General features: G+C 35.4%; 52 protein-coding genes (2 of these 52 cut by a window edge). 19 read left to right on the top strand and 33 right to left on the bottom strand.

All coding sequences use genetic code 11. The features are described 5' to 3' along the window. Positions 1–799, bottom strand: the 5' portion of a protein-coding gene (locus ATN92_RS05350; protein ID WP_056953495.1) for a glycosyltransferase family 8 protein. The gene continues 14 nt to the left of window position 1, outside the view; only the first 799 of its 813 coding nucleotides appear in the window; it begins with the start codon at positions 797–799; the stop codon falls past the left edge of the window. Between the two features lie 112 nt (positions 800–911). Here ATN92_RS05350 and ATN92_RS05345 point away from each other — a divergent pair, with 112 nt between their 5' ends. After that, positions 912–1,322, top strand: coding sequence for a peptide deformylase (locus tag ATN92_RS05345; RefSeq protein WP_056953493.1), 411 nt, complete (start codon positions 912–914; stop codon positions 1,320–1,322). Positions 1,323–1,342: 20 nt separating this feature from the next. Here the strand turns inward: ATN92_RS05345 and ATN92_RS18715 are convergent, their stop codons facing one another. From ATN92_RS18715 to ATN92_RS05330, 3 genes are all read right to left on the bottom strand, one after another. After that, positions 1,343–2,785, bottom strand: a complete 1,443-nt coding sequence (locus ATN92_RS18715; RefSeq protein ID WP_234032516.1) for a hypothetical protein — start codon at positions 2,783–2,785, stop codon at positions 1,343–1,345. A gap of 241 nt (positions 2,786–3,026) precedes the next feature. Then, positions 3,027–4,667, bottom strand: a complete 1,641-nt coding sequence (locus tag ATN92_RS05335; protein WP_056953491.1) for an Nramp family divalent metal transporter — start codon at positions 4,665–4,667, stop codon at positions 3,027–3,029. 30 nt (positions 4,668–4,697) lie between these two features. Continuing rightward, entirely contained in the window at positions 4,698–5,138 is a 441-nt protein-coding gene (locus ATN92_RS05330; RefSeq protein ID WP_056953489.1) for a universal stress protein, read from the bottom strand. 406 nt (positions 5,139–5,544) lie between these two features. Here ATN92_RS05330 and ATN92_RS05325 point away from each other — a divergent pair, with 406 nt between their 5' ends. Together ATN92_RS05325 and ATN92_RS05320 are read left to right on the top strand one after the other, a co-directional pair. Continuing rightward, complete coding sequence (locus ATN92_RS05325) at positions 5,545–5,706, top strand: hypothetical protein (RefSeq protein WP_156638765.1); 162 nt, start codon at positions 5,545–5,547, stop codon at positions 5,704–5,706. Between the two features lie 38 nt (positions 5,707–5,744). Beyond that, positions 5,745–6,416, top strand: coding sequence for a metal-dependent transcriptional regulator (locus ATN92_RS05320; protein WP_056953488.1), 672 nt, complete (start codon positions 5,745–5,747; stop codon positions 6,414–6,416). Positions 6,417–6,458: 42 nt separating this feature from the next. On the opposite strand, the gene ATN92_RS05315 is transcribed toward ATN92_RS05320, so the two are convergent. Beyond that, positions 6,459–6,710, bottom strand: a complete 252-nt coding sequence (locus tag ATN92_RS05315; RefSeq protein ID WP_143444247.1) for a Mor transcription activator family protein — start codon at positions 6,708–6,710, stop codon at positions 6,459–6,461. A gap of 103 nt (positions 6,711–6,813) precedes the next feature. On the opposite strand from ATN92_RS05315, the gene ATN92_RS05310 reads away from it, so the two are divergent. Then, positions 6,814–7,806: a helix-turn-helix transcriptional regulator gene (locus ATN92_RS05310; RefSeq protein ID WP_082604555.1), complete on the top strand. Its 993-nt coding sequence runs from the start codon at positions 6,814–6,816 to the stop codon at positions 7,804–7,806. 9 nt (positions 7,807–7,815) lie between these two features. On the opposite strand, the gene ATN92_RS05305 is transcribed toward ATN92_RS05310, so the two are convergent. Beyond that, the gene (locus ATN92_RS05305; RefSeq protein WP_056953484.1) at positions 7,816–8,244 is read right to left on the bottom strand and encodes a MarR family winged helix-turn-helix transcriptional regulator; all 429 of its coding nucleotides are present in this window, start codon (positions 8,242–8,244) and stop codon (positions 7,816–7,818) included. Positions 8,245–8,355: 111 nt separating this feature from the next. Here ATN92_RS05305 and alsS point away from each other — a divergent pair, with 111 nt between their 5' ends. The 4 genes from alsS (at position 8,356) to ATN92_RS05285 (ending at position 11,513) form a co-directional block, all read left to right on the top strand. After that, the gene (gene alsS / locus ATN92_RS05300) at positions 8,356–10,032 is read left to right on the top strand and encodes an acetolactate synthase AlsS (protein ID WP_056953482.1); all 1,677 of its coding nucleotides are present in this window, start codon (positions 8,356–8,358) and stop codon (positions 10,030–10,032) included. Positions 10,033–10,050: 18 nt separating this feature from the next. Continuing rightward, positions 10,051–10,758 (top strand): acetolactate decarboxylase, encoded by a 708-nt coding sequence (gene budA, locus ATN92_RS05295; RefSeq protein WP_056953480.1) that lies wholly within the window; start codon positions 10,051–10,053, stop codon positions 10,756–10,758. A gap of 174 nt (positions 10,759–10,932) precedes the next feature. Next, the gene (locus ATN92_RS05290) at positions 10,933–11,118 is read left to right on the top strand and encodes a type II toxin-antitoxin system HicA family toxin (RefSeq protein WP_056953478.1); all 186 of its coding nucleotides are present in this window, start codon (positions 10,933–10,935) and stop codon (positions 11,116–11,118) included. 2 nt (positions 11,119–11,120) lie between these two features. Continuing rightward, entirely contained in the window at positions 11,121–11,513 is a 393-nt protein-coding gene (locus tag ATN92_RS05285) for a type II toxin-antitoxin system HicB family antitoxin (RefSeq protein WP_056953476.1), read from the top strand. Positions 11,514–11,559: 46 nt separating this feature from the next. Here the strand turns inward: ATN92_RS05285 and ATN92_RS05280 are convergent, their stop codons facing one another. The 6 genes from ATN92_RS05280 to ATN92_RS05255 form a co-directional block, all read right to left on the bottom strand. After that, the gene (locus tag ATN92_RS05280) at positions 11,560–12,435 is read right to left on the bottom strand and encodes a DMT family transporter (RefSeq protein WP_056953474.1); all 876 of its coding nucleotides are present in this window, start codon (positions 12,433–12,435) and stop codon (positions 11,560–11,562) included. Between the two features lie 178 nt (positions 12,436–12,613). Beyond that, positions 12,614–13,696, bottom strand: a complete 1,083-nt coding sequence (locus ATN92_RS05275) for an RES family NAD+ phosphorylase (protein ID WP_056953471.1) — start codon at positions 13,694–13,696, stop codon at positions 12,614–12,616. Further along, positions 13,696–14,607, bottom strand: a complete 912-nt coding sequence (locus ATN92_RS05270) for a sce7725 family protein (protein ID WP_056953469.1) — start codon at positions 14,605–14,607, stop codon at positions 13,696–13,698. Before ATN92_RS05270 ends, ATN92_RS05275 begins: the two co-directional genes overlap by 1 nt. Positions 14,608–14,622: 15 nt before the next feature. Further along, positions 14,623–15,474: a sce7726 family protein gene (locus ATN92_RS05265; RefSeq protein WP_056953467.1), complete on the bottom strand. Its 852-nt coding sequence runs from the start codon at positions 15,472–15,474 to the stop codon at positions 14,623–14,625. 129 nt (positions 15,475–15,603) lie between these two features. Continuing rightward, entirely contained in the window at positions 15,604–16,419 is an 816-nt protein-coding gene (locus tag ATN92_RS05260) for a DMT family transporter (RefSeq protein WP_056953465.1), read from the bottom strand. Positions 16,420–16,648: 229 nt separating this feature from the next. Next, positions 16,649–17,599 (bottom strand): DMT family transporter, encoded by a 951-nt coding sequence (locus ATN92_RS05255; RefSeq protein ID WP_056953463.1) that lies wholly within the window; start codon positions 17,597–17,599, stop codon positions 16,649–16,651. 250 nt (positions 17,600–17,849) lie between these two features. On the opposite strand from ATN92_RS05255, the gene ATN92_RS05250 reads away from it, so the two are divergent. Both ATN92_RS05250 and ATN92_RS05245 read left to right on the top strand, forming a co-directional pair. Further along, entirely contained in the window at positions 17,850–18,806 is a 957-nt protein-coding gene (locus ATN92_RS05250) for a LacI family DNA-binding transcriptional regulator (protein ID WP_056953461.1), read from the top strand. A gap of 397 nt (positions 18,807–19,203) precedes the next feature. Further along, a complete protein-coding gene (locus tag ATN92_RS05245) occupies positions 19,204–21,471 on the top strand; it encodes an ATP-binding cassette domain-containing protein (RefSeq protein ID WP_056953460.1) in 2,268 nt (755 codons plus the stop codon). Positions 21,472–21,512: 41 nt separating this feature from the next. Here ATN92_RS05245 and ATN92_RS05240 read toward each other — a convergent pair whose 3' ends face one another. Together ATN92_RS05240 and ATN92_RS05235 are read right to left on the bottom strand one after the other, a co-directional pair. Further along, positions 21,513–22,337 carry an alpha/beta hydrolase gene (locus ATN92_RS05240; protein ID WP_056953458.1) on the bottom strand — a complete coding sequence of 275 codons (825 nt, stop codon included), beginning with the start codon at positions 22,335–22,337 and terminating at the stop codon, positions 21,513–21,515. Between the two features lie 24 nt (positions 22,338–22,361). Beyond that, complete coding sequence (locus ATN92_RS05235; RefSeq protein WP_056953456.1) at positions 22,362–24,329, bottom strand: PTS sugar transporter subunit IIABC; 1,968 nt, start codon at positions 24,327–24,329, stop codon at positions 22,362–22,364. Positions 24,330–24,747: 418 nt separating this feature from the next. Here ATN92_RS05235 and ATN92_RS05230 point away from each other — a divergent pair, with 418 nt between their 5' ends. The 4 genes from ATN92_RS05230 to ATN92_RS05215 all read left to right on the top strand — a co-directional run bounded on the left by ATN92_RS05230 (position 24,748) and on the right by ATN92_RS05215 (position 28,570). Beyond that, the gene (locus ATN92_RS05230) at positions 24,748–25,581 is read left to right on the top strand and encodes an EAL domain-containing protein (RefSeq protein WP_056953454.1); all 834 of its coding nucleotides are present in this window, start codon (positions 24,748–24,750) and stop codon (positions 25,579–25,581) included. Further along, entirely contained in the window at positions 25,559–26,065 is a 507-nt protein-coding gene (locus ATN92_RS05225) for a hypothetical protein (RefSeq protein ID WP_056953451.1), read from the top strand. The genes ATN92_RS05230 and ATN92_RS05225 overlap by 23 nt, the downstream gene beginning before the upstream one ends. Positions 26,066–26,074: 9 nt before the next feature. Next, positions 26,075–27,400, top strand: a complete 1,326-nt coding sequence (locus ATN92_RS05220; RefSeq protein WP_056953450.1) for a glycosyltransferase family 2 protein — start codon at positions 26,075–26,077, stop codon at positions 27,398–27,400. Between the two features lie 480 nt (positions 27,401–27,880). Beyond that, entirely contained in the window at positions 27,881–28,570 is a 690-nt protein-coding gene (locus ATN92_RS05215) for a M57 family metalloprotease (RefSeq protein WP_056953448.1), read from the top strand. A 38-nt stretch (positions 28,571–28,608) separates the two neighbouring features. Here the strand turns inward: ATN92_RS05215 and ATN92_RS05210 are convergent, their stop codons facing one another. The 4 genes from ATN92_RS05210 to ATN92_RS05195 all read right to left on the bottom strand — a co-directional run bounded on the left by ATN92_RS05210 (position 28,609) and on the right by ATN92_RS05195 (position 31,809). Continuing rightward, entirely contained in the window at positions 28,609–28,869 is a 261-nt protein-coding gene (locus tag ATN92_RS05210; protein WP_056953446.1) for a hypothetical protein, read from the bottom strand. 112 nt (positions 28,870–28,981) lie between these two features. Beyond that, positions 28,982–29,536 (bottom strand): TetR/AcrR family transcriptional regulator, encoded by a 555-nt coding sequence (locus ATN92_RS05205; RefSeq protein ID WP_056953444.1) that lies wholly within the window; start codon positions 29,534–29,536, stop codon positions 28,982–28,984. A 129-nt stretch (positions 29,537–29,665) separates the two neighbouring features. Beyond that, positions 29,666–30,277, bottom strand: a complete 612-nt coding sequence (locus ATN92_RS05200) for a sugar O-acetyltransferase (protein ID WP_056953442.1) — start codon at positions 30,275–30,277, stop codon at positions 29,666–29,668. 59 nt (positions 30,278–30,336) lie between these two features. Further along, positions 30,337–31,809 (bottom strand): MFS transporter, encoded by a 1,473-nt coding sequence (locus ATN92_RS05195; RefSeq protein WP_056953439.1) that lies wholly within the window; start codon positions 31,807–31,809, stop codon positions 30,337–30,339. Between the two features lie 207 nt (positions 31,810–32,016). Between ATN92_RS05195 and ATN92_RS05190 the strand changes: the two genes are divergently transcribed. After that, positions 32,017–33,540, top strand: a complete 1,524-nt coding sequence (locus ATN92_RS05190) for a Y-family DNA polymerase (protein WP_056953437.1) — start codon at positions 32,017–32,019, stop codon at positions 33,538–33,540. Beyond that, a complete protein-coding gene (locus ATN92_RS05185) occupies positions 33,540–33,959 on the top strand; it encodes a hypothetical protein (protein ID WP_056953435.1) in 420 nt (139 codons plus the stop codon). The genes ATN92_RS05190 and ATN92_RS05185 overlap by 1 nt, the downstream gene beginning before the upstream one ends. 39 nt (positions 33,960–33,998) lie before the next feature. Here ATN92_RS05185 and ATN92_RS05180 read toward each other — a convergent pair whose 3' ends face one another. Next, positions 33,999–34,727 (bottom strand): SDR family oxidoreductase, encoded by a 729-nt coding sequence (locus ATN92_RS05180; RefSeq protein ID WP_056953433.1) that lies wholly within the window; start codon positions 34,725–34,727, stop codon positions 33,999–34,001. 119 nt (positions 34,728–34,846) lie between these two features. Here ATN92_RS05180 and ATN92_RS05175 point away from each other — a divergent pair, with 119 nt between their 5' ends. Further along, positions 34,847–35,188, top strand: a complete 342-nt coding sequence (locus ATN92_RS05175; RefSeq protein WP_056953432.1) for a winged helix-turn-helix transcriptional regulator — start codon at positions 34,847–34,849, stop codon at positions 35,186–35,188. Between the two features lie 32 nt (positions 35,189–35,220). On the opposite strand, the gene ATN92_RS05170 is transcribed toward ATN92_RS05175, so the two are convergent. Continuing rightward, the gene (locus tag ATN92_RS05170; protein ID WP_056953430.1) at positions 35,221–35,898 is read right to left on the bottom strand and encodes an ABC transporter ATP-binding protein; all 678 of its coding nucleotides are present in this window, start codon (positions 35,896–35,898) and stop codon (positions 35,221–35,223) included. A 4-nt stretch (positions 35,899–35,902) separates the two neighbouring features. Continuing rightward, complete coding sequence (locus ATN92_RS05165; RefSeq protein ID WP_056953428.1) at positions 35,903–36,961, bottom strand: FtsX-like permease family protein; 1,059 nt, start codon at positions 36,959–36,961, stop codon at positions 35,903–35,905. A gap of 218 nt (positions 36,962–37,179) precedes the next feature. Between ATN92_RS05165 and ATN92_RS05160 the strand changes: the two genes are divergently transcribed. After that, positions 37,180–37,326, top strand: coding sequence for a hypothetical protein (locus ATN92_RS05160; protein WP_156638764.1), 147 nt, complete (start codon positions 37,180–37,182; stop codon positions 37,324–37,326). Between the two features lie 18 nt (positions 37,327–37,344). Here ATN92_RS05160 and ATN92_RS05155 read toward each other — a convergent pair whose 3' ends face one another. The 6 genes from ATN92_RS05155 to ATN92_RS05130 form a co-directional block, all read right to left on the bottom strand. Next, positions 37,345–37,815: a glutathione peroxidase gene (locus ATN92_RS05155; RefSeq protein ID WP_056953426.1), complete on the bottom strand. Its 471-nt coding sequence runs from the start codon at positions 37,813–37,815 to the stop codon at positions 37,345–37,347. A gap of 133 nt (positions 37,816–37,948) precedes the next feature. Then, entirely contained in the window at positions 37,949–39,370 is a 1,422-nt protein-coding gene (locus tag ATN92_RS05150; protein ID WP_056953424.1) for an MFS transporter, read from the bottom strand. Positions 39,371–39,441: 71 nt separating this feature from the next. After that, a complete protein-coding gene (locus ATN92_RS05145; protein WP_056953422.1) occupies positions 39,442–39,849 on the bottom strand; it encodes a hypothetical protein in 408 nt (135 codons plus the stop codon). After that, positions 39,846–40,283 carry a LytTR family DNA-binding domain-containing protein gene (locus tag ATN92_RS05140; RefSeq protein ID WP_056953420.1) on the bottom strand — a complete coding sequence of 146 codons (438 nt, stop codon included), beginning with the start codon at positions 40,281–40,283 and terminating at the stop codon, positions 39,846–39,848. The genes ATN92_RS05145 and ATN92_RS05140 overlap by 4 nt, the downstream gene beginning before the upstream one ends. A gap of 143 nt (positions 40,284–40,426) precedes the next feature. Next, positions 40,427–40,630 carry a type II toxin-antitoxin system HicA family toxin gene (locus ATN92_RS05135; protein ID WP_025086359.1) on the bottom strand — a complete coding sequence of 68 codons (204 nt, stop codon included), beginning with the start codon at positions 40,628–40,630 and terminating at the stop codon, positions 40,427–40,429. Positions 40,631–40,753: 123 nt separating this feature from the next. Further along, positions 40,754–46,399 carry an adhesive domain-containing protein gene (locus ATN92_RS05130; RefSeq protein WP_056953418.1) on the bottom strand — a complete coding sequence of 1,882 codons (5,646 nt, stop codon included), beginning with the start codon at positions 46,397–46,399 and terminating at the stop codon, positions 40,754–40,756. A gap of 842 nt (positions 46,400–47,241) precedes the next feature. On the opposite strand from ATN92_RS05130, the gene ATN92_RS05125 reads away from it, so the two are divergent. Beyond that, the gene (locus ATN92_RS05125) at positions 47,242–51,420 is read left to right on the top strand and encodes a beta strand repeat-containing protein (protein WP_056953416.1); all 4,179 of its coding nucleotides are present in this window, start codon (positions 47,242–47,244) and stop codon (positions 51,418–51,420) included. Positions 51,421–51,539: 119 nt separating this feature from the next. Here ATN92_RS05125 and ATN92_RS05120 read toward each other — a convergent pair whose 3' ends face one another. The 6 genes from ATN92_RS05120 to ATN92_RS05095 form a co-directional block, all read right to left on the bottom strand. Then, positions 51,540–52,202, bottom strand: a complete 663-nt coding sequence (locus ATN92_RS05120; protein WP_056953414.1) for a hypothetical protein — start codon at positions 52,200–52,202, stop codon at positions 51,540–51,542. Between the two features lie 73 nt (positions 52,203–52,275). Beyond that, complete coding sequence (locus tag ATN92_RS05115; protein ID WP_056953412.1) at positions 52,276–52,965, bottom strand: 2,3-diphosphoglycerate-dependent phosphoglycerate mutase; 690 nt, start codon at positions 52,963–52,965, stop codon at positions 52,276–52,278. A gap of 141 nt (positions 52,966–53,106) precedes the next feature. Beyond that, positions 53,107–54,543: a Rossmann-fold NAD(P)-binding domain-containing protein gene (locus tag ATN92_RS05110; protein WP_056953410.1), complete on the bottom strand. Its 1,437-nt coding sequence runs from the start codon at positions 54,541–54,543 to the stop codon at positions 53,107–53,109. A gap of 67 nt (positions 54,544–54,610) precedes the next feature. After that, positions 54,611–55,663, bottom strand: coding sequence for an AI-2E family transporter (locus ATN92_RS05105; protein ID WP_056953407.1), 1,053 nt, complete (start codon positions 55,661–55,663; stop codon positions 54,611–54,613). Positions 55,664–55,673: 10 nt separating this feature from the next. After that, on the bottom strand, positions 55,674–56,474 hold the full coding sequence (locus tag ATN92_RS05100) for a YdcF family protein (RefSeq protein WP_056953405.1): 801 nt from the start codon (positions 56,472–56,474) through the stop codon (positions 55,674–55,676). A 15-nt stretch (positions 56,475–56,489) separates the two neighbouring features. Next, positions 56,490–57,671, bottom strand: partial view of a hypothetical protein gene (locus ATN92_RS05095; RefSeq protein ID WP_056953403.1) — the 3' portion only. Its footprint extends 246 nt past the window's final position; 1,182 of the gene's 1,428 nt are visible here — the last part of the coding sequence; the start codon falls outside the window, past its right edge — the gene reads right to left on this strand; the stop codon is at positions 56,490–56,492.

Below are 57,671 nucleotides of genomic sequence, written 5' to 3'. Positions count from 1 at the left end.
TGGCAACATGTGCATAATGTTTGTACAATCCGGAGAAGCGTTCTTTGTAATCTGACTTCCAAGGTTTATCCCGCCCACAGAAATGTAAGATTGAGGTATGTTCAATTACCCAATCAATATCCCAGACGCCGTTACTCTTGGTGTAATAGAGTGGATTCATTCGAGCATCGTAATTGTAGAGTTCATCGGGAATCTTTTTGATGTGCTGTCCATAGAGTCCATTCAAGATATCTTGATCTGGTAAGAACAGTGCTAGATTCTTAATTCTGATGTAGCCATAAATATCTTCAGCTTTGACATGTTCTCGTTCTTCCGGCAGGTTCATCAAAATGACTCCAGAATTGTAATAGCCATCGGTATCAAAGTTACCTAAACGGATCTTATTTAATGAATCAGTTACATCCAGTGCGATGTGACTAGCGGCTGCGTACCAGTAACCGTCGAAGTCCATGTTATATAATTTTTTCAAATCATTGATCACTAAAACGTCGGTATCGAGGTAGAGTACTCGCTTCAGATTCTTGGGTAGATACTCGTAGGCCAGCAAGCGATAATAAATTGTCTTCGGATAGCGGTCGGTCACTGGTGCCTTGTCGAAATGGGTATTGGAAACAATGATTGGATGATAGGTCATCTTGAGTTTCTTACAGACCTGGATAATCCTTTGGGTATGAGTTAATTTCTTATCTTGAATCACATATACGGAAAAACTGGTTGCGGAGGTATTACGTTTGATTGAGTATAAGACTGTTAGTAGTTGATCGACGACACGATCATCAATCGCAAATAATAGATTCATTGGTTCCACGCTCCTCTGAATTGATTAACTACCCTCATTATAGCCGTTTGTTGCTTGAATCTACTATCTTTCATCGCTTATAATGAGAACATTCTATTCTAGGAGTTTAATTATGATTAAACCAATAAACCACGACCAAGCACTTCTCAGTCAAAAATCCAAATTAGCCACTAAAAATGATTCTCAAGTCGTTCAAGATCTACTCGACACTCTACAATCACATTCCGAAAACTGTGTCGGTATGGCAGCCAACATGATTGGCGTCAACAAACGTATCATCGCCTTTTCTATGGGAATAATGAATGTTCCTATGATAAATCCTTCTATTATAAGTATGCAGAATCCCTATCACACTTCTGAAGGTTGTCTTTCTCTTGACGGTGAACGTCCTACTAAACGTTATAAAAATATTACGGTTAAGTATTTAGATGTTAATTTCAAAGAACATACACAAGAGTTCTCTGACTTCATTGCTCAAATTATTCAACATGAAGTTGATCATTGTGATGGTATTTTGATTTAAAGATTCAACACACAGTCACCTTAGTCACATTGTATACTACAAACCTCAATTAATTCTTGAAATGCATCTAACTGTTCTTTAACTTTATTGAAATAAATCTTTTTTGTATTAGAACTACCATGTGAAAACTCATTTCTATTATCACGTATACATGAAATCAATTTATTCATTTTTGTTTTTGAAACTCTACTAGATACTTTGGATGACTCATTCCAAAGTATTTTGTATATAGCATACATTGATGTTCCACTTGCTTTAATGATTTTCTTTGAAACAGCCTCTTTATATTCTTCTTCAGTTATATAATCTTTCAAAAAATAATCATCATATTTTTTTACTCCATAATAAAAATTTTTTGCATATTTTCCCTTACTAATTTTTTCTATACAAGGACAGATAACTTCGTATGTAAAATTTTCAAATGCCATATTTAATAACAATACGCTTTCACCCAATTCCTCAATAAGTAAATAAGCCTTCGCATCTAAATAAAGCTTTTCATATAGTGGCGACGAGTTGGACTCATATATATCAGAGAGACTTAATGTTTCTACATTAGGGGATATTTCATACGTTCCTCTATCATACATTGGTATATTTCTAAACACAGTATCCATAGCACCATATTTAATAGAATGCATTCCTATCATTGAAGGATAAATTCTTTTAATCCAATACTCACCCGTCTTTTGTCTATACTGATCAATAACCAAATTAATCGATTTACATACAATCTCTTGCATTACTGATGCAGTTTTATCTTTAGAGCTGTTTTTCTCACAAGATAAATAATTATTTATTTTTACAGTCCATTTAGAATTGCTAACTATAGATTCTCTATCCTGAAATCTAGTAACATTACCATTTGTTTGAATAATAGAATTATTAGCTCCTCTAGTACAAGAAACACTAGCAACTAATTCATCTTGTTGAAGAAAAACTTTAACGGGCTCTAATGTGCTATTCATTGCTATTGGCACCGTTAAATTTGTTTCCGTCCATAGTCCATTATCCCTTATAGCATATAAAATTTTAGTATCTTCGCTATAAATATCTTGAGTCTGCTCATCGAATACTCCAATTTTTTCCAATTGTTCAAAGTATTCTTTTGCCTGAATTAATTTATTACTTTCCCTGTCTTCTAGATATAAAATCAGCAAAGTTTTTACTGCTTCTGATAAAAATGCACTTTTATTTTCTTTAAGTTCTTTAGAAAATCTTTCATGCTGCATCGTTTTATACATCCAAAAAAGTGTTTCTTTATAAAAGGAATTCGAAAAAAGGAAACCAAACTTTCCCCGATAAATGACATACATTCTTTTTTCTATGACATTCTTTTGATTGTCGTTCAATTCTTTGTATTGTTTCAATACATTTTCAAGTAAACTAGAGCTTTTAAAAGATGAGTTAATAAATTCTTGAATAGTATTATCAATATTTTTAATTTTGTTTTGATTGTCCATTATATTTTCTCTCCATATAAGAAATTCAAATCATCCGTTGTATTTAATTTTAATATTTGATATAGCAAAATGGCCAGAAAACTTATCATTTTCTAGCCATTTTTGTTTTAACGTTTCATATCTTCTAAATTCTATTTTTTGATAACTATGGTTCTTGGAAATATAGTAAAAATGAGTTTCTCAAGTATGACGGGCAATTCCAAGGCACATCCTCAGAGGCTGACCGCTCTTACTTCGCTCTCTATCTTTCTGCGACTGCTTCTTTATCGAATTCAGCTTCTGAACCGGCTTCTCTTGATAGTTTAGCCAAGTGTTCATATGTTGATGATACGTGTTCACTTGCTAATTCTGTCTTCAATCTTTCATTACCTTTGTGCATATCAACCAATGTCCATACTAGTAAGGCTACTACGGCTACGATTAATACCCAGGCGATGATGTCGGCTTGTGTTGATTGTGCTGCTGTAATTCCATCTCCATAGAAAGCCTTGATTTGATCTGGCAATCCGTAAAGGTTTAATCCTGTTAGGGCTAGAACTGAGAACCAACCGAATCCTTTGATCCAGACTGCGTTCTTAAATTTCTTACCCATTTCAGTAACACTGTCGGTCATTAATAGTAATGGCAACATTGAGAATGGTAAGGCGAAGGCTAAGAAGACTTGTGAGTTGTTCATTAAATCATTCAAAGCCACGTGCTCATCAATTGAACTCTTACCACTTGTTAACATAACACAGATTAGAACTGGAATAACTGATAGCAAACGTGTTACTAAACGACGTAACCATAGAGGCATCTTCATATGAACGAAACCTTCCATGATAACTTGTCCTGAAAGTGTACCTGTAATTGTTGAATTTTGACCTGAAGCTAACAAAGCTACAGCGAACAATGTTGAAAGGATACCTGATTTAGCAACGGCAATCAAAACGCCATTACTTAGTGTTGATGTATCTGATAGAGCTTGGTATAAACCGAAGAATGATGGATCTTTAACGGCACCACTCTTGAAGACGGCAACACCCATGATCAATAGCAAAGCATTAACAAAGAATGCGGCTGTTAATTGAATATTTGAATCCCAAGCTGAGAAACGTACGTTTTGTGCAACTGATTTTTCATCAGCATGATCAACTTTTCTTGTTTGAGAAATAGCTGAATGTAAGTACAAGTTATGAGGCATAACTGTGGCACCAATGATTCCTAGAGCACCTTGCAATGGTGATTGTCCACCAATTGTTGGATGTGTAGCGAAGGTCTTACCTGTTGGAACTAATCCAGCAAAGGCAGCGCCCCAGTTAGGATCTGATAGTGCAACTTGGTATACGAATACGAATAAAATAACAAGAATTAAACATACAACGATAGCTTCAATTTTTCTGAAACCAATCTTAGTTAATAATAACAGTACTAAAACATCACCAACGGTGATAAATACAGCGATTACTAATGGAATATTGAATAATAGGTACAAAGCAATCGCACCACCGATAACTTCAGCAATATCTGTCGCCATAATAGCGAACTCAGTTAAAATCCATAAAACGATTCCTAATGATCTACTTGTTCTAGCACGAATTGCTTGTGCCAAATCCATCTTACTCACGATGCCTAGTTTAGCAGCCATATATTGTAACAACATGGCAATTAAACTAGACAAGAGAATAACTGACATTAATAGGTATTGGAAATTTTGACCACCGGTGATTGATGTTGACCAGTTACCTGGATCCATGTAACCAACGGCAACTAAAGCTCCTGGACCTGAGTATGCAAGTAGAGTTTTGAAAAAGCCTTTGTCCTTTGGAACATCGACTGTACCATTGATTTCTTCTAGTGAAGGACCATTGGCATATTGGATTAATTTACGCTTTTCAGCCATATTAATCTCCCCTTATATTTAAATTTGGTTTTAGCGAATAATCATAATTGAAATAGGTGAATATTTCGCCATATATGCAGCTTGAGAACCGAAGTACTTTCTAATCCCCTTCTTAGATAACGAACCGATTACTAATAGGTCAGCTTTGGCAGTAGGAATGATATCTTTCACGATTGTCTCGCCAGGATCTCCTTCACCAATTACAAGTTCGACCTTTTGGACTCCAGCATCCAAGGCAATTTTACGATACTCTTGCATATGCTCTTCAAGATCTTTACGTTCACCGTGAACATAATCTCTAGTTAAGGCTTGATATACATTCATATCTCCGCTTTCCAATATGGAAGTAATGATCAAAGTTGAATTATCTTTGATGCAACGATGCATAGCGTATCTAAATGCTAATTGAGCATCAGCTGAATCATCAACACCAACCAAGACACGTTCAAATGTGTTATTTTGCTTTGACATTGGTTTCTTTCCTCCAATTAATTTTTATCAGACAAGTAAGTCCTACCCGTCTTTCCAAAGACCATTCTACCGCTTTTTAAATCTATGTAAACTATTTTTTAAGTCCGCCTAATAAAAAAGTACAATCAGCGATTTTTCTATAAAATTTCAAGAAAACGATTACTTGCCCATTATAAAGACTTTCAAGGCTACCTAATGTGATATAAAAAATTATTCTTAAACTCAACTTAACTATTTCAAATAAAATAATTATGTTATATTAAAGGCGTTAACGACAGAGTTATAGCGATTCATGAATATAACTATTTGACAATATGTCCATACAATAGCTTTTATATTTATGTTTAACTATTTTTATTAGTCTAAACTAATAAATCACTCTTATTCTTATTAATGGAGGAATATCATGCGTAAAGAAACACATCGAGAGGTAATCAACGAAGTCAATGACGAGGAATTCTTAACCAATAACTGGTTAACCTCCGAGGTTTTAGTTGGTATGTATTCAAGAATTTTTACTAATTCCTTACTATTAGATGACATGATTTTTAAGAATCGCAGAAAATAGGTTGAAAGAACCTTATTAAGAAAAAGTGGTGAACGATTTTGAACGACCTAAATTTTTTAAGACTTATTTTCGAGCTTGGTGGCAGCTTCCAAAATGTTAACAATATAGATCTAGCCATCAAAGCTAACGTCAGTAAGGCTTCTATTTCCGACCGTACCCAACATCTTTCCAAGTTAGGCTTGGTTAAATATACGAAATACTACGGTAGCAAGTTAACTAAGAAAGGTTTAAATGATGTCATCCCTTTAATTCAGCAACATCGTTTAATCGAAACTTGGCTCTATGAGAAATTAGATATCCCGTTGAGTGACATTTACGATAAGGCCACGACCTTATCAGATCATCCCGATTTATTATTGATCGACCGTCTGAATATCTACTTGGAATATCCACAGACTTGTCCACACGGCAACATCATCCCAATTAATTCCGCAATTCCCATTTATTCCACTGATTCTTTGTTAGCCAGTCAGAACATTTCCGATACGACTTTCAAAATAGTCAACTTTACGGAAGATTCCTATTTATTCAAAATTCTAAGTAACATTGATATAAAGCTTTCCGATTCTATCAAGATTCTCAATATCAACGATTACGATCACTCAATGGTCATCTTGAACCTGCGTAACAATTTGAAGCAGATTCTCCCCAAGAACATCACTAAGATGATTCACATTGAAAAAGTTAAAGAGACACAAAAAAGCGTTTGAGTAGGCATGATTGTAAAATCACGCGTTGTCAAACGCTCTTTTTTATTTGCTGGCTTCCCTGATCCAACGTGGTGAATAGCCATACTTTCGCGATAACATCATAATTTGGTTCGATTGCACGTCCATTTTTTGAAGTTTTTTACGTAATTTATTAGCGTCATAGAGTCGCATTGGCAGTTGTAGTTGCATACCACAATAGTTATCACGAATTTTTAGCATCGCTTCAACTCCAATAACTTCAGCTATTCCTTTATATGATTCATTCAAAATATCATAGTCTACTTTTTCAGACATAATTGTCACCTAATTCTCCTTAATACAGTAATTTTATCTTCAAAATTACTTTATAATAATAGATAGACGAATCCTGTCCACTTATGCAAAAAGAGGAAAAGTTTTGAACACATCTGAGCGTCGCTTCGCTATTTATATAAAACTACTTGACAATCAAATTTTGAATAAGAACGACTTGGCCCGTGAATATAATGTGACTCCACGTGCCATCCAACGAGATATCAGTCAGATAAATTTAACTTTCGAAGACATCTGTCTGCCCTACAGAATCCAGTATGAGAGGAGCAATTCCGGTTATCGTATGCACAGTGATCAACACATTCTTAATGCTCAGGAAATCCTCGTTTTGATCAAAATTTTATTGGCTAGTCGTGCGCTTAATCGGCGTGAATTAACTAATACAGTCGATGGACTCTTAAACTTGGCAAATAGTCAAATCCGTAGTGAGGTCCAGCCTTTGATTCAAAATGAGATCTTCAACTACACGCCTTTGCATCATCAACAAAATTTATTAGATAAAATTTGGACTTTAAGCAAATACATTACACAGAAAAAAGCTATTGAAATCAGATACCGTCGTCAACATTCGGAAACAGTTATTCGCAATATTCTGCCACAAGCTCTGATTTTCTCTGAATACTATTTTTATTTAGTTTCCTACAATCCTGATTACAAGGACAACTTACTTTACCGAATTGACCGAATCGAAGACTATCACGTAACTGGCAAGATTGATTTAGACTATAAAGATCGTTTTGAAGAAGGTAAATTTCGTCAAAAGATTCAATTCATGTATCCCGGCAAATTGATTCATCTAAAATTTCAATTCTGGGGTATCGTTGAAGCTGCACTCGACCGCATTCCAACTGCTAAAGTTGTAGCACACTGTGACGCCAATGGAAATTTACTCTCAGATCATAATTCCAAACAATCACAGAATGGTGGCAGTGTCATTATTGAAGCCGATACTTTTGGCGAACGTGGCGTTATGATGTGGCTGTTGAGTCAGGGACAAAATGTAAAAGTTTTAGCACCAGAAAATTTAGTTACCAACATCAAAAAGGAAGCTCAATCCATACTGCAACGGTATGAATAAGCTTCTTTTTTACTTTTCAATCGGATCAACAATAGTTGAAACTACTGCTTCAATGGAAGAAACTAGTGGACTATCCTTTTGAATACCAGCTTTAACAAAGCGATCTTCCCACCATTGACTACGAATCTTTTGGACTTTTGTTACGATTTTCTTGCCCTCTTCAGTCAAATTGAGAACTTTAGTTTTACCAGCTCCATCTGATTTGGTTAAGTAATTCAATTGATTCATTTTATTGATCTCTCGAGTTGCTAACCCCTTATCAATTACTAAGGAACGGGCCACTTGGTTCTGACTGATGTTTTCATAATCACTTACAGCCAATAAAATACAAGCTGCGGTCGGATTCAAGTTGATTTGATTGAATTCATCCCTCGTATCCTTGTAATATTGACGGTGTAAGATAGAAATATCTTGTGCTAAGTATCCAATATTTTTCATTAACTTTCACTCCATGAAAAGACTCACGTGTTGACAAATCAACACAAATGCTTTATTTTTTTCCTATAAATAATTATAGAACAAATCTACACAAAAAAGAGGTTAGATACAATGACAAAAACTAATGGTGCTCAAGCTTTGATCCAATCGATGATCAATCAAGGCGCTCATTACGTCTTCGGACTCCCTGGTGCTAAGATTGATCGACTCTTTGAATCACTTGAACATAATGATGATCCAAGAACTCCTAAACTAATAATTACTCGTCACGAACAAAATGCAGCTTTCATTGCTGCAGGTATTGGTCGTCTAACTGGTAAGCCTGGTGTTGTGGCTACTACTTCAGGCCCTGGTGTCTCTAATCTAGCTACTGGTCTAATTACCGCTACTTCTGAGGGAGATCCAGTGATTGCTCTAGGTGGTCAAGTGCCTCGAAACGATATTGCCCGTTTAACTCACCAAAGTATTTCTAGCAAGGAACTCCTATCCGCCGCTACTAAGGACAGTGTTGAAGTTCAAGACGCCAACAATTTATCGGAATCATTTGCAAACGCTTACCAAAATGCTGTATCACCTAAAGCTGGGGCAACTTTCATGTCTATTCCTCAAGATGTCTTGAATGATGACGTAACTCGCCCTGTTATCAAACCACTACACAAAGTTGAACAAGGTGGCGTTGATTCAGAAACGCTTAACCAAATTATCGAAAAAATTGAAAAAGCTAAGTTACCCGTAATTTTGGCAGGTATGCGTTCTTCTACCAATGAAGTTACCGACGCTATTCACAAATTTCTGCACAAGTTCTCGATTCCAGTTGTGGAAACCTTCCAGGGTGCTGGTGTCATATCGCGTGATTTGGAAAAAAATTATTACGGTCGTGTCGGCTTGTTCCGTAACCAAATCGGTGACACTATCCTTAAGGAAAGTGATTTGATTATCGCAGTCGGTTACGATCCTATCGAATATGAGGCCCGTAATTGGAATATTGGTCGCACGGGAGAAATAATTAATCTCGATAGTATCAAGCCTGAAATTACTAATGATTATCAACCTGACTTGATTGTGAACGCTGATATTGCTAAGACTCTTAACGAAATCAGCTCTAACTTACCGGATGGTATCGACTTAGGTTCTGATATGCACAAACATCTGGCTGACCAACAAGAGAAATTTACCAAGAAAGACGCTATTCCAGCTAACCATTCCGATGAAAACGGCATCCACCCCCTTGCTATCATCCATGCTTTGCAAAATCAAGTTGATGACGACACAACTGTCACAGTTGATGTTGGTAGTCTCTACATCTGGATGGCTCGTCATTTTAGAAGTTACAAACCTCGTCACTTGTTATTCAGTAATGGTATGCAAACACTTGGTGTCGCACTTCCTTGGGCAATTGCTGCTGCGTTGGAACGTCCTGAAAAGCCAGTTGTTTCCGTTGCTGGTGATGGTGGCTTCCTCTTCTCTGGTCAAGAACTAGAAACAGCTGTCCGCTTACACCTCAATATCGTACAATTGATTTGGGACGACGGTTATTACGATATGGTTCGTTTCCAAGAAATCGCTAAATATGGTCACGATGCCGGAGTTAAATTAGGACCAGTTGACTTTGTTAAATACGCTGAAAGTTTTGGTGCTACTGGTATGCGTGTTGAGAGAGCCGAAGATCTCGAACCAATGCTAGCAAAAGCTTTTGATACTAAGGGACCAGTTATCTTGCACATCCCCGTTGATTATTCAGACAACATTCAATTAGCATCCAAGTTGGTTGACGACGTCTTGAATTAAGATAGAAAGAAGGATTTCATGTCAAACACAAATATTCTTTATCAACACGGAACATTAGCTTTATTAGTCCCAGGGTTACTCGATGGAACTATCACTATGAAGGAATTATTAAGACATGGCGATACAGGAATCGGTACTGGCGAAGGTCTTGACGGTGAGTTAGTCATTTTAGACGGCACGCCTTATCAAGTCGACAGCAACGGTAGTGTTAATATCGTAAAAGATGATTTCACTCTGCCCTTTGCTAACATTCATTTCGGCAGTTATCAGCCATTAACAAGTGTTGATGGTATCAGCCAAAAAGAACTTGAAGAGAAGATTCTATCCTTAACAAGTACCAATACTTTCTTCTCAATTGAGTTACACGGTCAATTTACAAATGTGAAAACTCGTGCGGTGAAGAAATCACACAAACCTTACGATACTCTAGCTAAGACAGCTGAAAGTCAAAGCATTTTTGAAAAAGATACCGTTACAGGTACTTTGTTGAGTTATTACTCACCTGAAATCTTTGATGGAGCTGCTGTTGGTGGTTTCCACCATCACTTCTTATCTGACAATCATGACTTCGGTGGTCACTTGTTATCACTTGGTACAGCAAGTGGAGATGTAAAACTCCAACAATTTGATACCTTGGAACAACATTTGCCCGTCAAAAATCAATCTTACATGGATTTTGATTTTTCCGGTGAAGATATTCTAGGCGATATACATAAATCAGAATAGAGAAAAACAAAAGGACGAATCCAGTTGGACTCGTCCTTTTTTATCCTACTTAAAAATGTCTAATTTGATCGTACTATCTCAAATCTTGCGTAATTTTATTTATATAGTAACAATAGTTATAACATTTTACACACGTATTAAATACGTATATTATAAAAGACGAAGGAATTTGAAATGAATCAAAAAAGATTGCTCAAATTTTTAAGTAAAAAGGGTTGGTACTTATATCGTCATGGTAATAATCATGATATTTGGACAAATGGCATTGAAAAAGAACAGATTCCTAGACATAGAGAAATCAATGAATTATTAGCAAAAAGTATAATAAAAAAACATCGTTTGGATGATGAGGGAGACTAAAAATGAAAACCGTATATCCAATTATAATTTCAAAAACAAGTGATCAAACAGTTCCCTACTTTGTCAGCATTCCTGATATTGAAGGCCTGACTCAAGGCAAAGACATTGATGACGCTATTCAAATGGCTCGTGATTACATCGGTTTGAATATTATTGATAGACAAGATAACAATTTAGACGTGCCGAATTCAAATTACACACTTCCTAGTGCAGAAAATAGCGACGTTGTTACCTTAGTTGATGTCGATATTGATGAATATCGTCGTAAAAATGACTTCAAGACTATCAAGAAGACTTTGACTATCCCCAACTATCTCAACAAGTTGGGAAAAGAGAACAATATTAACTTTTCGGAATTACTAACAACTGCTTTAAAGAAGAAATTACATGTTTAAGCGGTCAAAAAAATCCTATTTCACACGGAATAGGATTTTTTAATACTCATTTTGCAAATCTTATTGAAACCCAAACACTAGTCAAAATCAAAACCGTCCCTGCAGCAAAGCCCCAAGTTAGACCTTCTCCTAAAATTAACCAACCTAATAATGTACCAACGATTGGTTGTAACAAGTAAATCAACCCTGAAACGCTGGGACTGACCATTGTTAAACCCTTATTCCACATGACAAAAGCCATGGCTGTGGATAACGCTCCAACATAGAATAAACAGGCAATGATTTTAGGATTGAAGAAATTAACGTTTGATAATGATGCCAAATCTCCCATCACAAATGGTGTTAAACAAATCATAGCGACTATGGTTGAAACAATCGTTATTTGTAAAGCTGAATAGTCCGACAACAATTTAATCATGACGGACATAAATGACCAACTTAATGCAGCTAATATCAAGAATAAAACGCCAATTAAAATATGTTTTCCGGTCAAATGGATGCCGACTATCATTACTACCCCAAGTGTTGCCATTACCAAAGAAATGACTTTAACGCGATCTAATTTTTCCTTTAAAATTAACCAGGCAAAAATCACCATAAAAGTTGGTGTTGAAGAAGTTACCACGGCTCCTGTTTGGGCGCTGGAAAACCACGTTCCGGTTTCTTGGGCCACTAATGAAAGAGCGTACCCTGTCAAACCTGACAAGATGAACCATTTCAAACCTTTTCTTTTCAAATGCCACTTTTCTCGCTTAATCAATGAGAAACCGACTAAAAAGATTAATGCGACTAAATATCTTAGCCAAACCAATTGGAGTGGATGAATCTGCCCCACTACCATTTTCACTGCAACGAAAGTCCCACCCCAAATGCTGGCAGCGACTCCTAAAAGAATAGAACCTAATACTTTGTTAGAATTCATAATGCTTAGTCCTTTTAGCTATTGGTCTCTCCGGAACGAAATTTATAATTAAATAAATTCTTTTGAAATCTTATTTTTGTAAAAAATTATAGCATTTTCAGACTCTGTTGAAACTGAAAAAATAAAAAAAGCAAATCCATTTTGGATTTACCCCTCTAATTTATGCAATTGCGTATAATTAATTCCTTCTATTACGTAATTTTACAGTTTCATCTTCTAGCAAATGAACCTTTCTATCATCAAACAAAACTAAATCTTTCGTATCATTGTTAATCGTACTTTCATATATAATCCCATCAACATTATCCATATCTTTGATCAAATCACTCATGTACTCCGTTGGTACATAAGCGATTTCAGATCTATTTTTATTACTGATTTCCCTCATAACAATATCAATTTGTTTTAAAATATCGAAATTCATTAAATAAGTAATTTTATCCTCAAAAGAAAATATACTTAACACAGAAATTTGAGACAAATCTACTAATTTTAATTCCTCCAAGGTTTCAAACAAGACAACTGTGCAAATATCATTTAAAGAAGCCTTTATTTCACCCAGTGCCACCTTATAATCTTGACATAAATAAAGGTATCCTATTCCAGAAGCATTCAGTCTTCCTGGGGTCGACAATCCTGACGGTGCGGCTCCCATATTCTCATTAGAAATCGGCTTGCCACTGTCACTAATTCTTGCTCTATAAAATCGTTTACCTTTTCCAATATTTACAATTAAATTATTAAAAAATGCTTCTAATATCTTTTTGTTTGCCATATTAGAATGGAACCTATTAATATATTTAATTCTATTTTCAAAGGCCTTCCATCCTTTTCCACCAAAGATACCGTTATTCTTTTTCAACTTATCATCCAATAAATATTCCGGTATTACAAGACCTTCAAATAACTCATTGTTTTTGTCATAATATTCAGCTAGCAAAGCCTTTAATAATTTAGATATTTTATTTACTTCTAAATTGAAAATATTGGTATTAAAAAATAGTTGTTCACTCAACTTTCTAGCATCATCGGAATACCTTTGATAATCATTCTGTTTTCGATCATATACTGTGTAAAGATCTAATAAATCATTAAAATCTGCAATTATGTTTTTCGAATAGTCATTGTTTTTTAACGCTTTATCAATATCAAGAACGTAGACATCGTTTGATTGACAAAAATCACACTGGCCTTTTTCATTTATGGCTTTAATACGCTCTTTTATATCAACATCTTTAAAACAGTTTTCGCAACATTTCATTAATCTTTATCCAAATACCTTCCCATGATTTCAAAATGATGTTTTATAGATAATTTCTTTATATATCCCAAGCCTGAATACTTATCGATTTTATACAATTCTTCAAACTCCCTTAGAGCTTCAGAATCATTCTTTGTTTTATCAAAACTAGGATTAGAAACAAACTTAATCAATTTTTCCAGAGCTTCATGAGCTTTTAACGCTGGATTTTGTATATTATCATTAGAATCTGAAACAAAGTGATGAACACGTAATTCATCATTCTCATCAAAATACACTAAGTGAATTGCTACCGCCTTGGCTGCAAAACCAGCGCTACTGTAATCACTTCCAATTATTGAATAATCACTAAAACCATAATATCCATCTTCTTTATAGTACAAATGCTCTGTTGAGAATAATTCATCAGTCTTGGATAAATAATCTACATTCCTATCCTGCTTATTGAACTGATCATGCATTTCCACTAAAAGGTCTGTACTGTTTCTCAATTTTCTAACAGCCGATCTATTATTTGGTTCAATCACTAAATACGTATTATCATCAATCAACGATGAATCATTAAAGTCTGATTTTTCACCTACGATAGCCATTTTATTAACATTGGAATAATCAGAAAGAGATTCATTATCTGAACCCTCCAATACTAAAGCCGGAATGAAATTATCCTTTGACTTTATTTCACTTATATCAGCATCCTTGAATCCTTCGTAATCAGCGACTGACGAATTTTGGATAACGGCAATTTTTCTATTATTGTTATAAAAGGACTCCAATAATATCCTAAACGTAGATGAAGGACTTACCGGCTCTATGATTGGCAATATTTTCTTGCTTAAAACGTCGTCATTCAAGAGTTCCCTTAAAGCCAACAATTCATTTTGTTTACCCCTCAGTATAGGAAAATACATAATACACGCTTCCTCTCAATATTTAGTATTCAGGAATTCTTGCAACACATTATATTCCTTGATTTTATAGTCTGAAAAATACACCAGGGCTTTAAGTTCCTTAGGAATGTCTTTGAAGTAACTATAATTTTCTTGGTTAATTGAACTTCTCTTTTTTAACTCATCTAACATAAATTTCTGAGTTTTTTTTACTTCAATAGTCTTAAAGAGTTTAAAACACTCTTGATAATATTTTGACTGACCGACTTTTGGTAAATAACCAAAGTTCTTCTTTATAATATTCTCAAATTCACCTTTTCGAAGTATCCTAAATATTTCCCGGCTATTCAGCTTATCATTGTATTCACTTGGTGACTTCTCAACATGGAGTGTACCACGATTAGTCAAAAGTATTATTCCCGTTGGCGTATCACTAAGTAACTCCTTCAAATCATCCAGATGACTTAAATCAGTAACAACATTACAATAAGAAAATGCCATATAGTAAGCATTAAGTTGATCTTTCAATCGATTTAGATTATCAAGTCCGGTCTTTATTTCATACACCTGTCCAATACCATTTATTATCAATAAATCTAATATATTATTAGATATTGGTAATTCTCTTATAGCTGTTGAAGTTCTCACACTATGTCTACCAAGCAATATCTTATTTATTAATGTATTTTTATAAAAATATTCATTTCTATGAGACTTATACATATACTTGTACATATTCTTAATAGCATCTAAATTTGTTTTAATTTCACCATTATTTATACTTAATGAATTAATAGTTTCTTTATATAAATCACCATTTTTATTATTTACAGCTTTTCTTAAAGAATTAACTGTAAATATCTTGTTTAAAAGGACATCTGCTGTCATTTTTGCACTACCACCAATACTCAACATTAACAAAAGTATAGCATGAGTTTAATCATCATTGTTATTGCTGTATATTTAAAATTACGCATAAAAAAAGGCAAATCCATTTTGGATTTACCCTTCTAATTATTAATTACTCTCAAATTTAACTGAAATCCAGACACTGCCAACAATCAGTATTGTTCCAAGGAAGAATCCTAATGAAACTGATTCTTTCAAAAATAACCAACCTAACAGAGTTCCGACAATTGGCTGCAATAAGAAAAACAGTCCTGAAGAACTTGAATTAACTAAAGTTAATCCTCTATTCCACATAACAAAAGCCAATGCTGTCGAAATAACTCCTAAATATAATAAACTGAGAATTATTTTAGGTTCTAAGAAATCAATATTTACTAGACTTGCTGTATTCATAAAGACTACTGGAGTTAAAGAAATAACTGCGACGATTGTTGACATGATTGTAATTTGCAATGAACTGTAATGATTAACTTTTTGTATCAAGACTGACATTAATGCCCACGTTAAGGCTGCAATAATCAATGATAATACTCCTAGTAAAATATTATTACCTTCCAAATGAATTCCAACAATCATGACCACACCAATCGTTGCCATCACTAAAGATATGATTTTAACCCGCGTTATTTTTTCCTTAAAAATCAGCCAAGCAAAAATCACCATAAATGATGGTGTGGCTGAAGTAATTACTGCTCCGGTTTGAGCACTGGATAACCAGGTACCAGTTTCTTGGGCAACTATTGAGATAGTATTTCCAATCAAACCAATTATGACGATTAGCCCTATATCTCTTTTGTGAATACTCCATTTTTCTCTTTTTAAAATAGAAAATAATATTAAAAATATTATCGCTACTAAATACCTCAACCAAACTAACTGTAATGGATGAACAACACTAACTACATCCTTTACCACAACAAACATTCCACCCCAGATGCAGGCAATATTGATCCTAAAATCTTTTTTGAATTCATAATATTTCCTTCCGCTATTTAATTTCACTCGAAATTAACCAACGGAACTATCCGTTGATTAACGGATAGCTGGAACATCACATTCATTTAATGGTGAATAAATCATTTTTACACCTTCTTTTTTGCAATTCAAATATTATATCACTAAAAAAAGGTAAATCCATTTTGGATTTACCTTATTAATTATTATTCAATTTTAATTTTGCGTTCAATTTTGCAGGTCGTGTTCTCTCTAAACGAGTCTCGTTCGAGGATGAGCCATCGAACTTAACTGAGATCCAAACACTGGCTAAAATCATGGCTGAACCAATGATAAAGCCAACTGAAATCTGTTCACCGAGCAACAACCAACCTAAAAATGAACCTACAATTGGTTGAATCAAGTAGAACAAACCAGATGAACCGGCACTGACGATTTGGAGGCCACGATTCCACATTACATAAGCTACAGCTGTTGAAACCGCACCAATGTAAAGTAAACTAAGAATAATTGTTGGATCAGCAAAGTTAATACTTGTAAGTGATGACATATCACTCAAAATAAATGGTGTCAGAGCAACGACTGCTACTACGGTTGACATAATAGTAATTTGTAAAGAACTGTAAGTTTTAACTTTTTTAACTAAGACTGACATCAAGGCCCAAGCGATTGAATCAAGAACTAGGAGCAAAACTCCTAAAATAACATTAGTTCCTGACATCTTCAATCCAACAATCATTACTACTCCAAGAATAGCAATCACTACGGAAAGAACCTTAACTTTATCCAATTTTTCTTTGAGAATCAACCATCCAAAGATGATCATAAATGCAGGAATAGTTGAGGTGATAACCGAACCTGTTTGGGCATTTGATAAACCTGTACCCATTTCTTGAGCAACTAACGAAATGGTATTTCCAATGATTCCAATCCAAAAAATTAATTTTAAATCTGACCAATTGATGTGCCATTTCTCTTTTTTCATTATTGAAAATCCAATTAAGAATACTAATGCGATTAGATACTCCAACCAAACTAGTTGAATTGGATGTACCTCATTCACAATAATTTTTACAACTACAAACATTGCTCCCCAAATAATTGAAGCAATGGTTAAAAACATGGATCCGAGAACCCTTTTAGACTTCATTAGTAATATTTCCCTTCGCTTTGATTTCCTATGAATTCATTGCTACGCTACCCTCGCGAATAGCCGAAATATTACTGCTGTCAACTAACGATAAATACTCACCTTCCTTATGGTTAACACAATTCAGTATAACAACGCTAAATAATAAAACAACCAATCTAGCGTAGTAAACGTTTCCAGGGTAGAATTAACTTCAGAATGTCCGGAAAACGATTAGTATATATTTATAGGTACAGAAAGGTGACACTTAATGACTACTATTTATGACCTAGCAAAAAAGACCGGGATCTCCAAATCGACTATTTCTCGAGTCGTGAGCGGCAACGGTTACGTAAGTGAAACTAAACGCAAAATCATTCTTGATGCAATGCATGAAATGAATTACATCCCTAATCAAGTTGCCAAGAATTTACGTAAAAAACGAACAAATACGATTGGATTTCTTACTAAAGAGTATTTCCCTTTAGTTGGAGATTTTCTTAATTCATTTACCAAAATTGCTGCTGAACATGGTTATAGTGTCAATGTTTATTTCACCCAAACAGCAGATAACGAATTAAAAACTCTTAGGTTACTGACAACTCACGCTTTAGATGCTGTTTTCATTCTCACTAGAATCAATTCATGGGATACTATTAGCTCCTATGCAAAATTTGGTCCTATATCGACTTGGCATCGAGTCAATCGTCCTAATATTTATTCTAATTTTATCGATCACTATCCTATCTATTATCACGTAATGAACCACCTTTACGATAACGGTCATAAGAATATCGGACACGTCTTATCTAGCTTGAGAAATGCTAATACAAGGGCTCGGACAAGAGCTATTGATGATTTCAAAGCTTCTTACCCCGACAGTAATCAAGACTTTCAACTGTTCTACCATACTCAAACAGGGACTGGTGAAGATGCCGCTCAAAAATGGTTAGCTGCTAAAAATAAACCTTCTGCTGTTATTTTTTATGCCGATTTTGTGGCCGCAGAGTTTATTTCTACTTTGCGGAAAAATGGAAAAAAAGTCCCCGATGACTGCCTGGTAGTCGGAAGTGACAACAGTGAAATTGCCCATATGATGAACATGCCTACCATTGACCTCTGTTTTAGAAATCAAGCACATAATGCCTTTATTTACTTATATAACGAATTAAATTCTGATCGTTTGTCTTATGAAAATCAAAATCCCCATTGGGTCGATGCTAACTAATTCTTTTAAATTTGTGCTTGACCTGGGACCAATCCCACATCGTAGTATATAAATGTACTAAGGAAGAGGTCATGACAAGCCCTAGTTACTAATGATTCAGTGGAATAATCATTGTAGGCGGATGATTGTTGAAATATGACTTCCGATAGTTGCAGACAACCATAAGAATAAATACCCCTTTATTCTAAAAATTCAAAAAGTTACTAAGTAGATTAATACCATCTGCGACTACCAAATCCATTAATATATATATAAATAATCAGGCATTAATGTATACAGCCAATACATTGATGCCTGATTATTTTTGTTGAAGTTTTCTTAGTTAAAATCGTCTATTGAATATTTTATGGACTATTTTTATATAATAGAATTATTAAATTCACTGTTGGAGGTTTTTATGACTGATTTATTTGCAGATGGAACTATCTCTATCCATGGGGCTCAAGAAAACAATTTAAAGGATGTCAGTTTAGATATTCCTAAACATCGAACGACCGTTTTTGCTGGCCTTTCTGGATCTGGTAAATCCTCTTTAGTTTTTGATACATTAGCCGCTGTTTCCCGACGTGAATTGAATGAAACTTTTCCTAGTTTCACCCAACAATATTTGCCTAAATACGGTCAACCTGAAGTGAACCGAATCGACAACTTACCAGTGGCAATTGTGGTTGAACAGAAGCCTATTGGTCGTAATTCTCGATCTACTCTGGCAACCTACACCGGCATCTATTCCGTCTTACGTTTGATGTTTTCTCGAATTGGACAGCCTTGGGTTGGGTATTCTGAATGGTTTTCCTTTAACCTACCTCAGGGAATGTGTCCAAAATGCCAGGGATTAGGATTTGTTGACGACGTAGATGAACGTCAATTAATTGATCCTAATAAGTCACTCAACGAGGGTGCAATGACTTTTGCCGGCTTTCAACCTGGAACTTGGCGTTGGAAGGAATATGGTAACAGTGGCCTATTTGATTTAGATAAGAAGATCAAAGACTATACCGATGAAGAATACGATTTATTTATGCACGCTCCGCAACAAAAATTGAAAAATCCACCAGCAAATTGGGGCCGTACGGCGTTATATGAAGGACTGGTTCCACGTATGCTTCGCTCTGTTATTCATAGTGCCTCAGGTCGTCATCACGAAGCTGCTTTATCAAAGATTGTCACTCGAAAACCTTGCCCAGTATGCCATGGAACACGTCTGAACAAAAAGGCTCTAACTGGTAAAATTGCCGGCAAAAATATTGCAGAAGTCAGCGATATGGATTTAGTAAGTGTCCTAAAATTTTTGGATAATATCCCGGACCCCAAGGCTAAAACAATGGTGCGTGAACTACATAGTAAAATTCAAGCTTTGGTCGACATCGGTTTAGGTTATCTTTCCCTTGGCCGTGGAACTGATACTCTATCTGGTGGAGAAGCTCAACGAATTAAAATTGCCAAATATTTGACGAGTTCCCTATCCGATTTAGTTTACGTACTCGATGAACCAAGTGTAGGACTCCATCCTCACGATATTAAATTAATTACCCAATCCTTAAAAAAGCTCAAGGAACATGGCAATACCATTATCCTAGTTGATCACAACCCTGCCATTATTTCGACAGCAGATTATGTCGTGGAAATGGGACCACAAGCCGGCAAAAATGGTGGTCAAGTAACTTTCACTGGTACCTACGACGAACTATTACAGTCAGATACGATTACGGGTAAAATGTTGCGAGAAAAAATCACTTTCCCAAAGCCTCGTGAACCTCAATCTTGGCTAAATGTTAATCATGTAACTTCTCATAATTTAAAAGACGTATCTGCCAGAATCCCTCAAGGTGTAATGACCGTGATATCTGGACCAGCAGGTTCTGGAAAAAGTACTTTAGTCCAAGCTTTCAAACAACAAGTTTCTGATCAAGACTATATTGATTTGAGTCAGGATTCTGTAGGTTTGAATATTCGTTCTACACCTGCAACTTACTTGAACATTTTAAATCCTCTACGAAAGCTTTTCAGTAAAGCCAACAATGGCGTTTCAACACAACTATTTAGTTATAACGGTAAAGGTGCTTGTCCCCGTTGCAAAGGTAAAGGTGTGATGATCACCGAGATGGCATTCATGGATCCAATCGTTCAAGAATGCGAGTTGTGTCATGGGAAACGTTATAGTCAAGAAGCACTGCAATACACTTATCATGGCAAAGATATTTCTGAGGTTCTAAATCTTTCTATCAACGATACCTTAGAGTTTTTCAAAGATGTGCCAGATATCTACAAAAAGGTTAGTCTACTCCACCAAGTTGGACTTGGTTATTTGAATCTTAGCCAGTCGATGACCACTTTATCTGGTGGTGAAGTGCAACGTGTTAAATTAGCAATGGAATTGAATCATACCGGTCGAATCTATTTCTTAGATGAACCAACAACCGGATTGCATTTACAAGATACTCAACAATTGATTGATTTATTTGAAGGATTGGTTGATAAGGGAAATACATTAATTCTGATTGAACATAATCTAAAATTAATTTCACGAGCCGATTGGTTAGTTGATATGGGACCTGATGCTGGTAAATTCGGCGGTCAAGTTTGTTTTGAAGGCCATCCAAAAGATAGCTTAAACGACAAGAACTCTCGGACCGGTGCTGCATTAGCGGCAATAATTTCTTAGTAGATTCAAAAAGATCACCTCATTTGAAGTGATCTTTTTTATTATCCAAGAAATTTCATCATCTGAAGCCAGTTAAAGGCTAATTCAATCCATTTAGCTGTCCAAGAATTTAAATACTTCTTTTTGCCTGGTTTCTGAGTTACATAGGTTCCAAACGCCAATCCATGAATTCCTGAACCAAAAAGATGATACTCGACTGGAACGTTCAAATCATTCAATCGATCGACATACTTAATTGTATTGACAACTTTTACTAATTCATCAGTCTGCGTCTGCCAAACAAACGCCGGCTTCGATTGTGAACTCACCAGTTCTTGAGCTTTCCACAGATTCTTATCTGCTGTAATTTGATTAAGTACTTTATCATCATCTGGAAAGCTTCCCTTGACGGTCATATCGATGACTGGATAGCCTAAAATAATGGCCGCATGCTGCCCTTGATACTGATCCAAATGATACTTTTGACGCAATTTAGGATTTGTTGCAACGCCGTTATAAGTTGCTACAATGTTCCCTCCTGCTGAAAATCCAGCTAAAATTATTTTGTCTTTATCAATGTGACGTGCTTCCGCCTGCTCAGTAATCCATTCAATAGTCTTAGACATTTCTTCTAAGGCCATTGGATAAACTGGTTCATTACCAATTAATTGATATTCCAAAACTACCGCATGCATACCATACGAATTAAATCTTAGAGCTATTGGTTCTTCCTCTCTTTGAGAATGAAAGGTAAAACCACCACCTGGGCAAATAATCACTATCGGATAATCAACGTCTTGTCCAAAGTCATCAACTTGATCAAGCCAATATCCTTTAACCTTAAAATCGTGATCAGAGATAGTGAGATTGTATTGTTTCGTCTCCATATCTTCACGTTCTTCCTTAACTTATTAAGCCATTTTTACATTCAAATTCATCGGATCGGCTTTCTTTGCCAACATTTTGTCGGTAAAACCAAATAGATAAACTAATACGACTGAGATTACAAGCGTACCATAATGCGAAATCAAATATCCATAAAAATTACTACCGATACCAACACCTGGTGTGATAAAGGCCGGGAATCCGATTAAGGAGCCCGATAAGGCATAGTTATTAACTTTCAAGAATCCAGTCAAAGCGCCACCTAAGGCACTGGCGATACTTGCAACTACAAAGATTCGTTTATATTTCAAATTGACACCATATAGAGCCGGTTCAGTTACACCACAAAATGCTGATATCGCAGCAGCCAAGGAAACTTCCTTGAGTTTCTTATCCTTAGTCTTCAAGAAGACAGCTAGAACAGCTCCCCCTTGAGCAACCATTGTAATTGAAACGATGGCATTGATGTAACTGTGACCATTTGTAGCAATATCGTTGATGATAATAGGAATAAGCCCCCAATGAAGTCCAAAGATAACCATTGTTTGATAGACACCACCCAAAACCAATCCTGAAAGTGTAGGACTGAAACTGTAAATAGCCACTAGTCCATTTGAGAGACCTTTGCTCAAAACAGTGATAATTGGTCCGACACCAATGATAATTACTAAACTTAAAATTAAAGCTTCAATGATTGGAACAAAGACACTTCTAAGATAAAGTGGAATGATTTTCTTCAAAAATTTTTCTACATACTTACCTAACCAAGCAGCCACGATAATTGGGAAAACCGATGAAGTGTAAGAAACTAAGGTTGTTGGAATTCCTAAGAATGTTGTGCTGGCTGTACTGGCCTTTCCCGCCATAGTGACAAGACTAGGATAAATTATAATTCCACCGACAATGGCTAGGACAATTGGATCTGAACCTAACTTTTTAGCTGCTGTAAATCCTAAAACAACTGGCAAAAAATAAAAAGTTGCATCGCCAACTGCATTCAAAATAACATAAGTACCACTAGTCGTAGATAGCACTTTGAATCCTGTTAATGCTGCCAGAATTCCTTTTAGAATACCAGAACCTGCTAGGATTCCAATAATGGGAATCATTGATGCTGTTAAGACGCCAATGAAATTACTGATCCCACTTTTAACATTTGACCACAAATCTTTAGGCTGGTTGGCTTCTTTAGTCGTTTGGGCTACAGCTTCCGCAGTTGCTGAATTATTAGCATATTCTGATCCAATCTGTGCTATAACGGCGTCATAGACATCTGTAACGGCTTGTCCGATAACAACCTGATATTGACCACCAGCCTTAGCTACACTGATGACACCATCCATATTCTCAATCTTTTGATCATTTGCTTTAGTATCATCCTTCAAATAAAAACGTAGTCTAGTTATACAGTGGATTAAACTATTAATATTTTCCGTTCCACCAACATTTTCCACAATATCAGCTGCAAGTTGATCATATTTACCATTACCAATTTTAATTTTTTTCTTTGTAGCAACTGCCTCAATAGAAGCAACAGCTACTGTTGTACCAGATTTGACATCTTGATCGAATTTGCTGGTCATCAATTGCTTTAAAATATCATTACTATTAGTGATTGCTAAAATAACTGTTTTTTGTTTACCAGCATCTTCAATCATCTTCAAATCCATTTTAACAACAGCTTGCCCAGCCTCGATCTGGTCGCCCTGACTAATTAAAACAGAGAATGGTTCACCCTTTAGCTCTACAGTATCAATTCCCAAATGAATTAAAACGTCTACACCATCTTGGGTCTTAATACCGAAAGCATGTTTAGTTTCAGAAACAAGCGTAACTGTTCCAGTAACTGGCGAAACAATATTACCATTTACCGGTTCAATAGCGAATCCCTGTCCCATCAATCCTTGAGAAAAGACAGGATCCTTTACTTGAGAGAGCTTTATCAATCTTCCGTCAACAGGAGCTGCTAATGAAACTAATGTTTGATTATTCATAACATTCAGTCCTTCTGAAAAATAATTCCATTATTTGAGTACGCTTACATTATATAAAGCGATAATTCAATAGTCAATATTTATGCGAATAAATTTCAAAGTTAATATCGAATATATATTTAAGATTCTAATTCTATATTCCATTGGTCAATTTACATCTTTACTTGTCAGATTGAATCATATCGACATTTATTTCTTATTGGTACATCCAGCAGATAAAAAACAATAATATTATCCATGTCACACTGTATATCATAATTTCGATTTAATAATCGTAAATATTAAATCCACACGTCCCTTGGGTTTCACTACGCATGATTAGAGTAATTTATGTATGTCATTTTACATATAAAAGGCCTATTCCACGAGGTATAATTGCATAGTTTATGTCCTAAATACAGGAATAAGGAGCACTAGAATGGATTTAGCCTTTTTAGAAATGATTCTATTACGTTTTACGTTAATAACCCTAATCATTTTTATTATCATAATTGTCATTTACTATTGGAGATCTAGAAAGACGAACAACAATTATTTAGAAAATAAGGACTTCAATTTAAGATATTTTATTCAAAAACAAGTCGATCATAATGAAAGGACCATCGGTTATGAGTGTCTTTTACGTCAACAAAATTCTGACGGATCATGGACTCTTCCTAAACAATTAGATTCCTTACCTTTACAACGAATCGTTTTTCTTTTAGAGGACACTTTTAAATCTTTACCAACTGAAAAAATTCGGCTTTCAATCAATCTTGAATACAATCAGATTATTAGTTCAGATTTTCAATACTTTGTTCGTTGGGCCATTTCTAAAATTGATCCCATGCAACTTTCTATTGAATATACTTCTGCGTATGGTCCTAAATATATCAATCGTTACTTATTTGAGAGTCGTATTAAAGATGCAAAAAAATACGGTATGGAATTTAGTATCGATAATGTGGGTTCTGAAATGAAAAGCCTTCGTCAAATTGAATGGATGTTGCCTTTCGTTGATACTATAAAATGTTCCATGCGTAACTTTCGAAAAGAAGATCCTAATACTTGGTTAGATTTGAATTTACAATCATGGAATAAGATTTCTAAAGAAAATAATATTGAACTAATTTTAATGGGAATTGAAAATCAAGCTGATGAGGATCTGGCTAAATTTTTAAAAATTAAAACTCGACAAGGATACCTCTTTGGTCATCCTGAAAATCCTAAGAAATTGCGAGTAAAGACTGATGTCGAAAAAACAAGAAAATAAACAACAATTATATACTGATGAATACTTTGAAAAGGGTCATTGGTTATTAAAAATCCGTCAAACTCTAATGAGCTTAATCGGCTGGTTAGCGGTTATTATCCCAATCGTTATAACGATAACCTCCTTTTGGGCCAGTTTTAATCCCAGAGTCCCCCATATTTGGTCATATCATGAAGGTATCTTAGAGATTAAATTCATTGGCATCATTCTCCTTTTTGCTTTCGTTATGTCAGGTATCTTTTCCATCAGTATGACTATTATCCAAAATCGGAAACGTCAACGTCTTGTTCAACAATGGCCCACTTTCAATCCTATCAATCAAAAAAAGCGTGAAAACACGATTGACACTTTCATCGATAAACGTTTTGGCAATAAAGAATTTCGAGAAAATGTCCGAACATACAACGTCCAACCTGAACAGAACCTTGATACTGATGAAATACACAAATTATATGATGAATATCATATCAATGACTTAGACTAGGAGAACAGCATGCATAACATATTCATCGATCATTTATTTGAATCAACCACTTTAGGTACGATTCTCAATATTTGTCTTTTAATCCTTTGCCTCTATCCTATTACTGGTTCGTTTTTATGGTTCTTTGGAGCGATGTCCTATCGTTTTATCAAAACAGATAAGGAAGACAACACTTGGAAAGCTATTCCACCTAATAAGCAACCAATGATAACTATCATGATTCCAGCTCACAATGAAGAAGTTATGATTGAAGAGACCATTACTTACCTTTTTGAAAATTTGAATTACAGTAATTACGAAGTTTTAGTTATGAACGATGGTTCCACCGATACAACGGCAGAGATCATTCAACGTCTTCAGGAAAAGTATCCTCGTTTACGTACAATCAATATCATCAAAAACAAAGGTAAAGCGCACGCCTTCAATATCGGCATGCACTTTGCTAAGGGTGAATATATTTTAAGTAACGACGCTGACACCATTCCTGAACCAGATGCATTGATGAAATATATGAATTTTTTCATTCATGCACAAGATATGAACACCTCTGCAGTTACTGCCAATATGGACGTTCAAAATCGGTCATCTCTTTTGGGAAAATCACAGACAGTTGAATTTTCCAGTATTGTCGGCGTCATCAAAAGAAGTCAAAGTTCGATCAATGATTCCATGTACGCCTACAGTGGCGCCAATACTCTATATAAGAAGGACTTTCTAATCGATGTCGGTGGCTTCCGTCAAAATCGTGCTACTGAAGATATCAGTATTGCTTGGGATCATCAAACTATTGGTGCCGTTCCAAGATTTGCCCCTAATATTGTCTTCCATATGAACGTTCCAGAAACAATCCGTGATCTCTACAAACAACGCAAACGTTGGGCTCAAGGCGGCACAGAAGTTTGGTTAACTAATTTGAAAAAATTTATTTTCCATCCTATTAAGAGACGTTATCAAATGTCGATGTTTTTAGATTCAACCTTGTCGATTATTTGGTCATTCTTCTTCGTTATAACCTCCTTTGCGTTTATCTTCTTAATGATTTGGTTTGCCATCCACGGAAACTATGAACGAATTTTCCATGCCTTTGCAATTTCTTTCATTTTTGTCAGTTTCGAAATATTAGCTGGTCTATTACAACTCATTACTGCACTGTTACTCGACCACCATGCAGCAAAAATGAAATACGTTCTGTTTGCACCACTATATATTCTTTTCTATTGGATGGTTAATCCCATTACCGTCGTTATGACCTTCATTCCAGCTATGAAAACTATTCTAGGTTTCGGATCTGGAACCTGGGTCAGCCCTAAACGGAAAAGTTTACAAAATAAGTAACTCTTTAATACTAGAAAGGATTACTATTTAAATTAGATTTGTATATCAACGAAATAGTTATATATCTTGCCTTGTCAGGCTAGACTATTTCACCAGATTATCACTAAAAGAGGTGTTCATACTAATCGTCAAAATCCGGCTGATATGAACACCTCTTTAATTTAAAAACAGAATATTATCAAATTACTTATTTCGGATAAAATAGTCGAAACGCTATTTAGTCTGGAGTAAAAGTTGAAAATGCGGTCAGCTGTGAGATCATTGTTAGCGGCTTTGCCGGTTACAATGAGGCCGGACTTGAAGATCCATTATTTTGCACGGAGTGTGAAATAATTAGCTTCAAGCCGTGCCCACAGCGTTCCACCAGCATTTTCAACTTTTACGGAAGACGGGTTAGAAGAGCCAATATTGGACTTTTAGTCATGAAACATTTATCATAATTGAGATATTTCAATGATTCTAAAGGAGTACTTACTCAATATGAAAAGAAAATCATGGATATGGCTATTGATCTTAGCCTCAGTCGTATTAGTAATTACTAAGAATCCTAAACTGATGACACAAGTTAAAGAACAAGTACGTGAAACTAACATTAAGCTTCAACCCTACCTATATTCATTACAAGCATCTGTCAACCGCAAATTAAGCGGAAAAACTAAAACTACTGATAATAAACAAGTTGGTAAAACCACTACTCCTATGGAAAGTCCTTTAAAAAATGTGACAACTTCTGATACATATTACTTTCATTTCAAGAAGAACGTTCCTCAATCAGTCCGTGATGTCTTCACTACCGCCGTCAACGCATATAACGACACCGGTATTGTTCAACTAATTCCAGGAAGTGCTGAAACTAACAAAAACAGTATTACCTTTTTTGTTTACCATAAGAAAATAGAAAATATTGCTTCTAATACTGTTGAATTAGGAAATGGTGGTCCATCAGCATTAGTAATCAATCACTATGCAATTAATACTGGTCAAGCCGGTTTAAATCTAGATTACCCCAATCTATCTATTAAAGAGTCAGTCGCTCTGCATGAACTAGGACATGCTCTAGGTTTAGCCCACAGTTCAGATACTAATTCAGTCATGTACCCTATTGATCAAGGTGTCACAACCTTATCCAAAGGAGACATCGAAGGATTAGAAAATATTTATAATCAATAAAAAATTCCACTAATTTATTTTGAATTAGTGGAATTTTTTTATGCTCTTTTTTCTCTAATACCTTTGATCCAACGTGGTGAATAACCGAATTCTAAAGATATTTCTTGGTTCGTCATATCATCTAACTTACCTGTACGAATGGCTTCTTTTAAAGCGACCCGATCGTACATTTTCATAGGCAATTGTAACTGCGTCCCCCTAAATAGCTCATATATCTTCAATAAGTTATCTTCTCCAACTATGTCGTATAAAGCTTTATACGTTGGATGTAACATATCATAATTTAATTTGCTGCGCATTTGCACTCCCTCCACAACGATATTTTTTTCTAACATAATTAAAATATCAAAAAATGCACAGCACTAAAAATACATTGTATATGTAAGACTACATGCATAATTTACTGTGCTTTTAAAGTGAAAGTAACGTTATGTTCAACATTTTATCAAAGCTATCACGCGCCGCTACAAGCTTATCATTAAATCGATCATTTCCTATGTGAATAATTTCTCCAATAATTAAATTACGTAACATTCTAGAAATTATTAGTTGTAATTTTTGGTCCTCAATGAGAGAATCCAATAATTTATTTAATATTTTAAGAACTGCAGGTAGACCATTATTTGAAGTTTTATCATAATCCTCATTTGCAGGAATACTTAAAACTTTTTGAACTACTAAAAAATGACTCAAAGAAAATTGAACACTGACATTTGCAAAGGTCTTTATTGCTTGTTTGCCAGACAATCCTAAAAGATCTACTTCTAATCTTTGTGACAATTGATTATAAAAATCAATCGCTACAGCGGTCTTAATCGCCATTACATCGGGAAAATAATTATAGATAGCCTGCGAACGTGTTCCCAACAGCTTACTTAACCTAGTAAAAGTTAAGGATTCTTGATTATTTATAATTTGAACCGCCGCTGCAACAATCTTTTCTTTTGACAAAGTATGTACGGTCAAAATTTGCCTCCTGCTTATAATTACAATATATCTAATAATCAAATTTAATTCTAGTTAGCTTTAATAAATTCTACAATTAATAACCACTATCTTTTCAATGACAAAATTATAAAGATTACAAAAATATCTTTAACTCCAGATATCGAGTTTTTCATTCTTATAAAAATAATCGTGATCATGCTGCCCAATCGGCCTCAATACTTTGCATGGTGTCCCCACTGCTACAACATTGGCCGGCAAATCTTTCGTGACCACACTACCTGCACCAACTACGGTATTATCACCAATCGTCACACCAGGTAGGACCGTCACATTTGCACCTAACCAAGCATTCTTACCAATATAGACAGATTTATTAAATTGATAATGCTTCTCTGATCGTAAAGGTGGATAAACTGGATGCCCTGCCGTTGCAATTGTCGCATTAGGACCAAACATTGTATTATCTCCCACAAAAATATCCCCATCATCAACTAACGTCAAATTGAAATTAGCATAAACGCCATTGCCAAAGTGAACATGTTGCCCACCCCAATTAGCGTAAAATGGAATTTCAATCATACAATCTGTCCCCATTTCCGCAAACATCTCTTTTAACAACTGCGTACGACCTTTGAAATCACTTCTCTTTAAAGCATTGTAAGCATCATTTTTTTCTTGAGCAATAATTTGTTGCTGCATTAACTCTGGTTCATCTGGATTATAAACTTTCCCTCGTTGCATACGTTCTATATTTGTCATTTTATCTCCTCTTATTTGTAAGCGATTACTGTGATTATAACAAAAAAAGACTTCATATTTTATGAAGCCTTGCGATTCAAATGTTCACGTCTGAAGAGATACAACAGAATAATGATAACTAAGATAATCAAAATGAGTGCTGTTAGCATAATACTGTGAATTCCTTGAAAAAAGATTTGTCTCATTTCAGGAATCAAATGTTGTGGTAAGTATTTGGCATCAGCAGCATTACTCAACTTGTTCATCATTGCCATTGTAATACTACCGTGACTTTCTCTAACTCCACGCATCAAAGCAATATTCAAAATAACTCCATAGATTGAAGACATGAAAGTTTGGCTCAAGATTCTAACTAAATAGGCAAATGACGTTGAGATTGGTACATCTCGTGGTTCAACATCAAATTGAACAGCAATCAATAAAGCATTGAAACAAATACCTACACCAAATCCTTCAAAAACGCCCATGATCAATAGAAAAGTATAACTGGCAGTTTGTTTTGCAAAATACAATCCAGCAAACGAGATCAAGAAAGCAATTGCCCCGATACCTATGATCGAATAACGACTAATTTTTCGCTGAATCAGAGGTTCTAACTCGGAACCAATGAAGTTAGCGATTGCTCCGGGAATCTGCGTCATACCACCTATTAGAGCGCTCAAGCCCATAATTCCTTGTGCCCACATTGGAATATAGATATTGAAGGCTACGAACGATCCCCACAATAAAGCAAACAAAATCAAATCGATTACTAGTTTCTCATTTTTAAACAAGCGATTAGGTACGATAGGATCGTCAACCCGATTCTCAACTCGTGACATCCACAATATCAATAGTAGTCCCACGATGATAAACCCTAGTGTGACAAAGATTGAGGAAACACCTAACAATTGAATACCTACTAAGATTGAAGATAATCCTAAAACCATCAAGATGGCCCCATGATAATCAACTTTAGCATGATTGAGCTTCTCTTTGATTTTAAAGAAGAAAGCGATAATGATGATAGAAAGCAATGCCAAAGGTAAGTTAATATAGAACACCCAATGCCAGCTGAAGGTATCAACGATCCAACCACCAATTAAAGGACCAATAATTGATGTTCCACTGAAACCAGCCGAGGCAATTCCGATAACTTGCGAACGACGTTTAATATTCTTAAAAATTTGTGAATAGATAATGAAAGGAATCGTGTTCATCCCTCCGGCACCAATTCCCATAATACTTCTAGCGGTAATGAACCAAATAATATTAGGAGCTAATCCTTGGAATAGCGCTCCGATCATGAAGACAATCGTTGCTGTGATGTAAGCAACTTTGTTTCCACGTTTCTCACCAAATTTACTCCATAACGGTGTCGAAACGGCCATCCCCAAAAGGAAAATAGCAACGATCCAGCCCATATATTGAATACCATGCAAATCACTAATAATTGCTGGCAAGGCGGTATTAATAATAGTTGCGTCGAGTCCAGCCATCATGTTCGACAAAACTAATGCGAACGTAACCAGAATTTTTCTATTCCTACTCATATCCTTACTTCTTTCCCCTACAAATTCCATAAAAAATAAGACCCACACAGAGTGCAATGTCTTATTTCTACAGCGTATAAATATGATATTTACTGAAAATAATTATCTATCTTTCAATTATAGACTTAATCATTTAAACGTACAAATTGTAATGGTATAATTTTAAAAAGAACGTATGTTTGTACATTTTTAAAAAGGAGTTTAGCAATGACTAAAGAAAGAACTTATATGGCAATCGATTTGAAATCTTTCTATGCTTCGGTCGAATGCATCGCACATGATTTAAATCCTTTAAATGATAATCTAGTCGTTGCTGACAACTCACGAACTGACAAAACTATCTGCTTAGCAGTCTCTCCAGCACTCAAGAAGTTTGGTGTACCAGGACGTCCTAGACTATTTCAAGTTGAAAGAATCGTCTACAAGCTAAACCGGGAAAAGATGAATAGTGCTCCCCATCACCGTTTAACCAGATATTCTTCCATCGACCGCCAACACTTATTGAAATCACCAACCCTCAAAATTGGCTATAAAGTAGTTAAACCGAGAATGAACTTTTACATGTATAAAAGTGCTGAAATTTACGGTATTTATTTACGTTTTATCGAGGCCAAAAATATTCACGTCTACTCAATCGATGAAGTTCTAATGGACGTTACTGATTATTTAGAAAAACATAATATTACCGCTCACACTTTAGCCAAAACTATTATCCAGCAGATTCAAGCTGAAACTGGTATCACGGCTACAGCCGGCATCGGAACTAATCTCTATTTAGCTAAAGTAGCGATGGATATCGTTGCTAAACACATCCCTGCTGATCAAGATGGCGTCCGGATTGCACAAATGAATGAACATCAATATCGTCAATTACTTTGGGCTCATCAACCTCTAACTGATTTTTGGCGTATTGGTCGTGGCTACTCTAAGCGTCTAGAGAAACTAGGCTTGAACACAATGGGAGATATTGCCTGCTGCTCTTTAGGAAGCTTGTCCGACGATATGAATGAAGAAATTCTCTATCATGAATTTGGAAAGAACGCTGAACTATTGATTGATCATGCTTGGGGGCATGAAACGGCTACACTTGCCGATATTAAAAACTATCGGTCTGACAATCACGGACTCTATTCCAGTCAAGTTCTAATGAAACCAACCTCTTATGATGATGGCTTAAAAATTGTTCGTGGCATGAGCGATAATCTAGCTCTCGATTTGGTTCAAAAGAAGTTAGTAACTAATTGTATTGGTCTAATCGTTGACTACGATATTAAAAGTTTGCAGATCGACAACAGCTTTAATGGCGAATTAGTTGATGATTACTATGGTCGCAAAACTCCTAAACCGGATCACAATCACGTTAAAATGTCTGCCTTCACCTCTTCATCTAACGAGCTACGACAGACTTTCAAAAAACTTTATGAAGACAATATCAACAGTAAATTGTTAATTCGACGTGTCACCCTCACCGCCAATAATTTAACTGACGAAAAATTAGCCCAGCAACAAATAACTTTTAAACAGACTGATTTATTTTCCAATACATCACAGGAAATTATCCAGGATCAACATTCTCAAATTGAACGTAATCGTGATCGTAAAATTCAGGAAACTATTCTCGATTTACAAAGGAAATTTGGCAGTCGCAACATTGTCTTGAAAGCTTCCGATTTAGTAGAAGGTTCAACTACGATTGAAAGAAACAATCAGATTGGTGGTCATCACGCATAATGGACGAAAAGAAATTAATTGAACAACAAATATTTAATGACACCTCTGCATATCAAGACATTATGGACTTACCCTACACTTCTTCTAAACGTCATTTACCAATGGAACAAATCGATCGTGCTGCGCAATTCGCCCCTTTTGGAGCCTTAGAAGGTTTCAGTAGTCTCATTAAAGATAAAACTAAAGATTATACTCGAAAAAAGTATTCCACAGCGGCTGAGGAAAAATGCATTACACAACAATTAAACTATTTAGAAACACACCCTTTAAAAGTGGATGTGAATTACTTCAACGACAAGTCCGGTTATTACGAACATCTCAAAGGATATCTTAAAAAGATTGAACCACAAAAAGGACGAGTAACTTTCGATGAAACTTCTATTGTCATCGTCAATATTCGTGCCATTAAATTAGTGTAGTAAAAAGCCTCGACTATTACAATCGAGACTTTTTTTACTCTATGAATCTTGACGTGTGGCCGCAATATCGACTTCACGAATATTAACTTCTTGAGGCATATCATACATAAACTTGACCGTTTCAGCAACGCGCTTAGGATCAAGCACTACGCCGCCCATAGTTTCTTCCCAAGCAGCATAATCCCTCAATGCTGATTTACTTGTCACATGCGTTAACAATTCTGTTTCGGCAGCACCCGGAGCCACCATCATGATACGAACATTTTTAGCAGAATTTTCTTCACGAACAGTTTCAGACAATCCATGAACACCAAACTTAGAAGCCACATAAGCAGCATGATTAACAAATGTTTTCTTACCAGCAATTGATGACATATTTAAAATTGTCCCGTGTTCACGTTCACACATATCATTTAAAACAATTTGCGTACCGTTCAAAACACCCATAACATTGGTATCCAACATCGTTTGCCATTCTTGTGGATTTTGATTCTGAACATTTCCTAACAGCATAACACCGGCATTATTAACCAAAAGGTCAGTTTTACCATATTTAGTTTCAGCCTTGCGAATAGCCTTTTCAAATTGCTTATAATCAGTAACATCAACCGAATCAAGCATGACATTTTCCATACCTGTAGCTACCTCTTGAAGTTTTTCCATCCTACGTCCTAACAGTAGCAATGGAAATCCATCAGCATTAAAAATTTTAGCAATTTCAGCACCAAAACCTGAACTTGCACCTGTTATTACAACTAATTTTTTCATATTTATATCCTCAATACTTAAAAAGATTTTTTCAACGCTTTAAAGTATAATGGCAGGTATTATGAACAACAAGTACGCACTTTCAGGTTACTAGCTGTGGAAAACTAAGAGGAAAACTTATGGCAAAATATTTAAACGAGTTTGATGCCACCATGCAAATGATTCAAGGAAAATGGAAAATCATCATTCTCTATGAATTAGCCGAAACTGGTCAGGGTCGCTTTGGTGAATTACAACGACATATTCAAAATGTTTCACATAAAACATTGGCCAATCAACTACGTGAATTAGAAGCTGACGGGCTTATTATCAGACACGACTTTGAAACTGCTGAACCACATGTTGAATATCGACTAAGTGAAAATGGAAAATCTTTGATTCCTATCTTGGATGCCATCTGTACTTGGGGTGATACTCATGTTAATCACAATTTAATTGAACGTTCCCTGTGTGACGAGTAAAAAATCCTCAACCAAATCGGTTGAGGATTTTTTTATTCTTTTTTCTGTTCTGTTAAGGTACCGTCTCGCATAACAAATACCCGATCCGTCGGTGTTAACAAACGTGTATCATGGGTAATCATAATCACACCACGATGATATTCATGAGCAATTTTGGCTAATAAGCTTACCACTTGGTTGGCTCTTTCTGAATCCAAACTAGCTGTTGGTTCATCCGCTAAAATCACGTCAGGATTATTATATAAAGCTCTGGCAATTGCGGCACGTTGGCGTTCACCACCAGATAAGTTACTAGGATAATTGGTCGCTACATCAGTCAGGTCCAACATCTTCAATAGATCGGCTTGATTCATTTTTTCCTTATTATCCGGAGTAAACTTATCAACTAATTTGAATTGTTCTTTAACTGTCAAAAACGGAATCAAGTTGGATGCCTGTAAGATGAAGCCAAATTTATTAAACCGTAAATCTGTTTTTTTCTTGGCACTTAACTTAGTAACATCTTTTCCACCGACATAGATTTCACCAGAGGTTGGTGTTTGTAATAGTCCTAAAATGGTCAATAACGTCGTTTTACCTGAACCAGATGGTCCAATAATAGCGTTGAACTCACCTTCATCGAGGGTAAAATTAGTTTTATGTAATGCTTCGACTAAAGTTCGACCTGAACCGTATTGTTTAACTACATCTTTAACTTCAATTAAATGCATAAGTTTAACCCCCTTCGATAGCTGATAATGGATCGACTTTTAGAACTTTGCGCATTGATAAGGTTCCACCCAATAGCGCCATGATCATAATTGCCAAGGTCAATAAGCCATATGCCGGCCAATTACTGTAGAATGGTACTGTCTTCGGTAATCCCAATTGAGTTGCCGCAATTGCCACTAGAGCTAAGCCAGCCCCAAGTGCCGTTAAAATCAAAATCTGATAGAATAACGCCGCTATGATTCTGGCTGTTCTGATTCCTTGAGCTCTCATGACACCGTAAAGACTGATCTTTTGAATCGTTATGATGTACATGAAAATTCCAATGATCAAGAAAGTAATGATAATCATTGCTCCTATCATAAAGGCAAAGACCATGATTTGGGCCGTATACCCTGGAATATGATTGATCAAATCAGGAATCGTAATTTGTGACAATCCAGATTTTTTGATTTTAGTCTTATCACGGACAACCAAAGCACTGATATTCTTTGCTTGATCTGATCCATATTTCAAAGTCCTAAAGGTATTCATATTGGTAAAGATAATCGGTACTGTGAAGAAACTGTTATCCTCAGTCAACCCAACAACTTTGTAGAGATCCTTACTACCATTGATCTTTACCTCTGAATTGAGCTTAATATTGTCATTACCTAGTTTCGAATCAGCAATGACTTCTTTACCATTCTTCGGCATCCGACCAGCTATCAACTTAGGGCTAATAAAACTATTCCAGTTTACACCGAAAATATTGGTATTGATCTTTTTGTCTGAATTTTTGAGCTTTGTAACAACAGTCATCTGACCAAGTGGTACCACATCCTTACTCTCATATTCCTTATAAGATCCTTCAGGAATATTTGATACTGTCAAACTCTTATTAGAATAGCTGGAAACGACTACTGATTCAGCATTCCATTGATCTACTGCCGTTCTATTTCCCCTTGCCAAACCTACAGCTAAACTAGTTAGGAAAAAAACCATATAACTGATCAGAAAGACTGTGAAAACAACTAAGAAATATCTTGTTTTATTGTGAAGAATTTCCTTTATCGCTAAAAACATATTCTCACCACCATTTCACTTAATTAACGTTTGATAAACGAAATTGCAATATAAATATATCCCATCTATTTATAGAACTACGTTGAAGCAAGCCTACCACTACAAGTTTTTTAACACAATTTATTTAATTTGTAAATAAAACAACTTATTTGCCTTAAAACATGCCTCTATATTAGAATTATTAGTTAAAGCACTTCCATTAGAAAGGTAATTAGACAATGAGTAAACCAGAGAAGAAGCTTTCTGTTTCAAAATTAAGTGAACAATCACAAAAAAAGTTAGAAGAAATTCGTCAAAAACATCACCTAAAATCCTTAGATGAAGCAGTTGAATACATGTTGGATTTCACAAAGGAAAAGAAATAGACCTCACAGTTGTGAGATCTATTTTTTTAGAGCATCTATAATCAAGTTTTCCATTTTTTCAGGTTTTGTAATTGGTGCAAAACGTTTCAACAGGTTGCCCTCTTTATCAATCAAGAACTTAGTAAAGTTCCACTTAATTCGACCCTTCCCTGATTGATCTTTTAAATAAGTGAATAGTGGATCTTCATCCAGGCCATTCACAATTACTTTGCGAGTCATAGGGAAAGTCACTCCGTAATGCATCTGACAAAAATCGCTTGTCTCTTCATCACTATCAAGTTCTTGATGGAATTGATTAGAAGGCAGACCTAAAACTTCAAGACCTTGAGCTCGATACTTATTATAAAGTTTTTCAATGGATTCAAGTTGCGGTGCTAAGCCACATTTGCTTGCGGTATTAACGATTAACAGAACCTTACCTTGATAATCTCTGAAATTAATAATCCCACCATTCATCTCAGTTTCCTTAAAATTATAAATTGGTTCCATTGCCCTACCGCCTTTCTTACTCTCTATTTTCACTACATTATACTAGAAAGGAAGCTAGTGAGACAAAGTTAGCAATTGATTTATTCGAATTGTTACTTTCGAGATTCTTTTGTAATAATGATTTCTAACTTAGTTATCGGTATTTTCTTGTAACGGCGTTATGCTTATCAATTCGATGAATCATATAAACTAAAACAATTGCAATAATTAGCAATACTAATGCTGTTAAATAAGCAAAATGCATACCACTTAAAAACCAATTTGGATGAGCCGTTGGATAATAAGCTATCTGCTTATTAGCTTTCAAACTCATACCATAATAAAGGCTAGTCGTCGCCATACTGACGCCAATACCCATACCAAGATTTCTAAATAAGGCGGCTAAACTACCAGCAATTCCCTGATAAGCCTGAGGTGCATACCCCATAATCATTGGATTATTTTGAAACCCACCGTTACCAATTCCAAGAAATAGCAACATGAACGTAAAGACTATTAAGCTATCTGTTTTTGAAACCTGCATCAAAAATACAATAGGAATAGCATAGATAAACAAGTTAACAATCGAGACACTAGCGGCGTTATATTTGTCCGTAAAATAACCGGCAATTGGTGCAGCAATTACGTTAGCAAATGGTATTGCCATCATAATTAATCCAGTCAATGAAGTACTTAATGATCTAAAATTGGTTAAGTAAAACGGCATTATAACGTTGGCATAATACCCAATTGAAAAGACTATCAAGGCACTAACTAGGCTCAAAGTTAAACGAGATATCTTAAAAATCTTGAAATTGATCAACGGTGATTTAATATGCTTCTCAGCATAGAAGAAACCAATCCAGAATATCAAACTAACCATAAAGGTCAGTATAACGGCTCGATTGCCGAAACCAATATCCTGTCCCATAAAAATACTGACAAAGAAAGTGGCTATTGCAACGGCATAGGTTATTAGACCAATCCAATCGTAAGATACTTTTTTAACTCTACGATTCTCTCTAGGAAACATAAAACGACCATAGATATAAACAATAATTCCAATTGGAATATTGATAATGAAAATCCAGTGCCAAGATAAAACACTTAGTACTAATCCGCCTAAACCAGGTCCTGAGATATTTCCTAATTGGGCAATGATACTGTTGATACCATAGGCCCGGCCACGCTGACTCATTGGAAAAATCATTGCGATAATACCAATATTAGTTGCCATACTCATACTGGCTCCAAGTCCTTGAACAATTCGCCCAAATAACAATATGTATAACGATGGACTCATCGCACATATTAATGAACCAATCGTGAAGAAAATAGTCCCCGTTTGAAAAATTTTAATGTATCCGATTTGATCAGCCATTCTTCCCCAGAACAACAATAGCATACAAATCATAATCAGATAGACTGACACAATCCATTCGGCCCGATTCATTGGTACATGCAAATCTTTAGTTAAACTAGGTATCGCTACATTAACGATACTGGCATCAAGCAATTGCATGAACGACATAAAACTGGTCGCAAACAGTGTCAAAATATTATGTTTGCTTTTCATAATTAAGCCTCTCTCACTAAAAATACACTATTAATAGTAGACTTTTTTTAATGTCGTTGGCAACCAAAGCATTAACGTTGACGTAATTGATTCAATTCCCGTGCCATCTTTTCATTTTGATATTTTCTATAAAAATAAAAGAATATTACATGAAGAAGTATCGTTACACATAGAATTACCAACCAATATGGCAACGTTAGATGAAAAAGAATTTTTGAATAAAGATATAAAACAAAATAACCCGTCAAAAAATTTATTACCGAAGACAGAATAATACTTATTGGCGCAATCCAAGTACTGTAATTCCAAATATACGGATAAATAACACCAAATATCAAACTCAAACTAACCGAAATAAGCAAAATGTTCCAAAAAAAAGTTACCTCCATTGTTTGCCTTGTAAATCCAGTTAGAAAAACAATCCAAATAATTGTCAGTAGAGTTCCTTGAATAAAGCGATTCTTATATTGTTTAATCATCTTAAATACTCCCGAATTTTTTTACTAAAGTGTCGACTGACAACAAAACTCTCTCCATTGTCAGTGTAAACTTCTAAGCGCGCGTACTTTCCATTTTTAAAACTAACAATTTTATCTAAATTGATCATAACTGAATTGCTTATTCTCAAAATTCCATATTTTGTTAAATATTCTAAATCCTTCAATCTACCTTTCAAATAAAAAACGTCTTTGTCAGTGGTATAAAGTTTGGACAAATTATCCATGGCCTCAATGATAAGAACATCTTCAATTCTCAATTTTGACTGTCGACTATTTTGGGGATCAATTACTTCTAAATGTTTCGTCTCTAAATTCTTTTCAATAGTTGAAATCAGTTCATGATTATTAGGATGCATGCGAATCCCAATTTCATCAGTGGCATAATCATCGATTAGCTGATAATTAATTTTCATAGGCTCCTCCTCTGTTTAAAAAAATACCATCCAAATCTAGATTCGTCAGCACTTTTTTAACTTGTTACACTAATTTAAATTTCGATACAAAAATAAGGCTATGTAATGACTCTTTCCATGAAAAGTTCATTACATAACCTTATTTAGATATCGGTAACCTTAATACCAGCCTGCTTCAAAATTTTGCTCTCAATTCCATGTTCGAGCTCCTTATCATGATGTATCGGCACTGGTAGCGTCACATTGGTATCGGGATTATACATTTTTAAGTGCGATCCATTCTGCGACTTTTTAACAAAACCATGTTGTCGTAGTATTTTCACGATTTTCTGGGGTTTCATTGCCATATTATTACCCCCTCTCATATATCATTGTACACAATATCAGTCCAGTTCAAAAATAATAGACTCGACAACGCAAAAAAACACAAAGCCATCAACTAGACTTTGTGTCTTTTATATTAACTATTTTTATTGATTCTCTCTTTTCTTAAATACTTTTTTGAACATAACTACAATCAATGCTAATAATGCACCTCCAATTGAAATAATACCTGCAGTTTTTTCACCAGCTTTCGGTAACATTCCAGTTTTATTAGATTTTTCAGCCACATTTTGACCATCAGCATTGTTAGATTTCACAATACTTCCGTTACCAATTACTTGACCACTGGATGATAGACCGTTTCTATTTGAAAGACTTTCATTTTGTAATCCTCCACTCGAATTAATACCACCAGATACAACTGAACTTTCAAACTCACTATTACCAGATTGTCCACTACTATTGTTACCAGCATTACCATCCGTGTTGCCGCCGTTATTGTTATTTCCGTCGCCACCACCTGTATTGCCGCCGTTATTGTTATTTCCGTCGCCGCCACCTGTATTGCCGCCGTTGTTGTTATTTCCGTCGCCGCCACCTGTATTGCCGCCGTTATTGTTGTTTCCGTCGCCGCCACCTGTGTTGCCGCCGTTATTGTTATTTCCGTCGCCGCCACCTGTATTGCCGCCGTTGTTGTTGTTTCCGTCACCGCCACCTGTATTGCCGCCGTTGTTGTTGTTTCCGTCGCCGCCACCTGTGTTGCCGCCAGTATCATTAGCACCAACGTTTATTTGAACAATATTACTATTCTTAGAGTACTGACCATTCTTAGCCACCACTTTAACTCTTACTTGATCATCTTTGTTTAATTTACCAGTTTCTACAGTAAATTTACCGTCTGAACCAATTGCACCGGTTCTCTCAGATCCATCAGACAAGATGACAACTACTTCAAAATCTGTTCCTTCCGGAACTGGTTGATTAAATTCAACCGAGCCTGTCACTTGTGTGTCACCATCAATAATCGAATCAACGGATGGTGCTCTAACTTCATAATCATTCAGAGGGTTATCGATTGATGGCAGTCCAGAATCAACGAGTACTGAAACTTTCTGACTAGATTTTTCAAAGTTTGTATTTCTCGCAATTATTTGTACGTCTACATATTCTCCGCTGTTCCATTTTTCAGTGTCAATTGAGAATCGTCCATTTTCATCAATACTTCCCGTATGTGGATTGCTATTCGAAAATGGTTGTACGTCTGCCAACATAAAGCTTCTTTGCATTCCATTAGACAAAGTTACAACTACTTCAAATATTGTTCCCTCTGGAATTGGTTGATTCAAGACAACTGAACCATTTACTTTCATATCACCATCTGTAATCTTATCAACCACTGGTGTTGCTACTTCATAGTCTTCTAATGGGTTGATTTCTTCTTTTTCACCTACGGTTACTGAGATTGATGCACTGTCCTTAAAATAGCCATCGTTTTGCGCCGTAATTCTAATTGAAATAATCTCCCCAGTATTAAGGGCAATCGTTTCAATACTAAAATCACCATTTTCATCAACCCGTCCTTTCACTTCTGTGCCATCAGCAAGAGTTGCCACAGCTTCAAAAGTTGTTCCCTCTGGAATTGGTTGGGTTAAATTCACTGAACCATTAATTGTGGTTGCACCTTCTAATACTTCATCAACTATTGGTGCATTAACAATATAATTTGCTAATGGATTAGTGTCAGGGATTTTTGATCCTACTGTCACTGAAATTGGGCTACTTTCTTTTTGGTCATTACCGTTATGAGCGACGACTTTAACCGAAACAGTATCTCCTTCTTTCAATTCACCAGTTTCAACAGTAAATTTACCATTCTCATCAATCTGTCCCTTCACTTCCGTACCATCTGGTAAAGTAACTATCACTTCAAAACTAGTTCCCTCTGGAATTGGCTTTGTCACTTCCACTGAACCACTAACAGAAGTATCTCCAGATACAATTGGATTAACTGTCGGTGAAGCTACATTATAGTTTTCCAATGGATTGGTTACTTCACTTGTAGGCTCGACAGTTACCGAAATTGAAGCTCCATCCTTTGTATATTCGCCATTCTCGGCTGTAATCTTAACTGATAGAATATCACCTTCGTTTAACGAACCTGTCTCTACAGTGAAACTTCCATTCGCGGAAACTACGCCTACCTTCTGGCTACCATCTGTTAGTGTCACTACTGCCTTGAATGAAGTTCCTTCTGGAATTGGTTGTACTAGTTCTACCGATCCATTGATAGAGGTAGAATCCGCCTTGACTGGAGTAACTACGGGCTGTGATACGTCATAGTCTGCCAATGGATTCCCCGCTTCAATTGCTGGACCAACGATTACTAATACTGGACTACTGTCCTTCTGATTATTGCCATTATGAGCAACAATTTTAACTGAAACAGTATCTCCTTCCTTCAATTCACCAGTACTAATATCAAAGTTACCAGTTTCATCAATTTGACCTTTTAGCTCACTACCATCTGGAAGTGTAACTATAGCTTCAAATGTTGTGCCTTCCGGAATTGGTTGTGACAAGTTTACTGATCCAGTAACCGATGTATCTCCCGATATAATTGGATTAACTACTGGTGAAACTACATTGTAATTTTCCAGAGGATTGGTTGCTTCTGATGGCCGCACGTTTACCGAAATAGAAGCACTATCTTTAGAGTAATCTCCGTTCTTAGCTGTCACTTTAACGGAAAGAATTTCATCCTTTTTCAAAGCACCAGTTTCAACTGTGAATTGACCATTTTCATCAACCGTACCCATCTTTTCAGTTCCATCAACCAACGTTACAACTGTCTCGAAACTCGTACCCTCCGGAATTGGCTGGACTAGATCAACTGATCCTTTAACCTGCATATCTCCTTCGGTAACTGTATCAACTGAAGGTACTGAAACTTCATAGTTGCTCAAAGGATTAGTCTCAGTAATTTCTGGTTGTACAGATATCATCACAGGTGAGCTTTCTTTTGTATTCTCACCATTAATTGCTACAACCTTAACTGAAATAACATCTCCTTCTTTTAGCTCCCCTGTTTCAACCGTGAAATTACCATCAACATCAACTATAGCTTTTTTCTCATTTCCATCTGGCATCGTTATAACGGTTTCAAACGTTGTACCTTCTGGAATTGGTCGTTCCAGTGTAACCGAACCACCAACTGACGTATCACCCGATGTAACAGGATTAACTACTGGCGAAATCACATTATAATTTTCTAATGGATTTGTTACCTTGGCTGGCTGCACCACTACTGAAACAGAAATACTATCTTTCACGTTATTGTCATTATGAGCTCTGATCTTTACAGATAGGATTGCATCTTTTTCCAAAATTCCGGTTTCAATTGTAAAATCACCATTTGCAGCAACAGAACCTGTTTTCTCAGTTCCATCAGCTAAAATTGCTACTGCTTCAAATGTTGTATTCTCCGGAACAGGTTGTACTAAATCAACTGATCCTTTAATCTGTTTATCTCCTTCAGTCAGAACATCGACATCCGGTTTCGAAACTTCATAATCATTTAATGGATTCGTCACTTCAATCCCTGGTTGAACAACTATTGATACTGGAGAACTTTCTTTCGTATTCTCACCATTAGTTGCTACCACCTTAACTGTAATAGCATCTCCTTCTTTTAACTCTCCTGTTTCAACCGTGAATTTTCCATCTGCATCAACTGCGGCTTTTTTCTCACTTCCATCCGGCATCGTTATAACAGCTTCAAAAATTGTACCTTCTGGAATTGGTTGTTCAAGTTCAACTGAACCTTCAACTGATGTATCACCATCCACAGCAGGGTTAATAGCTGGTGAAGACACATTATAGTTTTCCAACGGATTAGTAATTTCAAGTGGCTGAACTGTTACTGCCGTTGAAGCACTATCCTTAGAATAGACATCATTTTTAGCTCTAATCTTTACAGATAAATTATCCTTCTCCTTTAATTCACCGGTATTAATTACAAACTTGCCATCTTCTGCTACTATTCCTGTGGCTTCAGTTCCATCGGATTGAATAACCACAGCTTCAAAAGTTGTGCCCTCAGGGATTGGTTGATTTAAAGCTACTGTACCTTTTATAGAAGTATCTCCTGCATAGGCTGAATCAACCGTTGGTGTAGCGACGTCATAATCAGCTAACGGATTTTCAGTTCCTATTGTTGCTTGGACAGTTACCGATACTGATGAACTTTCTTTAGTGTATTCTCCATTCGTTGCCACTATTTTGACTGATAAAATATCACCTTCGTTCAACATTCCTGTATCTAAAGTAAAATTACCATTTTCATCAATCTCTCCACTTACTTCTGTACCATCTTTAAGAGTAGCAGTTGCATTAAATGTTGTACCATCTGGAATTGGTTGATTTAAGGTTACCGAACCTTTTATAGAAGTATCTCCTGCATAAGATAGCGATACTGTAGGAACACTTACCGAATAGTTTTCTAATGGATTCTCACTTGTCTGACCTGCTTGAACGGTTAAGGATGCAGCTTCACTATCTTTAGTATAAGCACCATTCGTAGCCTTAATTTTTACGCTAATGATCTGATCTTTTTGTAAGACTCCAGTTTCAATTACAAAACTTCCACTAGCATCAACATTACCGCTGATTTCAGTCCCATCGTCTAATGTTGCAATTGCAGCAAAAGTTGTTCCCTCCGGAATCGGTTCATTGAGCGCTACCGACCCGCTAATTGTTGTTTCTCCCTCAGTAGCCGGATCAAGACTTGGTAAAGCCACTTCATAATCAACTAATGGATCAACCGCATCGTTAGGGAAATTCAAAGTTACTGGTTGTCCTTCTTGATCTATCAGTGAAATGATATCGGCTGATAAAACAGCATTACTAATAACTGATGCCCTCACTGTTGTTGTAGCTGTATTAGGGTCACTAACTGTCGTTGTCAAAGTACCACTAGTTTGACCCAGAATATTTGCATTTAAAGCAGAACTTAAAATTGTTGAACTTCCATTGGCAATCTCATCAATTAAATCAAAGAGCGGTGTCGTACTACGTTTAAGCACTGTTAAGGCCGTATTAACAACTGGATTACTTGAACTAATACCATTGACCGCATCTTCTAAACCATTAAAAAGTGATGAGTATGCCTGATTAACATAATTACCTAATCCTTGTGTGAAATCGACTGAAATAGTTTTACCATCGGCTGAAACTATACCTGGCAAGGTATCATGATAGCTTCCTAATTCCTTTAATCCTTTTAAATCATCAATTGCATCTTGCAAACCACTAACATCCACGCCCAATAATTTAACTGCCCCGGCAAAAACATCAACAGCTGCCTCTACCGCTGCAAATAAAAGATCCACTCCAGGAACATCCGCAGGTACAATTGGCAATAACTGAGCATCAATTTGAACTGTCGCTCCTCCCACAACCTTTCCTTGTAATTCAGGTGGCAAAGAATAAACTAATACCTTTTTATCAGCCACTCCAACACTTGCTAACCCCATCCCTGAATATTTCAAGGATAGATCATAGTTTCCCTGTGAATTAGGTGTCATGGTATTTCCAGTTGTAGAAACCAAGCTGGCATTACCTAAAACTGAAATATCGGCTAAACCAGCCGTCGGCATGATAGTACTTTCTTGAGCTTGTTTATGATTGCTTTCTACTGCTGCACTCACCACTCCTGAGCTAGCGTTCATTAATAATAGAACTCCACTCGAAGTATATAGTGTTACATTCAATGCTTTTTGTTTTTTAATAGCCATACTCTCACCTCTAATATATTTGTGATTTATTTAACAATTACTAGGTTAGCATTTATAAACATCCCTGTAAACAAATATCATATTATTTTTATAATATTTTTCTTATATTTAAATCAAAACATCATTTAATTTAATGAACTTTTAAAGTCATATTTTGCCCACAAAACAATCTTTTGTTAATATTCATATTGAAGTTTCGGCCTACTAATCCCATCAAATTACCATAACCTGAAACTAATCATTCTTTTAATCTAATGGTCAATTTGCAACATTATTTCTCAATTTATTAGACTAATTTTTTGAGAGATCACTATACGACATAAAAATAAAAAGGCCATATTTTCATATGACCATCAAGAAATATTAGTTCTTTGGATAACAAATTAATTCATAATTAATGTATATTACATTTGGAGGATATTTTGAAAAGACTATATAATTTCAACAATCGAATTAATATTTTACTTAAGCTTAAAATTTTGAAATTTTTATTGATAAAAAACGAATCATTAATAATTTAGGATATTTCTTTTTCAAAATACTTTCCACAGTACTTCATAGAAAATGCTTGAATTCATAACGATGTTTTTAGTTTATCTATCCACCTGCATTGATACCAGACATTAAAAACATCAATGATGTTGTGAAAAAGTACCCTTGGATCAATCTAAGGATACTTTTTATTATCATTAATAATATCTTTTATATGCTTAATTAATTGTTCTATTAATGTAACTTATAATACTTTATATATATAAAATTAATTCTTTTTGTGTTTTTTAACATTATATGAAATATAATTATTAATAACTTAAGCGTTTTAATTTTGGAGGGAAATATTTATGAAATTGAATAAGTCACTAATAGCTACTATTGGTATTTCATTCTTTTCGACAATAGTACTTGGCAATTTAAATATTCAGCAGGTCAAAGCTGATGCAAACAATCCATCAATAACCAGTACTTCTAAGGATAACTCCTCTACAAGTTCTTCTAGTACTTCCAATCCTACCGATTTTGCTAGTTCTAACAGTCCCTCTAATTCAAAAAATAATTCCAATTCCACTGATTCTTCAACTCCCTCTACCCTCACTAGTTCCCCTGATCCTACAGCTAATTTAAATTCCATTGGATCAAATTCTGAAGATACTTCTAACACCGTCGACAACGTTAGTTCTAATAATGCTTCAGATTCCACATCTACTAACAGTAATGAGTTGCAACAATCCAACATTACCCTCACTGATTCAAATGGGAACAAAGTAATTAATAGTAAAAACCAGGAGTTTTCCCTTTCTGACAAATATAAAGTTGGAACCGATATTACCAGTTTATTACCAGACGATTTAAAAAAAGCCTATAAAATAGATGCTGGTCAAAACACAACTATTACCGCAGGAACTACTGATTATAATCTAAAAGTTACCGCTAACAAAACCAACCTGATTATGAAAGTCTATGGCAAGAATAGCGATGGAGCGGGTTCCGGTAATACAACTTACAATGTTCCATATGGAACCCCCGTTACTTTAGCGTATAGTAACGGTTTGGGTAGTGTAGACAAATATGTCTTCAAAGGCTATGCGTTTACAAAGTTGGTTGATAGAAATGGCAATGATCTTCCCACTGCTAATGGCAGCACAATAACTTTTACTTATGATATGCCTGCAATAAGTGATACTGACTCTTCAAATGTATATATTATTTATGCCATTTATGATATTCCAACTAACCAGTCTTTAAATGTCAACTATTTAGATGACCAGGGTAAACAACTATTTACTGACTCTTCAAAGAAATATAATGATGGAACCGATATTTTAACTGGTGATTCAATTAGTAATTTCTCTAATTTTTTAAACATCGATAATAAAAAATATACCTATTGGAAAATGGATCCTACTTTGCCTTATACCGTAACTGATAATAATTCGTTAACAGTTTATCTATTAGAAAATGATCTCAACTATACTACCGTTAACTATACAGACGAGAACGGTAATACAATTTATACCGACAAATTGCGTGGTGAAGTCGGTCAGACTGTAACTCCTAAAGATATTGCGACTATAAATCCTTCGTACCATATGGTAGATTCCATTAAAGATCATACGGTTACAGAAAAGAACACAACTCTAAACCTTCACGTTTCAGATGTACTTACTCTTCATCTTGTTCAAAAGGTCAATGGAGATATTGTCTTTGACTCTCAGACTACTAACAAAGCTTTTACGAAAATATTGCTTAAAAATGACGTTAAAGATATTGATTCAATCAGTTACGGTATAGACGATGCAGTCCAAGCCACATTCACTTCAGATCAGTTAACCGAATTTGACACAATAAGTACCCTTCTAAATATGTTTCCCTCTGCGGGTCTCAACTATGCTGTCATAAACTACAAAACAAGCGATGCCCCAACTGTTTCATACCAAGATGAAACTGGTAAAGAAGTATCCAATTTCACTCTAACTACTACTTCCAACGCTATCCAAAGTATTAAAGACAATGTTCCACCTTATTACTCTCTTCTTGATGAAGACAATCCCTATACTGTTAATAAAGATGGCAAAATAATATCCACAATTAAAAATAATTCTGCTTCAAGCATTTCAGGTAAAAATATTACATTATCTAACGGACAAAATTGGAATCCTGACGATACTATTTCTTCAGTTACCCTAGCTGATGGTACAAACATGACCGCCGAAGAGATAGCCGCTGCCATTAAGGACGGAAGTATTACAACAACTATTACTAACTCCGACGGCAACACTATTGATTCTCTAGATACCACTAAAACCGGTAAATATTCAGTCACCTATTCTTATAAAGATGTCACTGGAAAGACGGTTTCATCACAACCAATTACTCTAACTATTGAGGCTAAAGATTTTAGTGGTATCGTTGCTAAAGACTCAACCATTAAGAATGGTGCTTCTTGGCAACCTAGTGACAATATTTCTTCTGTAACTAAATCTGATGGTTCAGATATGACCGATGAGGAAATAGCCGCTGCTATCGAGAATAAAGACATCACTACAAGCATTGTTGATGCTGATGGCAGTACAATTGATTCATTAGATACTACCAAAGCTGGTAAATATACTGTTACTTATTCTTATAAAGATGATACCGGCTACACTGTTTCATCTCAACCGATCACTCTAACAATTAACGATAAAGATAAAGGTGCCATTACTACTAAAGATTCCACAATTGAAAATGGTGCTTCTTGGCAATCTAGTGACAACATTTCTACTGTAACTAAATCTGACGGTTCAGATATGACTGACAATGAAACAACTACTGCCATTAAAGATGGAACTATTACAACAACTATCACTGATTCAAGCGGTAATACAGTTGATTCTCTAGATACCACTAAGGCTGGAACTTATAAGATTACTTATAACTATAAAGATGAAGGCGAAAATACCATTAGTGCATCATCCACATTAACTATTAATGTTAGAGACCAAAGCAGTATCACTGCTAAAGATTCCACAATTAAAAATGGTGCCTCTTGGCAACCTAGTGACAATATTTCCTCTGTAACTAAATTTGATGGTTCAAATATGACTACCGATGAAATAGTCATTGCTATTAAAGATGGAACTATCACTACAGCTATTACTGATTCTGATGGTAATACGGTAAACTCTCCAGATACTACTAAAGCTGGTAAATATACAATTACCTATACTTACACAATTAATGGAAAAATTGTTTCGTCTCAACCAGTTATTCTAACCGTTAACGCTAAAGATCAAAGCAGTATTACAGCTAAAGATTCTACAATTAAGAATGGTGCCTCTTGGCAGCCTAGCGACAATATTTCTTTCGTAACTAAAACTGATGGTTCGGATATGACTACCAACGAAATCAACGATGCCATTAACAATGGTTCAATTAAGGTAACCATCACCGACCCAAGCGGAAATACCGTTACCTCAATCGATACGACTAATGTCGGAGATTACAAGGTTACTTATACTTATACGGATGATAAGGGTAATTCAACTACCATCAACCCACCAATCACCGTAACAGTAAGTAATCCTGTAGTTAATAACAGTGCTTTATCAACCAAAGATAGTACATTGAAAACCGGTAACACTTGGAATCCTGTAGATAATGTAAAGACTATAGTCGATTATTCTGGTAATAGTTTAACAGCTAGTCAGGCTTTAACTGATAAGACTCTTACCTATACCATCCAAGATAGTACAGGTTCTACAGTAGATTCAGTTGACACAACCAAGGTCGGATCTTATAAAATAACTTATTCATATACTGATACTACCGGAAAAGTTTTAACGTCCACAGCTACCATAACAGTTACTAAAGATCCGGCTGACAACAATGGCTCCAACAGTAGTGGTACAGGCAATTCCAATAACAATTCCACTGATCAACCCGACAGCAATAACTCTGACGATACTGAAATTTTTAATGGAACTATTACCATTTCAACAATAGATGCCAAAATATATGATGACAAAGGTAATTTTACAAACTGGACACTTACTTTGGACTCCAATTGGTTAACCGATAGAAAAATGAGTTTAAACGGTCAGACCTATTACCGTGTTGCCACTAACCAATGGGTTAAAGTTAGTGATACCTATGTTTATTATAATAATACAGGCTACATCAAAACTTACTCTGGCAACTATCCCTTAGTCGATTCACAGGGTAAAATTATCGCGAATGCAAGTCTAAATGCTAACAGCAATTGGCGCTTTGATAGATACGCTTATTTCAATAATCAGAAGTATTATCGTGTCGCTACGAATAAATGGATCAATGCTGAAAATGTTTTTGAATACCAACCAATCAGTAAAATTCTTAATACAAAAATTCATGTAAAAATATTTGATAGTGACGAAAATGTGGTAAGAACCATTTCATCATTGAGTCTTAAGACTGATCAAGCAGCAACAATCAATGGCACTAAGATGTATCGTGTTGCTACAAATGAATGGATCAAAGCTACTGATGTGAAAAATTTATATTAGTTCAAAAAAAATAATACCGACCGGATAGCATTTTAAGTGGCTATCAGGTCGGTATTTTTGATTAAATACAGCTATCATCTTTAAATATAGTTTTGTTGAGTTTTTTAAATGAATCAATTCTATTTTAATTTATTAATAGATATTTTGATTGGTTTGACATATTTGAATTCATATTTATCATCTGGAATATTTTCATTGGAATATTTTCTATTCTTTTTCATTTTCTTCCAGTATTTCCAATCAAAAATTTTACCTACCAATGCCAAATTTTTTTGCTCTATCCTCTTTAATTTAATTGATTTAACATCATGTTGTATTAGTGGAGTTGCACTAGCACTGTTGATAATATAATGTTTATTCATTTTCGGTTGAACAATACATAACCAGTGCGAGTTCGTAAAGTGAGTATGTTTTTCAATTATTTGTATTAAAATAAATTCATTATTTTTTAAATCATTAACATTTTTAACAAGATCATCATCCAAAATTTTCATATTTACACTATATTCAGATGCTAAAAGTGACTTTTCATTATTACTTTTAAGATAATAATCATCTAAAGCCTTTACGGCTACGTTACTATCGAAAAATTCACCGACATATGAACACTTCTTCTCTTTTGTAAAAAAGTTCAGCATATTTTTAGCTAACTGGGATAATTCTTTATTCTCATCTCTGCTACCTGACACGTATTTTAAACCATTAACGAATTCATAAATTAAACAGGTCGGTCCGTCTTGTTTTATTCGTCTAAAAATTTTATTATCTCCTTTATTCACCATTTATACAAAAAAACGCCCACACAGATTTACTCTGTATATAGGCGTTTTTTATTAAAAATAAACTAATCAAAAATTAGTTAAGCTTCTTCTTACTTACAACGTTCAACTTGTCATCCAAGTCATAAACAACTGGTTCACCAGTTGTCATTTCAACATCCATGATGTCAGCATCAGAGATATTTTCGATGTACTTAGTCAAAGCACGTAGTGAGTTACCATGGGCAGCGATGATTACGTTCTTGCCGTCTAATAGCTTAGGAGCAATTTCATCTTCCCAGAATGGAATTACACGTTCCAAAGTAACTTTAAGGTTTTCACCACCTGGAACAATTCTTGGGTCCAAGTTTGCGTAACGACGATCGTTAGCTGCTGAACCTTCGTCAGTAGCTTTCAATAGTGGAGGTAATGTATCGTATGAACGTCTCCAGATATGAACTTGTTCATCACCGTATTTTTCAGCTGTTTCAGCTTTGTTAAGACCTTGAAGTGCACCGTAGTGACGTTCGTTAAGTCTCCATGTCTTTGTTTCAGGAATCCATAATTGGTCACAGCCTTCAAGAGCGTAGTGCAATGTCTTGATAGCACGTGTCAATACTGATGTATAAGCTTGGTCAAATTGGATGCCAGATTCTTTAAGAAGTTTACCAGCGTTTTGAGCTTGCTTTACACCTTCTTCACTTAAGTCAACATCAACCCAACCAGTAAATTGGTTTGATAAATTCCATTCACTTTGTCCGTGACGAATGAAAACTAATTTTGCCATTTATATGATCCTCTTTTCATTTCTTTAACAATCTACATTTTACACGATATTGCCAATAAAAAAAAGAGAGTGACACCTAATTTAGCCTAAAAGACTAATTTTTGGCATCATTCTCATGAAAAAAATATTTTTAATGAAAATTTATTTTTGTTCTTTATAAATTGGTGTCTCGATTTCCTTTAAAGTTGTGATATCCATCTTGTTCTTGGCATTCTTATTCAAGTAAGTATTTACTTGATCAGTTCCAGCAATCACTGCAGAAACTTTATCTGTACCATCAATCAAACTGGAAATTCTATCAGCGTTTTCACTTTGTTTCATTACAATTGGAATCACTTCAATCCCATTATCACGTAGTGACAAGAGCTTCTTATAGAAGTCTGAACCAATCGAAACGAAGATAGTCGATGTACTTTGTTTCAAGGCCTGATTCTTAAGCCACCAGATAATTAAATCTTCATCACTGTCAAATGTACTCATCAAGACGTTACCTTCACTGAAGAGTTGAATATAAGGCTCGTCACCTGTATAACTCTTGATCAAGACAAGTGTTCCATCTTGGCGATAAAAGTTCTCGCGAACCACTTTGTTGGCATTACGATGATCGTAAAATTGTGTGGCAGAGATAACTCCGTTAACGTCAAAAATATCACGACTTAATACTTGTTCATCTTTATAGTGACGAATAATTTGTAGTTGATGATTGGAATCACGAGAAACTTCCATAACTAATTTATCGTTAGCATCCAAAATTTTATCAACTTTATCAGTCACATGTTGAACACGATAATCAGCATCAAATGGTATCTCAGCAGGCGTGATAGGTACATTCAAGTCACGACCTTGCAACTCATTGTACATATTCAATAAGTAAGCATTCCCATCAACGAAACCGGCATTTTGATAATTCATCCAAGTTGCGTCAATTTGGTCATTATAAGTAACAGAGATTGCATTAGCCAATAATCCCCGATCAGCTAAAGTCATTGTCATCTGTTGCCACATTGATGTGACATCACTATCTGGATTGGCAGGCAAATCATCAGTAAAGACAAAATAGCTTGTATTAGGATCCAAATAGATCTCATTAGCCATTTCATCAGTTCCAAACCATTCTTTCAATGAATCATTGATATCATTGATACGGTCAGTTGCCTGTCTTCTCTCATCAATTTGGTCACTACCAACCGTTCTCAAAAGATGATTGCAATAGCTACGGTCAGCTAATAATTGACTACGTAATTGTGACTTAAGGTCAGCACTTTGATCCAAAGTATTTTGTAAACTTTGTTCAGTGTATTCCCAATCCTCATTGCCAGGTTGTCCCGGTTGAACCGGTGCTTGTGCTTGAGGTTGAGGCTCTTGTGGCCCAAAGTAGTAATTATTGTTGCTACTATTAAAATCTTGATTGTTAGGTGTAAATTGAGTCCCCATCCCCATATTAGGGTCATTATTGAATTGGCCTTGACTAGGATCAAAATTATTTTGGTCTGGTTGTTGAGGTGTCTGATAAGAAGAATTATTCGGATCAGAATAATTATCATCGTTGTCTTTCTTTTTTCTATCAAAAAATGACATAACTTAATCTCCTATCTACGTCAGTTAGTTATCTCCATTATATATGACAAGTTTTCTTTAAAGTTAATTATAACATTTTCTTTAATTTTATTCTCTTCTTTTTGGAGTTCTTAGTAATCGAATGAACGCCTAATATATCAAGGAAGAAAACAAAGATTGGTATACCAATAATCAATCCCCATGTACCAAGCAATTCCTCTGATACGATCAATACAACAAATGTAAAGAAAATTGGCAAATGTGTCATGCTGGACATGAATTGTGGATTCAGGAAATACGTTTCAATCATATGAATAATCACGATCATGATAATGATATAAATAACGTATCTGATACCGCCAACCGTATAAGCAATGAAACTCAGTGGGATCATCGAAATAATAACTCCAGCTACCGGAATCAGTGACAAGATGAAGACCATCACTGCCAAAGCAATAATCCCTGGCATCTGCATGAACAACAAAGTAATTGTCGTCAAGGCTGTATTAACAACGGCAATCATCAATTGTGCTTCCAGAACAACACCGAAAGTATTGACAAACTTTTGTCCAAAATACTTTAAGTCAGAGAATACCCAACCATAATTGCTGTCCAAGAATTGTCTTCCGAAGGAATTCATTTGTTCTACCTGACTAGCATAGAAGAAACTCAATAAGAATGAGACAACAATATTGAATCCGACTGCACCAACACTGCTGATGTAGTTTACAACTTGCGTGATGGCTCCCTTAATTTGATTATCCAAATTAATTTGTTGCAAATAATTATAAATAACATTCAAATAAGGATTCGAACGTACTTCTTTACTTTCATAAAACTTCTGTAACGATGAGAACATTTTTGCTGTTTGCGTGATCAGTTGCGGCACATAGTTAGCAATGACAAAAACTAATAACGCAATAATTATCAAATAAACTGGTGCTATTACCCAAATCGGTTTAATTCTGGGAAACTTTCTTTGAATTACTCGAACTAATTGAACTGACAAGAAGGTAAAAGTAAAAGTTAGTAGAAATAGACTCATCATCCCTCGAAAAAGATAGATCAGCAATATGACTAAAGCTAATAACGTGAATCTTCTCAATCGTTTGTTATCAACGAACTTATCGTACAAACTCATATAAAACTCCTCACATACACATACTTAGTGAAAATACCAAATCCATTCCTAATAACGTCAACAATGAATAACGATGATACCAAACAATCGCCGTAAACTCACGAAACATTGCTGGCCACTTCAACATTCTAACAGTACAAGCGGCCGCAAATTGAACTTTTAAGCCCAATCTTTTGGCGTGCCATTTAGTTCTAGGAATATGATAATCACTCGTTACTATAATAACCCTTGGCCGTGTTTTTTTCTGCCATGCTTGATGAATTTCGATCGCCGAATACTCTAAATTCTGTACTGTATTGATCGATTCATCCTCTTTAATAATAACCGATTCCGAAATATTTCTATCTATTAAGTACTTGCGCATCATCTCAGCTTCGGTTCCATATGATGATTCTGAACTTTTAGCACCACTAACAATAATCTTCGGTTTATATTCAAAACGATTGTATAGTTGTATTGCCTTATCCAAACGTTCACTCAATATTGGTGGTACTCGTGATCCCATACATTTATTACCCAAAACAACTAAGAAATCTGGTTGTTTGGCGGCCGGTAACTCGCGCAAATCACGTTTCATTTGATACATATAAACCAACATGATCACTAACAAAATCAAATCCACCGTTGCAAAATTGAACGCATAGGCACGTAAATACTTATCTACTGAAACAATCGAAATGAAGTATAACGCCGCTATGGTTATGACAGCAACTCCTATGGCAAAAATCGGTAAGCGACTATAGGCATACCTTATTTTATAAATAATCATTACCTCAATCATTGATACAGCAAATATTAATAAATAAGTCATATTCCCCTCCATGGCTTAATCTAAACTGAATTTTAATTTTGGAACCTTCAATGGAAAGTCCTTAACTAAAGTCCAGGTTACTGTTGTTGAATCTTTATCTGGTTGTTTCAAAAGAAATAATCGATTGTCCAATGAACCATAAACTAAAAATTTACCCTTAGTAGTTGTAACAGCCGGTCCATTCTGTGAATAAGCTGAAGGTGATACTAAAAACATATATTGCATCAATGGTTGTTTACTACCGTTGACACTAATCCCTTGATAGTCAGTCGGTTGTAAATTAGTTCCATATTGACCACCAAAATTAACCCCTAAATTGCCAATTTTTTTATCATTATTATCCGAAATAGCTCCTGCCAATTGCATTAAATCAGCATTCGATGATAAAGGATTTTCTTTATATTTATCGTAGTAATCTTGAGTCTGTGAAATGGCTGCTTTCAAATCAGTTTGAGCAGTATCCGATTTAGTCAATAAATTACCATTCTTATTGCTCTGACCATCCTGAACTCGGACCGTGTAGTCACCTGAATACAAGTACAACTGATTAGAATCCGTTTCAATTCTAATGTTAGCTCGCTTGATTTGATTCCCCGTAGCTTTTGAATTAACCTTCAAATTAACACTCTTAGGCAAAAGTCGATCCGTGTTCTGTCCATGATAATAGTAATTAATCGTCAACAGGTTCTTCGGGGTTAAATAGTACTTACCATATAAACTCTGTACCTGACCACTTTCAATTAACGTTTCCATGACAACTTTGCTATCGGTATCATCATTTAACTTCTGGGCTGAATGTTCCGTTAAAGTCAGCTGATAAGTCCCATTCTGATTAATCGTTAGATTCCCATCAGTTCGACGATAGTCAATAATTGTTTTGAAGTTATAATTACCAATCATCACATTATTAGCCGTTAACGGTTTAGCATTACTGTTAACATCGATGATATGATCTGGCATTTGTTTAGAAGAAATACTTTGAGACAAATCTTTTTTCGTGTTATTAGCAGCAGTAGACGGTTTGTCTACTTTAGTAATATAGGCAAATTTATACGTGTCACCACCAGAAGACACCGAATAACCCTTCATATGTTTACCATAGACATTTTCATGATAAGTTTTTTCAATTTTTAAAACTAAATCTTTTTTAGCCGTCTTAAAGGTAATCGTTCTACCATCACGATTTAAAACGTATTT

This window comes from Companilactobacillus bobalius (genome assembly GCF_009764355.1).
This window is presented reverse-complemented; position numbering and strand designations above follow the sequence as displayed.

Bases quoted from the DNA above. Each gene is read 5' to 3' on its own strand.
- ATN92_RS05345 (WP_056953493.1), top strand. From the start codon at position 912: ATGATTAAACCAATAAACCACGACCAAGCACTTCTCAGTCAAAAATCC.
- ATN92_RS18715 (WP_234032516.1), bottom strand. From the start codon at position 2,785: ATGGACAATCAAAACAAAATTAAAAATATTGATAATACTATTCAAGAA.
- ATN92_RS05335 (WP_056953491.1), bottom strand. From the start codon at position 4,667: ATGGCTGAAAAGCGTAAATTAATCCAATATGCCAATGGTCCTTCACTA.
- ATN92_RS05330 (WP_056953489.1), bottom strand. From the start codon at position 5,138: ATGTCAAAGCAAAATAACACATTTGAACGTGTCTTGGTTGGTGTTGAT.
- ATN92_RS05325 (WP_156638765.1), top strand. From the start codon at position 5,545: ATGCGTAAAGAAACACATCGAGAGGTAATCAACGAAGTCAATGACGAG.
- ATN92_RS05315 (WP_143444247.1), bottom strand. From the start codon at position 6,710: ATGTCTGAAAAAGTAGACTATGATATTTTGAATGAATCATATAAAGGA.
- ATN92_RS05305 (WP_056953484.1), bottom strand. From the start codon at position 8,244: ATGAAAAATATTGGATACTTAGCACAAGATATTTCTATCTTACACCGT.
- alsS (WP_056953482.1), top strand. From the start codon at position 8,356: ATGACAAAAACTAATGGTGCTCAAGCTTTGATCCAATCGATGATCAAT.
- budA (WP_056953480.1), top strand. From the start codon at position 10,051: ATGTCAAACACAAATATTCTTTATCAACACGGAACATTAGCTTTATTA.
- ATN92_RS05290 (WP_056953478.1), top strand. From the start codon at position 10,933: ATGAATCAAAAAAGATTGCTCAAATTTTTAAGTAAAAAGGGTTGGTAC.
- ATN92_RS05285 (WP_056953476.1), top strand. From the start codon at position 11,121: ATGAAAACCGTATATCCAATTATAATTTCAAAAACAAGTGATCAAACA.
- ATN92_RS05280 (WP_056953474.1), bottom strand. From the start codon at position 12,435: ATGAATTCTAACAAAGTATTAGGTTCTATTCTTTTAGGAGTCGCTGCC.
- ATN92_RS05275 (WP_056953471.1), bottom strand. From the start codon at position 13,696: ATGAAATGTTGCGAAAACTGTTTTAAAGATGTTGATATAAAAGAGCGT.
- ATN92_RS05270 (WP_056953469.1), bottom strand. From the start codon at position 14,607: ATGTATTTTCCTATACTGAGGGGTAAACAAAATGAATTGTTGGCTTTA.
- ATN92_RS05265 (WP_056953467.1), bottom strand. From the start codon at position 15,474: ATGACAGCAGATGTCCTTTTAAACAAGATATTTACAGTTAATTCTTTA.
- ATN92_RS05260 (WP_056953465.1), bottom strand. From the start codon at position 16,419: ATGTTTGTTGTGGTAAAGGATGTAGTTAGTGTTGTTCATCCATTACAG.
- ATN92_RS05255 (WP_056953463.1), bottom strand. From the start codon at position 17,599: ATGAAGTCTAAAAGGGTTCTCGGATCCATGTTTTTAACCATTGCTTCA.
- ATN92_RS05250 (WP_056953461.1), top strand. From the start codon at position 17,850: ATGACTACTATTTATGACCTAGCAAAAAAGACCGGGATCTCCAAATCG.
- ATN92_RS05245 (WP_056953460.1), top strand. From the start codon at position 19,204: ATGACTGATTTATTTGCAGATGGAACTATCTCTATCCATGGGGCTCAA.
- ATN92_RS05240 (WP_056953458.1), bottom strand. From the start codon at position 22,337: ATGGAGACGAAACAATACAATCTCACTATCTCTGATCACGATTTTAAG.
- ATN92_RS05235 (WP_056953456.1), bottom strand. From the start codon at position 24,329: ATGAATAATCAAACATTAGTTTCATTAGCAGCTCCTGTTGACGGAAGA.
- ATN92_RS05230 (WP_056953454.1), top strand. From the start codon at position 24,748: ATGGATTTAGCCTTTTTAGAAATGATTCTATTACGTTTTACGTTAATA.
- ATN92_RS05225 (WP_056953451.1), top strand. From the start codon at position 25,559: ATGTCGAAAAAACAAGAAAATAAACAACAATTATATACTGATGAATAC.
- ATN92_RS05220 (WP_056953450.1), top strand. From the start codon at position 26,075: ATGCATAACATATTCATCGATCATTTATTTGAATCAACCACTTTAGGT.
- ATN92_RS05215 (WP_056953448.1), top strand. From the start codon at position 27,881: ATGAAAAGAAAATCATGGATATGGCTATTGATCTTAGCCTCAGTCGTA.
- ATN92_RS05210 (WP_056953446.1), bottom strand. From the start codon at position 28,869: ATGCGCAGCAAATTAAATTATGATATGTTACATCCAACGTATAAAGCT.
- ATN92_RS05200 (WP_056953442.1), bottom strand. From the start codon at position 30,277: ATGACAAATATAGAACGTATGCAACGAGGGAAAGTTTATAATCCAGAT.
- ATN92_RS05195 (WP_056953439.1), bottom strand. From the start codon at position 31,809: ATGAGTAGGAATAGAAAAATTCTGGTTACGTTCGCATTAGTTTTGTCG.
- ATN92_RS05190 (WP_056953437.1), top strand. From the start codon at position 32,017: ATGACTAAAGAAAGAACTTATATGGCAATCGATTTGAAATCTTTCTAT.
- ATN92_RS05185 (WP_056953435.1), top strand. From the start codon at position 33,540: ATGGACGAAAAGAAATTAATTGAACAACAAATATTTAATGACACCTCT.
- ATN92_RS05180 (WP_056953433.1), bottom strand. From the start codon at position 34,727: ATGAAAAAATTAGTTGTAATAACAGGTGCAAGTTCAGGTTTTGGTGCT.
- ATN92_RS05175 (WP_056953432.1), top strand. From the start codon at position 34,847: ATGGCAAAATATTTAAACGAGTTTGATGCCACCATGCAAATGATTCAA.
- ATN92_RS05170 (WP_056953430.1), bottom strand. From the start codon at position 35,898: ATGCATTTAATTGAAGTTAAAGATGTAGTTAAACAATACGGTTCAGGT.
- ATN92_RS05165 (WP_056953428.1), bottom strand. From the start codon at position 36,961: ATGTTTTTAGCGATAAAGGAAATTCTTCACAATAAAACAAGATATTTC.
- ATN92_RS05160 (WP_156638764.1), top strand. From the start codon at position 37,180: ATGAGTAAACCAGAGAAGAAGCTTTCTGTTTCAAAATTAAGTGAACAA.
- ATN92_RS05155 (WP_056953426.1), bottom strand. From the start codon at position 37,815: ATGGAACCAATTTATAATTTTAAGGAAACTGAGATGAATGGTGGGATT.
- ATN92_RS05150 (WP_056953424.1), bottom strand. From the start codon at position 39,370: ATGAAAAGCAAACATAATATTTTGACACTGTTTGCGACCAGTTTTATG.
- ATN92_RS05145 (WP_056953422.1), bottom strand. From the start codon at position 39,849: ATGATTAAACAATATAAGAATCGCTTTATTCAAGGAACTCTACTGACA.
- ATN92_RS05140 (WP_056953420.1), bottom strand. From the start codon at position 40,283: ATGAAAATTAATTATCAGCTAATCGATGATTATGCCACTGATGAAATT.
- ATN92_RS05135 (WP_025086359.1), bottom strand. From the start codon at position 40,630: ATGGCAATGAAACCCCAGAAAATCGTGAAAATACTACGACAACATGGT.
- ATN92_RS05130 (WP_056953418.1), bottom strand. From the start codon at position 46,399: ATGGCTATTAAAAAACAAAAAGCATTGAATGTAACACTATATACTTCG.
- ATN92_RS05125 (WP_056953416.1), top strand. From the start codon at position 47,242: ATGAAATTGAATAAGTCACTAATAGCTACTATTGGTATTTCATTCTTT.
- ATN92_RS05120 (WP_056953414.1), bottom strand. From the start codon at position 52,202: ATGGTGAATAAAGGAGATAATAAAATTTTTAGACGAATAAAACAAGAC.
- ATN92_RS05115 (WP_056953412.1), bottom strand. From the start codon at position 52,965: ATGGCAAAATTAGTTTTCATTCGTCACGGACAAAGTGAATGGAATTTA.
- ATN92_RS05110 (WP_056953410.1), bottom strand. From the start codon at position 54,543: ATGTCATTTTTTGATAGAAAAAAGAAAGACAACGATGATAATTATTCT.
- ATN92_RS05105 (WP_056953407.1), bottom strand. From the start codon at position 55,663: ATGAGTTTGTACGATAAGTTCGTTGATAACAAACGATTGAGAAGATTC.
- ATN92_RS05100 (WP_056953405.1), bottom strand. From the start codon at position 56,474: ATGACTTATTTATTAATATTTGCTGTATCAATGATTGAGGTAATGATT.